Genomic DNA, 57,671 nt, shown 5'->3' with positions numbered 1-57,671 from the left:
ATCCTTCCTTCTATTGATTCATCATTGAATCCCCTAATAATTGCATCGCACTATTATACATGATTCTTGGTGTAATGTCAAGAATCACAAAGTGCCATAATGGCTTTAAAAACAAGGGAAAATCCTACATTTTCGTGCTTTTTCTGTGCCTTCCGATTTCGTCCACCCATGTAACACAACCATCGTTTTGATTCCACACATTCATCCTTCTCTTAAATTCTCTCATCCACCAGCCGTTCCAGCTCCTCCAGCGTCTCCACCTGGTTTATATCATTGCGAAGCGCCGACGAATGTGGAAATCCTGCCGTATACCATGCCACGTGCTTACGCATCTCCCGCATTGCGATCTCCTCGCCGCGAAATTCCGTCTGAAGCGTCCCATGGCGGACAATCATCCTCTTTACTTCCTCCGCAGTCGGCGGCGGCAGAAGTTCTCCGGTTTCCAGATAGTGGAGAATCCGTTTAAACAGCCATGGATTTCCTTTCGCACCGCGCGCCACCATGATGCCGTCGCAGCCGGTTTCTTCCTTCATTCTCTTGGCATCTTCCGGTGTAAATACATCACCGTTTCCCCAGACCGGGATTGAAACCGCCTCTTTGACCTGACGGATAATGTCCCAGTCCGCCTTTCCGGAATAATACTGCTCTCTCGTCCGTCCATGCACGGCTACCGCCGCCACGCCGCAGCTCTCTGCCATCTTCGCAAACTCAACCGCATTGATATTCGAATCATTAAATCCCTTGCGGAATTTGACCGTAACCGGTTTATGAAGTTTCTTTACCATCGCCGTCAAAATCTGCTCTGCCAGCTTCGGATCCTTCATCAGTGCCGAACCTTCGCCGTTATTGACAATCTTTGGCACCGGACAACCCATGTTGACGTCGATGATGGCATACGGTCCTTCCTCCAGCTGCAGCGCCATCTCGCTCATAATCTCCGGATCTGAGCCAAACAGCTGCACCGCAACCGGCTCTTCTTCCGGCCGCGTCTCTAATAACGGCTTTGTATTGCGGTTCTTATAAAGAAGCGCCTTCGCGCTGACCATCTCCGTGTACATCAAACCACATCCCTGCTCCTTACAGAGCAGACGGAACGGCAGATCCGTCACACCTGCCATCGGCGCAAGGGCGATTGCATTTTTTAATTCTACGTTTCCAATCTTCATTTTATTTCTAATCTTCCTGATACCGTTCCATCTGCTCGTCGTCTAACAGTTCGTCCGCCGGGATTCCCAGCACCTTCACCTTATAATACAGCTCCAGCGATTCCAGCAGCTCACGCTTCTCCGCCTGATACTGCTTGATTTTAAGCGCGCTTCCGATCTCGTCAAAGAGGTAATCATTCTCCTCCGCCTCAACCTTAAACTGCAGTCTGCCATCCGGCATAAACTCCAGCAAAATAATACCGCCGATGTCCTCTGTGTACATGACACACATGATCTGCAATTCCTGCTTAATTGACTCCGGCAGCCCCGAAAACTGCTCATTCAGATAATATTTTTCCACATACGAATTCGCACCGCAGAGTACGGTGGAGTCCCCATCTGTATTGGGATTCTGCATTTCTGCCATTTTCTTACACCTCCATCTGTTTCATTTTCCATTGCCCACAAACAGGGCTGACGCACGAACGGAGAGCAGGCTCTCCCTTTATCCCTGAGAAGCCTGTTCTCCGTTCATATGCCAGCCCATCTCACAAGCAGCCATCAAATTCCTTAACGAATCAGCAGCTTACTAATCTCATACTGATCTTCCGGAATATCCTTCTTCATATTCAGCGCCTCCTGAATATCAAAATCCAGAAACTCGCCGTGCTTATATGCTACCACGCGGTTGGTCTTTCCTTCTTCCAGCAGCTCCACCGCCTTGGCGCCCATGATGGACGCATAGACGCGGTCTTTACAGGTCGGCGCGCCGCCTCGCTGCATATAACCAAGGATCGTCGCACGTGTCTCGATGCCGGTTGCCGCCTCGATTCGCTTCGCCATCGACGCGGAATGTCCGATGCCCTCGGCATTAATGATAATATGATGTCTCTTGCCGCGTTTCCGGTTATCGATGATGCGGTTGATCAGCATCTGCTCATTGCCATCGTACCGCTCCGGAAGCAGAATATCCTCGGCGCCGTTAGCGATACCGCACCACAGGGCGATATATCCCGCGTGGCGTCCCATAACCTCGATGATACTGCAGCGCTCATGGGAGGTGGAAGTATCTCTTACCTTATCGATCGCCTCCATCGCCGTGTTGATCGCGGTATCAAACCCGATTGTATAATCGGTGCAGGCAATATCCAGATCGATCGTGCCCGGAAGACCTACCGTATTGATTCCCAGCGCGGATAACTTTCCGGCGCCGCGGTAGGAACCATCGCCGCCGATGACGACCAGACCGTCAATGTTGTGCTTGCGGCAGATTTCTGCGCCGCGCTTCTGACCTTCCTCGGTCATAAATTCCGGACAGCGGGCTGTGTATAAGATCGTACCGCCACGGCCAATCGTATCTGCCACGCTGGTTCCGTCCATGTCCACAATCTCTTCCTGCAAAAGTCCAGCGTAACCACGCATGATACCTTTTACCTTCATGCCCTTGTTGATCGCAGTCCGGACCACCGCACGGATCGCTGCATTCATACCCGGCGCATCGCCGCCGCTTGTCAGTACACCAATCGTTTTAACCTCTTTTGCCATCGCTTATTCCTCCGTCCTAAGGCTTTCCGCTTCACATCCCCAACCGTGAACCAGCCGTTTTATTTTCGAATCTTTTGACCCTTCTGATACCAAATTGTTCTGCACTGCGTGCTACCACAATTTTCAAACAATTTTATTGTAATTCATTTTATAGGTCATTTCAAGATTTTTTATGATATTTTTTTAACATGTCGCCAAAGCGTGTTACTGTTCACACATACGTGCTCAGTTACCAAAGCTTCCAATGTCCAATGCAAATTTTAACACTTATGAAGAAATCTTCCCCAGCGGCTTCTCCACCACCTTGACGTTCTTCTCGCCCAGCATCTCGCTGAGCGTCGTCACCAGCGCCTCGCCTGCCCGCACATTCCAGTTGCGCGGCAGAACCTTTTTCGCGCGCTCACGTCCCAGGTAAATGATCACGGTGTCATTTCCATCACTTGTTTTCAGGAGGTCGAGAAGTTCTTTCTCTCCCGCCAGATACGCATCCTTGTCCGCATACTGAATCCACAGCTCGCGCGGCACCTGCGAAAATGGGATAATCTGCTCGCAGATCAGTTTTCCGACCGGCTCATCGCCGACCGATGCGCGCCCGCGGATAAAGACTTTTTCATCCTTTATCAGCATATCGCGCCGTTTTTCATAATCCTTCGGGAATACCAGCACTTCCACACTTCCCGCCAGATCTTCCACCGTCAGGAACGCCATCATTTTGTTATTCCGGGTCGTCTTAACCGTTTTCTCGGTGATCATTCCGCCGATCGTCACATACGCGCCGTCGTGAACCACCGCCGAACCGGTCTCCTCATCCACAACAAAATCGGAGCTCTTCGCCGTCACATTTTTCTCCCAGGTGCCGATATATTCCTCCAGCGGATGCCCGCTGACGTAGACGCCCAGCATTTCTTTCTCGTATGCCAGATATTCTTCCCTCGAATACTCTCCGACATTCGGAAATGTGATCTGAAAACTCTTCTTGTCCTCTTCCGCTGCAAAATCAAAGAGTGACATCTGCCCTTCCATCGTATTTTTCTTCTCTTTATTCTTCTGATCGACCATCGAACCGCAGACCATACTTTTCTGCTTGCGGGTTCCCGGCAGCCCGTCCATCGCACCGGATTTGATAAAGCTTTCCAATGTGCGTTTGTTGACTTCCCTGCCCGACATCCGGTCAATAAAATCTTCCAGCGAGCGGAATTTTCCATGTTCGGTCCGCTCCCGCACAATCTCATCCACCACCGACTGACCGATACTCTTGATCGCCGATAAACCATAGCGGATCGCGCCGTCCGAAACAGAGAAGCCGCCCTCGCCCTCATTGATATCCGGCGGCATGATCTTCATACCCATCTGACGGCAGCTCATGATATATTCCGATACCTTCGTAACATTATCCTTGACCGAGGTCATCAGCGCCGCCATGAATTCGACCGGATGGTAATATTTCAGATATGCCGTCTGGTAGGAGACAACCGCATACGCCGCCGCGTGCGACTTATTGAAGGCGTATTTCGCAAAATCGATCATCTCATCGTAAATATGGTTCGCCGTCTTCTCGTCGATCCCATTCGCAATACAGCCCTTTACGCCCTCTTGTGCATTGCCGTAGACGAAATTCTGGCGTTCTTTCTCCATGACTGCCGCTTTTTTCTTTGCCATCGCACGGCGCACCAGGTCGCTTCGTCCCCAGGTATAGCCAGCCAGATCGCGCACGATCTGCATAACCTGCTCCTGATAGACGATACAGCCATAGGTCGGCGCCAGAATCGGTTCTAACTGCGGGCACTCATAGACAATCGAAGCCTTGTCATTTTTGCCTTTCAGATAACGTGGAATGAAATCCATCGGACCCGGACGATACAGGGAAATACCGGCGATCAGATCCTCCAGGTTTTCCGGCTTTAACTCTTTCATGAATCCTTTCATGCCGGAACTCTCCAGCTGGAACACACCGTCATTTTTGCCGGTTCCAATCGAATCCAGCACCTTTTTATCGTTGTAATCGATCTTATCTATATCAAGCGGTTTTCCGGTCGTTTTCTCCACCAGGCGAACCGCATTCTGGATAACCGTCAGGGTTCTAAGACCCAGGAAATCCATTTTCAGAAGTCCCAGCTCTTCCAGCGTCGTCATCGTAAACTGGGTCGTGATCGAACCGTCAGATGCCCTGGACAACGGCACATACTCATCGACCGCCGCACGGCTGATGACAACGCCCGCCGCATGCATGGAGGTATGTCTCGGCAGCCCCTCCAGACGTTTACTCATGTCGATCAGATATTTGACCGAATCATCCGACTCATACGCCTCACGCAGATCCGGACTGGCTTTGAGCGCCTTGTCTAGCGTCATGCCGAGATCACCCGGAATCATTTTTGCGATCGCATCACACTGTGCATACGGCATATCAAGCGCGCGCCCCACGTCGCGGACAACACCCTTTGCCGCCAGCGTACCGAAGGTAACAATCTGCACGACGCGGTCTTTTCCGTATTTCCGCACGACATAGTCGATAACCTCCTGACGCCGTTCGAAACAGAAATCGACGTCGATATCAGGCATGGAAACTCGTTCCGGGTTCAGGAAACGCTCGAAAATCAGCTGATAGCGGATCGGGTCGATGTCCGTGATCTCCAGACTGTACGCGACGATACTGCCCGCCGCCGAACCACGTCCCGGACCGACCATGATACCGTTTGATTTTGCAAAATGGATAAAATCCCACACAATCAGGAAATAATCGACATATCCCATCGAATGGATAACGTCCAGCTCATACCTCAGGCGCTCCCGCAGCGTCCCATCGTCGTTCGGATAGCGCTTGTGAAAGCCCTCCCCGCAGAGCTTCTGCAGATATTCCCAGGACGTATATCCGTCCGGGACATCATACTGCGGCAGCTTCGTCACGCCAAACTCGATCTCGACATTGCACCTCTCGGCGATCTTGTGCGTGTTGTCAAGTGCTTCCTGTGCATACGGAAACAGCGCACGCATCTCCTCCTCGGATTTGACATAGAACTGCCCGCCCTCATAGCGCATCCGGTTCTCGTCCGTGACTTTTTTGCCCGTCTGGATACAGAGCAAAATATCGTGCGATTCCACATCTTCTTTATAAATATAGTGGCAGTCGTTCGTCGCCACCAGCGGAATCTGCAGTTCCTGGCTCATCCGCATCAAGCCCTGGTTGACCGTCCGCTGCGCCGGGATGCCATGATCCTGCAATTCCAGAAAGAAATTGTCCGGTCCAAAGATATCGCGGTATTTCTGCGCCGACTTGCACGCTTCCTCATACATGCCTCTCGACAAATACCTCGGGATCTCGCCCGCCAGACACGCGCTGAGTGCAATAATGCCTTCATGGTAGGTTCTCAGCACCTCGTCATCCACACGCGGTTTATAATAAAAGCCCTCGACAAAGCCCTTGGAAACGATCTTCATCAGATTCTGATAGCCGGTATTATTTTCCGCCAGCAGAATCATATGATAATAGCGATCCTCGCCGCTTCCCGCCTCCCGGTCAAAACGCGATCCGGGCGCCACATAGATCTCACAGCCGATGATCGGCTTGATCCCATTTTCCCTGGCTGCCCGGTAAAAATCGATCACGCCGTACATGACGCCGTGGTCGGTAATCGCCAGACTGTCCATCCCCAGTTCCTTCGCCCGGGCGGTCAGTTCTTTTATTTTACTCGATGCGTCAAGCAGACTGTACTCTGTATGCACATGCAGATGTGTAAATGCCACCTTTTTCCTCCCATTCAGATCTTTTAAGGGACTGCCGTTTCCCGCGAAACGACACCCCCTCATCTATCAAAGCTCTTGTTTTGTGTAACTGTTACGTCCCCTGTCTCTTTCCGAAAAACGGTCAGAAATCTGGATTTCTACTGATTGCTCAGATATTTCTCAATTCCCTCGATCGCACTCTCCTCGTCGCTGCCATCAGCCGTTACCTTTACGTGCGCGCCCTCTGCCAGTCCCAGCGTCATCATGCCCATGATGCTCTTTGCATTGACGCGCTTTTCTTCACTTTCCACATAGATGCTGCTCTCATACTGGCTTGCCACCTGCACCAGCATCGCCGCAGGACGTGCCTCCAGACCTGAACTCAAACCAATTCTGATTTCCTTACTTGTCATAATATCCTCCTCATCGAGCCCCGCTCGAAAAAAACGGCAAAATCCGCTGCCACTACTGTATCGCACGGAATTTTCCATCCGGGAAATTCCTGCCTGTGAACAATAACCTAACTTTACTCGCCCCGCTCTTCGCGGAGACTTTCAGCTACTGCACTTATCTTTCTGAGCCTGTGATTGACTCCCGATTTTCCAACTGGATGGCTCAGATTCTCCCCCAATTCCTTCAAAGTTGCATCCGGCATCTCCAGACGAACCTGTGCTACCTCTGAAAGAAGCTCCGGCAAGTAATCCAGCCCGACTGTATCACGGATGTATGTGATATCCGCAAGCTGCTTGACTGCCGCCGAAACAGTCTTATTGATATTGGCAGTCTCGCAGTTGACCTGACGGTTGACGCTGTTTCGCATTTCTTTCAGGATCCGGATATTTTCCAGCTCCATCAATGCCACATGCGCTTCCATCAGCCCCAGAAGTTCCACAATCTGACTGCCTTCTTTTATATATACCACATAATACTTCTTTCTGACAACTATTTTCGCATCGATGTCGAATGTCAGAATCACATTCTGAAGCTGCACCGCCTTTTCAAGCGACGCGCATACGATCTCAAAATGATAAAATTTCTCCGGATCGCTTAAGGATCCGGCTGCCAGAAAAGCGCCCCGGATAAATGCCTTCTTGCAGCACGCATTCTGAATCACCAGATTCCGCACCACCGAAAGGTTTTCCCCGACATTTCCCTGCGCATCCACCATCTTGACCGCCTCCAGCACCCGGAGTGCATTTTCGTGATCGCGCACCAGAAGCGTATAAGAACGGCTCTTTTTTAAAAATGCATTGCGCCGGATCGAAATGTCCGCCTTAATATTAAATGTATTTTTCAATAATGTAAAGTATTTTCGTGCAACCGCTACGTTTTCCGTGTGGATCCGTATGCTGAAATGATCCTCTTCATCGATATGAATCTTGCCGCAAAGGCTCAAAATCGCCGCCAGCTCTGCAATCTGGCAGTGCCTCGCCTTGCTCAGCTGATGCGACAGCTCTTCCTTTACCCGGGCTGAAAATGACAAAGTCCTCTACCTCCGTTTACCCTTTTGTCCGGTTATCCATCTCTATGTCCCGATGTTCCAGTTTAAGCCCTATTTCCGAGTGCTCCTTGAGGCGCTCATAGAGCCGGTTCGCCACCGTAACTGAACGGTGCTTTCCACCGGTACATCCGACGGCTATGACAAGCTGATTCTTTCCTTCTTTTACATAGTACGGAAACAGGAAGTCAATCATGTCATAGAGTTTATCCAAAAATACGTCTGCCGTCCCGCCGCGGCGCACAAAGTCCTGCACCGCCTTCTCATTGCCGGTATGGCTTCTTAAATTCTCATCATAATAAGGATTCGGCAGAAAACGGACGTCAAACACGAGATCTGCGTCCGACGGAATCCCATATTTAAAGCCAAAGCTTAAGATCGTCACAAAGAGGCTGGAAAAGCGCTCGCGCCCCATGAAAATCCGTTCCAGTTCCGCCTTGAGCTCCCGCGTCAGAAGCGTGCTGGTGTCCAGAATATAGTCCGCCCGCTTTTTCAGGAAATCGAGTTTCAGGCGCTCTTTCGCAATACCGCGGTCCAGCCGCTCTTTTCCTGCCAGCGGATGGGAACGGCGCGTTTCCTTATATCGCTTGATCAGCACCTCATCGCTGGCATCCAGAAACAGGATCTCATACGGGAACTGGATGTTATTCCAATCATTCAGTGTTCCCTCCAGCTGTGCCAGCTCGTCGCCGCTGCGTACATCGATTCCCAACGCTGCACAGCTTACCTCCCCGCTGCTGCTCTGCACCAGCTCCGCAAATTTTCCTACCAGCGGGATCGGGAGATTGTCAACACAGTAAAATCCCATGTCCTCCAGCATTTTCAGTGCCGCCGTCTTTCCGGCTCCCGACATACCGGTTACGATCACAAGCCGCATATTGTTCCTCCCTTTTCCATACTCTATATATCTTAATATCTTAAAAGCCCAGCATCTTTACTTCCGTCTCCAGTTTCACCCCAAACTGCTCATACACGCGCTTCTGCACCGTCCCACACAGCCCCGCGATGTCCGAAGCCGTCGCATGGTCGCGATTGATAACGAAACCACAGTGTTTCTCCGACACCTGTGCGCCGCCCTCCTGATAGCCGCGAAGTCCGGCATCTTCGATCAATTTTCCAGCGAAATAGCCCTCAGGGCGCTTAAAGGTGCTTCCGGCACTCGGATATTCCAGCGGCTGTTTTTCCCGCCGTTTGGCTGCCAGTTCATCCATCCGCACCCGGATCGCTTCCGGATCACCTTTCTCCAGACGGATCCGCGCCGATAAAACGATATATCCGCGCTCCGGGATACAGCTGTGGCGGTAACCCAGCTCCAGTTCTTCCGTTTTAAGCTCTTTTACCTCGCCGTCCGGCGTCATCACGCGCACAGATTCCAGCACATCCTTTAATTCTCCGCCGTAAGCGCCCGCATTCATGACCGCCGCGCCGCCCACGGTTCCAGGAATCCCGGCTGCAAACTCAAATCCGGTCATTCCATCTTTCTGCGCCTCCCTGGCGGCACGCGAAAGCAGCACACCGGCGCCCAGCTCATAGACGCCCGGTTCGCCCTCCGGACAGACCACCTCTGTAAACTGGCTTCCCAGAAGGATCATCACGCCCGGATAGCCCGCATCACTGACAAGCAGATTGCTTCCATTTCCTAATATGTAATACGCTTTCTCTGCCTCCCGGCACGCCGCCAGCACTGCCGCCAGCTCTTTTTCGCCCTCCGGGATCACAAAATAGCGGGCTGGTCCACCAGCCCGAAAGGTCGTATGTGCGCTCATCGGCTCCTGCTCCCGCACGGAAGCAGCGCCGATGGCATCACAAAGTTTCTGATAAAAATTAGACATATCTATTTTCCTTTATTCATTTCATAACAGCTCCATCCCTTGCAAGTCGGGATTTCCGCACTAAATCACACGAATCAGACTGCGTGAAGCGTTCCATTAATCTCTTCTTGCCAGGTTCGCCTGTACCCGCTTGTACAGTTCTTTCGCCGCATTATATCCCATCTTCTTGGTACGATAGTTGACTGCCGCCGACTCTACGATGATTGCCAGGTTACGTCCCGGACGGATCGGGATTGAATGGCATACAATCTTGTTGCCAAGGAACTCGGTATACTGATCTTCCATGCCAAGGCGGTCATACTCCTTGTCCTTATCCCACTCCTCCAGCTTGATTACCATGTCAATCGACTGTGTATCCTTTACGCTCTCTACACCGAACAGTGTCTTGACATCGATAATGCCGATACCGCGAAGCTCGATGAAATGACGGGTAATATCCGGTGCCGAACCGATCAGGGTTTCATCGCTGACGCGGCGGATCTCGACCACATCATCGCTGACGAGACGGTGACCGCGCTTAATCAGTTCCAGCGCTGCCTCACTCTTGCCGATACCGCTCTCGCCCATAATCAGGACACCTTCGCCAAATACATCGACCAGTACGCCGTGAATGCTGATCATCGGCGCCATCTTGACGTTCAGCCAGCGGATGATCTCCGCCATCAGATCCGAAGTCGTCTTCTCCGATACCATGCACGGAACCCCATAATGGTTACACAGCTCCAGCACTTCCTCCTCCGGTGCCATGCCGCGGCTATATACCAGACATGGTATACCCGAAGACAGCAGTTTGTCAAACATTTCCCGGCGGCGCTGCGGAGTCAGGGTCGAGATGTACGCATTTTCCACATAACCGATGATCTGCACACGGTCCTTGTCAAAATGGTCGAAAAATCCAGTCAGCTGCAATGCCGGACGGTTCACATCCGCATGCACCAGCATAACATTGTCCGTCTCCAGCTCCGGCGTCATATTGCGAAGCCCCATCTTATCGATCAGTTCTGTTATCGTCACTCCACCCATACTTTTGTCTCCTTTTATTTTTACTATTGTCTACATCCTATCACATCTTCCCCTGCTTGTCATCACGGAAAAATATATAGACTGCCTCGGCGGCTGCCCGGTTCATCTGTGGCGCAGCTTCCAGCTCCTCCACGCTCGCCTCCCGGACTGCTTCGATCGTCTTGAACGTCCGCATCAGAGACTTACGGCGCGCTGGTCCGATGCCCTTGATATCATCCAGCACGGAGCGCACCTGCTCCTTGCCCCGGAGACTCCGGTGGTACTCGATCGCAAACCGGTGCGCCTCGTCCTGAATCCGGGTGATCAGCTGAAATCCTTCCGAATGGCGATCGATTGGAATTTCCACATTCTGATAATACAATCCCCTCGTCCGGTGGTTATCATCCTTTACCATGCCACAGACCGGGATTTCCAGCTGAAGCTCTCTTAATACCTCCAGCGCGATATTAACCTGTCCGCGTCCGCCATCCATCATCAGCAGATCTGGAAAACGCGTAAAACTTCCCATCGCCAGATCGCCGCCCTCGGCTTGCAGTTTCTTCGTCTCCTCCAGACCATGGGAAAACCGCCGCAGCAGCACCTCGCGCATCGAAGCGTAGTCGTTCGGTCCCTGAACCGTCCGGATACGGAATTTGCGGTAATCATTGCGTTTCGGACGTCCATTTTCGTAGACAATCATCGAACCGACCGACTCAAAACCGCTGATATTGGAAATATCGTAGGCTTCTACCCGCTTGATTCCCGAAAGCCCGATCCACGATCCAATCTGATTCATCGCCCCGATCGTCCGGAGCTCCTCGCGCTTGATCTTCTCCTTATCCTGGGAGAGCACCATCTTCGCATTCTTCTCCGCCAGCTCGACCAGCCGCTCTTTCTCGCCCATCTTTGGCACGACAAAGCGCACCTTCTGTCCCCGGCGCGCCGTCAGGAAGCTGGCGATAACCTCCGCGTCCTCTAACTCCTCCTGCACCCAGATCTCATGCGGCACAAACGGCGTTCCCGCGTAAAACTGTTTGACAAAGCTGTTTAAGATTTCTGCCTTGCTCTCCGAGCCGGTCAGATTCATATGGAAATGTTCCCGCCCAATAAGCTTGCCATCGCGCACGAAGAACACCTGCACAACCGCATCGCGCTCATCCTTCGCCATCGCGATAATATCCCGATCTTCCATGCTCTGGCTCGTAATCTTCTGCTTCTGCGCCACCTTTCTGACACTGTCAAGCAGATCCCGGTACTCAATCGCCTTCTCAAACTCCATCGTCTCGGACGCCGTCCTCATCTTTTCTTCCAGATATTTCATGACCGGCTCATACTGTCCATTTAAAAACCCGACCGCCTGCTTCACCGATTTCTGATAATCTGCCTGTGAAATATACCCCTGACATGGCGCGTCGCACTGGTGAATATGGTAATAGAGGCACGGACGGTCCTTTCCCATATCCTGCGGCAGCTTCCGGCTGCACGCCCGGATCCGGTATATCTTCCGAATCAGCTCGATTGTGTCTTTGACTGCTCCCGCGCTCGTAAAAGGACCAAAATACTTATTTTTATCCTTTTTCATCTGGCGTGAAAACAAGATCCGCGGGTACTCCTCCGAAGCCGTCACCTTGATGTACGGGTACGTCTTGTCATCCTTGAGCATCGTATTGTAGCGTGGGCGGTGCTCTTTGATCAGGTTGCACTCCAGCACCAGCGCTTCCAGCTCCGAATCCGTCACGATATACTCAAAACGTGCTATCTTCGAGACCATCTGCTTGATCTTCGCCGTCTTATCTCGGTTGCTCTGGAAATATTGGCGGACTCGGTTTTTTAGGCTGATCGCCTTGCCGACATAGATGATCGCGTCCTTCGCATCGTGCATAATATAAACACCCGGCTGCCCCGGCAGTTTTTTCAGTTCTTCTTCTATTTGAAACATCTCAAACCATCCTGTTTTCTAATCTGCTGCCGTTCATGCCTGGCACAAACCGTGTCACCAGCGCCAGGCTCGTTACTGTTCACGCATACGTGACCAGTAACGGAATTTGCCGTGGCTTCGCATTCAAATACGGCAAATTCCTGCTGCCACCACGTTTTCTTACGGCACTTTCGGTTCCAAAAGTGCCTACCCGTGAACAGTTACCCAGACTCTTCTGCCAGACAGCCGCTCACTTTCCATACCGCAGACGCGGTGCATCGTACCTCTGCTGCATCCGGATGCACTGACGGATCGCGTCCAGCTCTTCCTCCACGCTTCCACCGACCGGATTCATATCCAGACAGAAGCAGAGACTGTCGAGATCCCGCTTGGCCACCTTGCCGCTCATTCTCTGGAGCACTTCCAGCCTGCCCTCGGTCGTTTCCTGATCCAGAAATTCTGCCACAAGCGGATGCAGCTCCGGTTCCTCCTGCGGTATGTCCCATGAATGAGTGGCTGCGTCAGACATTTTCGAACGGCGTACACCTTCATTTACGACATGAGTCGTTCTGGTTGTCCTTATTTCCTGCTGTTTCGAATTTTCCCACGGACCCGCCGCAATCCGCTCAAACCGGTATCTCTGCGCTGCCTCCGGATATTTTACCCGATCTACCTCTTCCATAAACATAGAAAGCGGTCTAACCCAGACGCCATATTCTCCATAGAGCGCCTGATAGACAACCATCTTTTCCCCCGTTTCCGAGTGGGTTGCCACCGCCAGAATCTGATATTCTTTATTTTTAAAATGCCGGTACCGCTCGCCCGGCTTTGGAATTTCCCGCATGAATGCTGATACCTCCTTAAAACATCTCGCTAAGTGTTCACATTATATCACGATTCGCCGTTCGCCTTAAATCTGCAAGCAGCTTTCTGGCTCACTTGCGCTCATTATATCATAAGAACGTATTCTCACCCGTCCACTCACGAACCCGCGCTATCGCGCTCCACCGCCCTGCTTCGCATGGCTGTTCGTTCGTTAATGGCGCAAGAAAAGAATATGTCTGCTTCGCAGCCGCATTCTTTTCTTCTGCGCTCATTATATCACATTTTGTATGCCCTTTTCTGTTTTTTATCAATTTACATCCAGATTTTCTTTCCTCCATCCCCATCGCCTGTACACAAAAATTTTCGCCAGAAAATATTACATTTCCGAAAACCAAATCCGTCATTTTTCCGATTTTAAATTTTTTTTATTTTCCCTCTACTCAAATAGACTTTTTTGTAGGATAATAGAACTAATTGTGATTCTTTGCGGTCTGCTGTGCTGCGTTCATTTCACACAAAGAGCATCGACATAAACAACTGCGAATGGCAGTCTGTGCCGGACATGGACTGTGACCTGGCGGCGCAATCATCCATACAAACATATGATTTTCATCCCACCAGATGGACACCGGCATCTGCCCCCACCGCGATACCGGTATTCTGTGCGGGACGAAACTAAGAACGGAGGATTAGATGAAAATCGGTTTTGACAACAACAAATACCTGAAAATGCAGTCGGAACATATCCGTGAGCGTATCAACCAGTTCGGTGATAAGCTCTACCTCGAATTTGGCGGAAAACTGTTCGATGACTACCACGCATCCCGGGTTCTTCCGGGCTTTGCACCTGACAGCAAGCTGCGGATGCTTCTGCAGTTAGCGGATCAGGCGGAGATCGTCATCGTCATCAGTGCTGCGGATATCGAGAAAAACAAAGTACGTTCCGACCTTGGCATTACTTACGACGTAGACGTACTCCGTCTGATTCAGTCCTTTACCGACAAGGGACTCTATGTTGGAAGCGTTGTAATCACCCACTATTCCGGGCAGAACACTGCGGATGTCTTCAAACACAAGCTCGAATCCATGGGCATCAAGGTTTACCGCCACTACACCATCGACGGTTATCCGGGCAATGTTCCGCTGATCGTCAGCGATGAAGGTTATGGTAAAAATGATTACATTGAAACCAAACGTCCACTCGTTGTTGTCACCGCGCCGGGACCGGGAAGCGGAAAAATGGCAACCTGCCTTTCCCAGCTCTACCACGAGAACAAACGCGGCGTCAAGGCTGGATATGCCAAATTTGAGACCTTCCCGATCTGGAATATCCCGTTAAAGCACCCGGTCAACCTGGCATACGAGGCAGCGACCGCTGACTTAAACGATGTCAACATGATCGATCCGTTCCATCTGGAGGCTTATGGTGTAACAACGGTCAACTACAACCGTGACATCGAGATTTTCCCGGTTCTGAGCGCTATTTTCGAGGGAATCTACGGCGAGAACCCGTACAAATCCCCGACTGATATGGGCGTCAACATGGCAGGAAACTGCATCATTGACGACGAAGCCTGCTGCGAAGCATCCCGTCAGGAAATCCTGCGCCGCTACTATCAGGCATTAAACCGCGTTGTCAAAGAGGATGTCGGCAAAGAGGAAGTTTATAAGATCGAACTTCTGATGAAGCAGGCAAAACTGACCACCGATATGCGCAAGGTTGTTCCGGCTGCCCTGAAACGCGCCGAAGAAACCGGTGCTCCGGCTGCTGCCATCGAACTTCCGGACGGAACCATCGCTACCGGAAAGACAACCAACCTGCTCGGCGCTTCCGCTGCCCTGCTTCTGAATGCTGTCAAGGTACTTGGCAATATTCCGCACGATGAGCACCTGATCTCCCCGATCGCGATCGAGCCGATCCAGAAGCTGAAAGTCGAGTACCTCGGAAGCCGCAACCCACGTCTCCACACCGATGAAGTTCTGATCGCGCTGTCCATGTGCGCCGCTACCAACAAACACGCACAGATCGCCCTGGAACAGCTCGAAAAACTGCGCGGCTGCCAGGTTCACACCTCCGTCATGCTGTCGGAGGTTGATATCAAGACCTTCAAACGTCTCGGCATCGAACTGACCTCCGAGCCGGTATATGAGCACAACCGCCTGTACCAGTAATTGATATAATCCTATATAAATAACGGCTGTATCTCAGCAAAACAGAACTCATAGATTTTTCGTAACTGTTCAGTGCCTTCACAGTCACGCGCAAAAATCCCATTGCCTACGGCAATGGGATTTTTGCCTGCTAGCCCATGTTTTCGTACGGTCAGCGCAGTAAATGCGCAGACCTACTGAACAGTTACAATTTTTCAATATATGAATTCACATTGCTGAAATACAGCCGTTCTATTTACTGTATAAATATTTCTTTTATGCTATACATCACTTTTATTTCCGGTCGAACGAGCTTCCACCGCGCATCTCATCCTCATTTGGACTCTCTGCTGCTACAGCTTCTGCCGATTCCGGTGCTTCATCCGCCGGTTTTCCTTCCAGCTTCTGCTGGTTCTGTGAGTTTTCCGCGTTCGTTTCCTCCGCAGTCTTTACTGGCTGCACCTCATCGCCTGTCTTCGCAGCCTCCGGCATCTCAATCCGGTCCTCGCCTTCCTGTTTCTTTTCCTCCAGCTCCGGAATTCCCTTTACCTCATGGAAAATCTTCATGAACTCTTTACCGGTGATCGTCTCTTTCTCAATCAGGAACGCCGCAATCCTATCAAGCGCCTCGCGGTTTTCACTCAGCAGGCGTTTCGCCTCCTCATAAGAAACCTTCAGAATATGCATGACTTCCTTGTCAATCTCTGCCGCTGTCATATCACTGCAATTCAGGACGGTTCTCCCGTTCAGGTACTGATTTTCCTGGCTTTCCAGTCCCATCAGACCGAACTTCTTGGACATACCGTACTGGGTTACCATCGCACGCGCGATCCGGGTTGCTTTTTCAATATCATTTGACGCACCTGTCGTTACCGTATCAAAAACGATCTCCTCAGCCGCACGTCCGCCTAAAAATCCGACCAGCATCGCGCGGATTTCCTTCTCAGTATTTAAGTACTTTTCTTCCTCCGGCACCTGCATGACATAGCCGAGCGCACCCATGGTACGCGGCACAATCGTGATCTTCTGTACCGGCTCCGAATCCTTCTGCAGAGCGCTGACCAGCGCATGGCCAACCTCATGATACGAAACAATCCGGCGCTCTTCCTGGCTCAGGATGCGGTCTTTCTTCTCTTTTCCAACCAGAACCAGCTCAACTGCCTCAAATAAATCCTTCTGGGAAACGGCTTTCCTGCCATTCTTAACGGCTGTGATCGCCGCCTCATTCATCATATTGGCAAGATCCGCACCTACAGCGCCGGATGTCGCCAGCGCGATCTCCTCGAAATCAACCGTCTCATCCAGTTTTACATCCTTGGAATGTACCTTTAAAATCTGCACACGCCCCTTTAAATCCGGCTTATCCACGATAATCCGGCGGTCAAAACGTCCCGGACGAAGCAGCGCCGGATCCAGAATCTCCGGGCGGTTCGTCGCCGCCATGACGAGAAGACCCTTGGAGGAATCAAATCCATCCATCTCCGAAAGGAGCTGGTTTAACGTCTGCTCACGTTCATCGTTGCCGCCCAGACGCGAATCTCGGCTTTTACCGATCGCATCCACCTCATCGATGAAAATGATACACGGAGCCGACTGCTGCGCCTGCTTGAACAGGTCACGCACACGGGATGCGCCGACGCCGACAAACATTTCCACAAAATCCGAACCGGACAGAGAGAAAAACGGAACCTTCGCCTCTCCAGCTACTGCCTTGGCAAGAAGTGTTTTACCGGTTCCTGGCGGTCCGACTAACAGCGCACCCTTTGGCAGTTTCGCACCAATCTTCGTATATTTTCCCGGGTTATGCAGGAAATCAACAATCTCCGTCAGAGACTCCTTCGCCTCATCCTCGCCTGCCACATCCTTGAACGTAACGCCGGTTTCTTTCTGTACATATACTTTGGCATTGCTCTTGCCGACACCCATGATGCCGCCTCCGCCGCCCATGCGCTTCATCATCATATTGAAAATGACGAACATCGCTGCAATCGGAAGCACCCACTCGAGCAGAAGCATGATAATACTGCCTGTCGCGTCCACTTCTGCCTGTTCATAGGTCGTAACACCAGCTTCATCCAGCTTCTTTTCCAAATCCGGATCGTTGATCGGAATCGTGTAGTACTCCATTCCTACCAGATTTCCGTATTTGCCCTGGCTGCCGCCATATTTCTTCGAATCTTCCTTCGGCGTGATCTGAATCTTTCCATTGCCAATCACAACCGATTCTACCTCTTGATCCTTAAGCATCTGATTAAACTCGCTGTACGGCATCTTGTGCGTGCGGCTGCCCTGCCAGAGGTTGTGCATCATCGCCACGCAGAGAAGCGTAAACAGCATTGTCATGATCAGCACTGCATAATTCTGACCGCGGGGATTTTTTCCATTTTTATTCTGGTTTCCCTTATTATCCATACACTTTCTCCATTCTGTATCACTGTACATCCAGAATCTGCCACATCAGGTTACTCAAAAGCCCCTCTAAATCTGCCGCATCTGCTTCTCATCCGGCTTCATGCCCGCTTTTCTTCCCCGTCAATGCGCAAATTTCTGCGTACTCTTTTCCATTATAGTGGCAGATTGCCTATAAATCAAGAAGTGAAAATATTAAAAACCTGTGAACTCCTTATAAATATAGGTACTTTCTCTGCATATATGAAATAAAAAACATTCTATCCTTTTTGATCTATGCTATAATGGATATACTGAGTCAGGCTTTGCCAGACTTAGCATAACAATAATCCGCAAAAAGGAGATTTCACCATGCCATCCCACATCATCCACCCAATCCCGCCTGTTTTTGACGCCGACTCCCGCATCCTGATCCTCGGTTCCTTTCCGTCGGTCAAATCCCGGGAAAGCTGTTTTTTCTACGGCCACCCGCAGAATCGTTTCTGGAAGCTCTTAGCGCGCCTGCGAAAGGAAGACGTTCCATCCTCCGTCGAGAAAAAGAAGGCATTTCTGCTGCGGAACCACATCGCCGTCTGGGACACCATCCACAGCTGTTCCATCGAAGGATCCAGCGACAGTTCCATCCGCGACGTTGTCCCAAACGACCTCGCCTCTATTCTGGATCACGCTTCCATCCAGACGATTTACACAAACGGCGGGCTGTCTGGAAAAATGTACGACCGCTTCTGCCGTAAACAGACTGGCATTGAGGCAATCAAACTGCCATCCACCAGCCCTGCCAATGCCGCCTGGAACCTCGACCGGCTGACAGATGCCTGGAAATGTATCAACCAGATCCTGGGGGAACCCGGATCTGAAACAAAAAACACTGTTTCCGATGGCAACGCACGCGAGGCAAAAACACGCATCATCTAAACAAACACCATCTGCACCAGAATCATATAAAATACAGTCCCTGCCGGCCAATGGCGCTTCTGTCCGATCCACTGTTCCGTAAAAATCATTACAAACAGTGCCGTCAGTGCAAAGTCCAGCCCTTTCGTATTAAATGTAATCACATTTGACACTGCTCATCTTTCTTAGTAGAATAAATACATTATAACGATCGATTTTTCGGATTCAACATAGATTTGAACTATGTAAAAAAGCTTTGAAGGAATTATCTTTACAAAAATTCTTATAAAAAACTGTTGGTTACTTCGTTATAAGTCCGCACTGTAATGATTACTTTAATTTATAGAAGGAAGCAAAACCTATGAACACATATATTCCCCTCCCCAATTCAAGTGCCGGCTCGCCTGTCCAGTTCTCTGAACCAGCCGCCTACTCCTACGAAAGCTGCCATTGCTGTCCGCGAAATTGTCAGATCAACCGCACAAAAAAACAGGGTTGGTGTCACAGCCCTGCCGGTATCCGGGCGGCACGCGCGGCGCTTCATCCGTGGGAGGAACCGTGTATCAGCGGTCTGCACGGAAGCGGTACCATCTTTTTTTCCGGCTGCACGCTGCGCTGCTGTTTCTGCCAGAACTACCAGATCAGCAACGAAGGCTTTGGAAAAGATATTTCCGGAACGCGCCTGGAGGAAATTTTTCTGGAACTGCAGGCACAGGGCGCGCACAATATCAATCTGGTGACGCCGACGCAGTACCTTCCGTCGCTGCTGCCTGTCTTAAAACGGGTCAAACCGCAGCTTTCCATCCCGATCGTCTACAACTGCGGCGGTTATGAGACGCTGGAAGCGGTTGATGCGCTGGCTCCCTATATCGATATCTGGCTGCCGGATTTAAAATATTACTCTTCCGAACTGTCCGCCCGCTATTCCGCCGCCCCGGACTATTTTCCGGTTGCCTCCGCAGCAGTCAAACGGATGATCGAGCACACCGGTCCGCTGGTATTGGAAGATTTCTCTGAAAATGGTCAGGCCTGCCAGCTCATGAAGCGCGGCATGATCCTGCGGCATATGGTTCTTCCGAAACACAAAGACGATTCCATCCGCCTGCTCCACTGGATTCACGACAACCTCCCGGAGGGGCATTTTCTGGTAAGCCTTATGAGCCAGTACACCCCCTTCTACCAGAGCAGCAAATATCCGGAAATCAACCGTCGCATCACAAGCTACGAATACCAGAAAGTCGTCGATGCCGCGATTGAGCTGGGACTCACACAGGGCTTTATGCAGGAAAAAAGCAGCGCGAAAGAAGAATACACGCCGCCGTTTGAGTTGCAGGGGATTTGATATTTATATAAGAAAAAATCCTTCTTGATGCTTTTCCATGAACCAGAAAAAAGGGTATCGATAAATTGACATTTTATCGATACCCTTTAAACTATCTCGTCCATTGGATGATACCTCTTTCTTTGAACTTTTCCTTTATTCAATTTTGATTCCTTTTTCAACAATTTCTGAATCGTTCAATCTTATTTTTTCTTTTTCCACTTATCTATCTCTCCTTTAAAAAACGCTTCTTTTTAATGATACTTTCTCGTCATATCACTAAACCGAATCCTGTTTCTAAATATGTATGATAGATGATTGACTGATTTTTACTTGTTGATTTTGGTTTTCCTTTGTTCAATTTTTTTATTAAAAAATTGAACCAGTTTTATGTTTTCGGTGGAATCAGCTCCCTTCTTTTTTTGTTTTATTTCTTGTTTCTTTTGATGGTTTTATTCTAATACATATGTCGCATTTTGTCAATACTAATTTTGTATTTTCTTGTTATTTTTCAGTTTTATTTTCATCATGAATGCCAGCTATTAGTTTTTATCTCGCAGTTGCGCCATCTTATCTCTTTATTTACCATCGTTCACACATTATGAGCGTCATGCAAACTGTTACTGGGAACGTAGCGTGAACAGCAACAAATCCGCAGTTACTGTACACGCATACGTGTCCAGTAACGGAATTTGCCGTGGCTTCGCATTTAAATACGGCAAATTCCTGCTGCCACCACGTTTTCTTACGGCACTTTCGGTTCCAAAAGTGCCTACCCGTGTACAGTAACAATCCGCAACCAGAACTTCACTTTTTTCCCTGTTATTTTTCTTGCCAATCTTCCCATTTTCCAGTATAATCATGATATCGGTGCATTTGGCACCTGCTTCTTTATATGCAGGCAATTTTTTCACATCTTACTGGTTCCTGCGATTCTCTTGTTCAGTTTTTTCGATGATTTCCATGACCATTTTCATACTTACGCACTCAAAAGGTAAACGCTAAAACTCTGAACTTTTTATTTATTTTTTAATCACTAAGCAATCTTTCTTCACATCTCAAACTTCATGACTGCTTCTTGATTTGATTCCTTAAAACTTATTCACACGGGGAAACTGTTTCTCATCTTGCTGAAATTCATAACCTACATGAGCAAGCGGACATCCCCTATCTGCAATTTTATTTCAGGAGGTACTCTATGGTCTATGAAACTTTTTTGAAAACAATCCAGTCGATGGTGCAGACGCGCCTCAACAAAAAAGCCAACGTCTCCCTGCGGCGGGTTCTGAAAAATAATGGACTGATGCTCGACGGGCTGAGCTTTACGAAACCCGGCTCACGGTTATCACCGACTGTCTATCTGAACGCCTACTATAATGAAGCGGAGGAAGGGATGCCGCTCTCCATTATTACCGAGCAGATCCTGATGGTGTATGAGACAAATCCAGGATTTTCGGAGGATATCTGCGAGGAACTGCGTGATTTTGATGCCGTACGCGGCCGGATTGCCTACAAATTGATCCACGCCGCTAAAAATAAGGTGCTTCTCTCCCACATCCCACATATTCCGTATCTCGATCTGGCGATCGTTTTCTATCTGATCCTCACTGACAATGAGGAGGGGCAGATGACGACCCTGGTACACAGCGACCATCTTGCCCTGTGGGATATTTCTCTGGAAGAGCTCGGCATACTGGCGGAAGAAAATACACCTCGCATACTGCCGTACCACATCAGCTCCATCGAATCCACCCTCAATCAGCTCGAAATGGAGGACATCGTTGAAACGGAAGCTCTTCCATCGGTCGCTCTCTACGTTCTGACAAATTCGCGCGGCATCAACGGCGCTGCCTGCATGCTCTATCCCCGCGTCTTAAAAGAGTTTGCCGAAAGCCTGGGCGAAGATCTGATTATCCTTCCGTCCAGCATCCATGAAGTGCTTCTCACTCCCAGCAGCGTCTCCCTTCCGCCGGAAGAACTCAATGAAATGGTTCAGGCGATCAATCAGTCGGATGTGCCCGCTGAAGACCGCCTGTCAGATCATATTTATTATTTTAGCAGGATTCAGGGCTGCCTCTACCTGCCGCCCAGTTCCACTACGACGCTTTATTCCGGAGCAGACGGAACAGTGAATCCACAATAAAGATGGCAACCGCCATCGCCCCCGCTATCTGGATCGTCTGGAGCAGATAAAAATTGTACCATTTTGTCTGTCCCTGTATCAGAAAATAGACGCTCCGGTAGATCGATGCGCCCGGCACCGTCGGCAGGATTCCTGCCACCAGAAAGATCGTGACGGGCGCTTTTAACACGCGTGCAAATACCTGACTCAGCAGAGCCGCTGCCAGACTGGAAAAAAATGCCGCCGCCACCTGCGAGGTTCCCACCTGCATCGATACCAGGTACGCCAGCCATCCGGCACCTCCGGTAATGCCCGCATAAACCAGATATTTCCGCGGCATATCGACCAGCAGGGAAAAACCAAAAATCGCCAGAAATGCTCCCACGCTCTGGATCATCAATTCTCTTATCATCTCTGTCATACCGATCCTCCCGCCAGCCGGACTGCCACGATCGCCAGACCGACGCCCGACGCAACCGCCAGCGCCACCACGACTGCCTCCGCCATCCGCGCGACTCCCGAACTGTAATCTCCATTCAGCGTATCGCGGATTGCTGCCGTAAATGTGACCCCAGGCACCAGCGGCATGATTGCGCTGATAATCACTACATCCAGGCTCATTCCCAGAAATGCCCCACGGCGCAGCAGATACGCCGCAACCGCCAGTGCAAACGAGCCAAGTGCATTTTGACAGAAATCATTCAACATAAGTTTGGACGCCGCCCGCAGGACAAACGCAAGAACGACTCCCACGACAGCCGCCACCAGGCATTCGCCCGGACCGCCTCCAAACATCACCGCAAAAAATCCCGTCGTTGCCGCATATCCAATGCATTTCTTCCAGAATCCGTATAATGTCGTATTAGCAATCCGATCCAGTCGTTCCTGCGCCTCCCCGACGGACAATTTTCCGCTGCAAAATTCCCTTGAAACATTGTTTACCTGATAGATGCGGTTCAAATTCGTTGCCCGGTTTTCCACCCTTTTTACCAAGGTAAGCGGCGGAAGTGATGCATCCGCAATCGTCGCCACAATCCCCGTCGTCACGACAAACACATCTGCCCGTGCAATCCCTGAATGCTTTAAAATACGGTGAATCGTGTCCTCCACACGGTAGACCTCCGCTCCGCTCGCCAGCATGATCTCCCCCGCCCGGACCGCCATCTCCATCAGCGCGCCATATTCCATACCAACCACCCTCTGATTTACGAATTTTCCAAATCCAGCAACATTTTCTTGACCTCTACCATACGGTCACGCAGCACGACCGCTTCCTCGAAATTCAGCTCGGCTGCCGCCTGATTCATCTTCTTCGTCAGTTCCTTTACGAGTTTTTCTAATTCCTGGCGATCCATCGATTCCAGATCCTTCGTTACCTTATTCGTAACCGGTTCGGCTGCCTGCGAGATCGTGATCAGATCCCGGACAGCTTTCTTGATCGTCGTCGGCGTAATGTGATGTTCCTCATTGTACGCCTGCTGAATCGCGCGTCTTCGCTCCGTCTCCTCGATCGCCGCCCGCATCGAATCCGTGATCGAATCTGCATACATGATAACATGCCCCTCGGAATTTCGCGCTGCTCGGCCGATCGTCTGAATCAGGGACGTTTCCGAACGCAGGAATCCCTCTTTATCCGCATCCAGAATCGCCACCAGCGCAATCTCCGGGATATCCAGACCCTCACGAAGCAGATTGATGCCGACCAGCACATCGAAGACATTCAGACGCATATCCCGGATAATCTGGGCGCGTTCCAACGTGTCAATATCCGAATGCAGATATTTGACGCGGATTCCCGCATCGCGCATATAGTCGGTCAGGTCTTCTGCCATCCGCTTTGTCAGCGTCGTAACAAGCACCTTAAACCCTCGATCCACCTCCCGGTTGACCTCCGAAATCAGATCGTCGATCTGTCCCTCGACCGGTCTCACCTCAATCGGCGGATCAAGAAGTCCCGTTGGACGGATCACCTGCTCTGCCCGCAGAAGCTCATGATCTGCCTCATACTCGCCCGGTGTTGCTGAAACGCAGAGAATCTGATCCAGTTTGCTCTCAAATTCTTCAAAATTTAACGGTCGGTTATCCAGCGCCGACGGCAGGCGGAAGCCATATTCCACCAGCGTTTTCTTGCGCGACTGGTCGCCCGCGTACATACCGCGCACCTGCGGCAGCGTGATGTGCGACTCGTCCACAATCACCAGAAATTCATCCGGGAAATAATCCATCAGCGTACACGGCGGTTCTCCCGGTTTCGAACCAATCAGATGGCGCGAATAATTCTCGATACCAGAACAGAAGCCTGTTTCCCGCATCATTTCCACATCAAAATTCGTCCGCTCCGCGATTCTCTGTGCCTCCAGAAGCTTATCCTCACTCTTAAAGTAAGCGACCTGCTCCTTCATTTCCTCTAAAATATTGTTTGCCGCAATCTCCATCCGCTCTTTCGGGATGACATAATGCGATGCCGGGAAAATCGCGATATGTCCCAGCTGCGCCTTGATCTCGCCCGTCAGCGTGTCAATCTCTGTGATCCGGTCTACCTCATCCCCGAAAAACTCAATCCGGTACGCATCGCCGCCCGAATACGCCGGGTATACCTCCAACACATCGCCGCGCACCCGGAACGAACCTCGCTTGAAATCCATGTCATTCCGGCTGTACTGAATGTCGATCAGCTTGTGAATGACCTCGTCGCGGTCCTTCTCCATGCCCGGGCGCAGGGAAATAACCATGTTTTTGTAATCGATCGGGCTTCCCAGACCATAGATACAGGAAACCGATGCCACAATAATCACATCCTGCCGCTCCGACAGCGCCGCCGTCGCTGAATGCCGCAGCTTATCGATCTCGTCGTTGATAGAGGAATCCTTCTCGATGTATGTGTCCGTGGACGGGACGTAAGCCTCCGGCTGGTAGTAGTCATAGTAGCTGACAAAGTATTCCACCGCATTATTGGGAAAAAATTCCTTCATTTCTGAATAAAGCTGGGCTGCCAGCGTCTTATTATGTGCAATAATTAACGTCGGCTTATTCAGCTTCTGAATCACATTTGCCATCGTAAACGTCTTGCCAGAGCCCGTTACACCCAGTAATGTCTGGAACTGATTTCCTTCCTTGAAGCCCTCCAGCAGCTTTTCAATCGCCTGCGGCTGGTCGCCGGTCGGGCTGTATTCTGATACCAACTCAAAATGATCCATTGCTTTCTCCTGATTTGATATAATTCACAAAAAATCCCATTAAGTATTTCTATTATACCAAATCCACTCATGAATGTATACATAAAAGCAGAACAAATCAGTACAAACGTTCGATTTCAGATAACTGTTCACAGGTAGGAATTTTCTGAATTTTCTAAACTGAAGATTCCGTACGATACAGTTCTGGTTGCAGATTTTGCCGCCATTCCTATTATTTGTTTACTGTATTATTTCTTTCTTCCTGTGACTACTATCAGAACGATTCCTAATACTCCCATCATCCCCGCATACCCCACAAACGGCACGCTCACGCCCTCACTGAATCTTCCCATCCATTTCAGCACAAACGGCGAACACGCCGCTCCCAGATTGCAGCCGACCAGCACGATTGATGTGGCTGTATTGATAGAAGACTGCGGAATCTGCTCGGAAATCTGGTGGAAGGAATAGGTAACCAGAACGGTATAGAAAAATCCAACAATACTAATGCCAATTCCTATCAGCGGCAGATTGCCCGCATATGCGGTCAGAAGCATCCCCGCTCCAAGCAGCAGGCATCCAACCCCCGGTAATTTTTCCTTCCACCACATCGTCAGTTTTCCAAAATAAACACCGGCAGCTATTCCCATCAGCATCATGAGCGTGAGAATGATGCTGGCTTCCGACTCCGTTCCAAGTTTCTTCTCTAAAATCAACATCGGAACACGCAGGGAATTGGAACAGTAGATGCAGATGACAAACCCCGCAAACACTGCATAAGCAATGGTCAGGACTTCTTTTTTCCAGCATTCTCTTTTTCCATCTGCCTCCGCTTCCAGACTTTCTTTCTCTGCCCCTGCACTCTGTGAGCCCGCACTCTGTCCCGTCTCCATACTTCCCGGAACCCATACAAGATACAGAAGTACAATCACAAATCCGAGCGCGTACACCCAAAATGCCAGATTCCACCGGATCAGCACCAATTTTCCAGCAACCAGCGTCATAACCGCGCTTCCCAGCACCTCCGCCGATCCGCGGTATCCGAGCAGCGTCGCTTTTTCCCTGCCTTCATAATATTCACTGAAAATGCTGATTGCTTTCGCATTAATGAGCCCAATCCCGATCCCCAGGAAAATCCTGGACGCGAACATCACCGGATATTCCTGTACAAACACCGGTACCATGCCGCTGACCGATAAAAGAAGCAGACCGCCCACAATCATTGGACGGTCTTTCATATAACGCGACAGCCATGCATTCAGCACGATCATGACAGTGATCGCAAACGACGGTGCTGAGATCAACATCTCCACCTGTGCGGTTGTATATTCACTGAAATGCTGCAGCAGCGATGGCAGCACGATCGAAACAGAATACGCCGATGTCAGTATCAATGACAGCGATAGCAGCGCTATTTTCTTCATTTGTTCTTTCATATTGGTTTCTCCCCGAATGTTAGTTTTATACTAGAATTTTGGTAACTGTTCAGTAGGTCTGCGCATTTACTGCGCTGACAGTACGAAAACATGGGCCAGCAGGCAAAAATCCATGTATCGTTTCTTAAAACAATACTCCATTCCTTCTATCATAAATGAAATTCATTCAGAAAGAAACACTTAAATTATTTTTTATTCTAAGATAGATGTTTCACTGTTCACACATGTGTTCCCAGTTCTTCATTACCTATCCCCGCGCAAACCAGTCTTTCATGCACTGAAGCACCTGCACCAGCTCTTCTTCCTTGATAATATACGGAACCATCGCGTACAGATAATTTAAGAACGGACGGCTGAACACGCCGCGTTTGTACGCATATTCCTGATATCCTTTCAGGACTGCCGGATCATATACCTCGACACAGACACATCCGCCCATCATGCGGACCTCCCTGATTCTCGGATCGGTAAATCCTTCCATCTCCCGGCGGGTGATGGCTTCGATCTTCTGAATCTTTTCCATGTAGTTCTGCGTTTCAAACAGCTCGATCGAGGCAAGCGCCGCGCTGCACGCGAGGGCATTCCCCATGAAGGTCGGTCCGTGCATCAGCGCATGTTCCGGGTTATCATCGAAAAATCCATCAAATACCTTTTTATTTGCCACAGTCGCCGCATGACCAATGTAACCGCCGGTCAATGCCTTTCCGAGAACCAGAATATCCGGAAGCACCCGATCTGCCACAAAGCGGTTTCCGGTTCTGCCAAATCCGGTTGCCACCTCATCAAAAACCAGCAGCACGCCATATTTATCACAGAGTTCTCTTGCCTTCTCCAAAAATGAAATATCGTACATCCGCATTCCGCCAGCACCCTGTAAAAGCGGTTCCACCAGCACGCAGTTCAACTTGTCATGATACTGTTCAAATGCTTTCTCCAGCGCCGGGATCTCAGTCGGAATGTGAACCACATACGGGCTTGCACCATACGCTTTCAGCACAAAATGGTAGTCCTCATCATCGCCTGCCTCCATCGTCTTAAAGGTATCGCCGTGGTACGCGTGTTCCAGCGCCAGAATCATCGTTCGCTTCTCATCGCCGCGGTTCATATAATACTGCAGCGCCATTTTCAGCGCTACCTCAACCGCCACGCTGCCGGAATCTGAAAAAAAGCAGTAGTCCAGATCGCCCGGCAGCCAGGACGCCAGTTTTTCTGAAAGTCTGCGCGCCGGCTCATGCGTCAGACCGCCCAGCATCACATGAGAAAATTTTTCTACCTGTGAAATAATTGCCTGATTGATCACCGGATGTTTATATCCATGAATCACACTCCACCAGGATGAAACTGAATCAATCAGCTTCTGATCCTTCGTGTAAAGATATACCCCGTTCGCATCCACGATCTCATAAGGTGCTTTCATTGTTTTTAACTGTTCATATGGATACCAGATCATTTTTCTTCTCCTTTATCTTCTGTCTTACGCATACAGCCCTTTCAGCGTCTCCGCATCCATGGAAAGCTCCGTATCCCCATCCGCCACACAGGCAACCACCGGAACGCCCGTGTAATATTCACACATTTTCCGGTTATCCTCATGAAGCAGATTCCCCGTCTCATAATGGTTGAAAATAATTCCTTTCAGGGCAATTCCCTGTTGTTTCAGATAATAGGCAGTAAGCCCCACGCCATTGATCGTCCCAAGCCCCGCATCTGCAATCAGCAGGCAGCCAAGCCCGCACGCTTTTACTACTTCTGGAAGACGGATATCCGCCTCGTCTATACAGAGTGGACAGAGAATTCCGCCGCTTCCTTCCATCGTCACATACTCATATTTTTCACAGACTTTGTGAAAATCTTCCAGCACCCGATCCATCTGGACCGGGTTGCCCTCCAGACGGGATGCCAGATGCGGCGATACCGCCGTCTCGTACACATACGGACACATTTCCTCAAGCGGCTGCCCGATTCCCGACATTGTTTTTACCTGCAGGGCATCTCCTGGAATCAGGCTTCCATCCGCACGCCGCTCATTGCCGCTCATTGCCGCTTTATAATACGCCGCATCCGCGCCGCTCTCCCTCAGTTTTTTCACAATCAATCCTGTCACATACGTTTTTCCAATATCCGTTCCCGTACCTGTTATAAAAATCCCCTTGCTCATCTTTTATCCAAGTCTCCCTCCCTGAATCAGCGGAATCATCCGTTTTCCTATGATGGCAGCCACAATACAGAGCACGATATCGCCCGGAACTGCCAGAACAAAGCAATATAAAAACAGCGCTCCCACGCCGATCGGCGAATTCAGATAGAAATTGCTGATCACGTAGTAATAAATCATTCCAAATGCATAGACAATAAAAAGTCCCAGAAAATTAGCTCCCAGCAGGCGCCGGTAACTCGGATGCGTCTTGGCATTGGCAATCTTACCATTCACATACGCCGCAACCGCAAATCCGATGATATATCCAAAACTCGGCTGGAAAATATATCCCGGTCCGCCGCCCTGAGTGAAAATCGGAAGTCCAATTAAACCTAATACGATATAAACCACAACCGCCAGCGCCCCGTTGACCGGACCTAAAAGCAGACCCGCCAGCATCGTAAATAAAAACTGCAATGTAAATGGAACCACCGGAACCGGTATCTTGATAAATGCTCCCACTGCAATCAGTGCGACAAACATCGCGCACAAAACTAAATCCTTTGTCTTCATGTGTTTCAAACCTTTTTCCTCCTTGGTTATCTGAATGATTTCAGGCATCCGAAGCCATTCTATTCTCGCACATGTACATAAATTTCTCTCCGCAACCCCTGTTCCAACCATCTAAAACAGCAGCGGCCGTTCCAGATCCCGGGTAGTCGAAACAGATGCAGAACTGATTGCAAGCATAACATAGCCTTTTTCTATTGTCAACCTATTATTTTTATATAGTTAACAATTAGTTTTTTATCTGTTTTTATCTCTTTCCTTCCCATAATCTTGTTTCTTATATCCCTTGATATACATACGTTTCCCGTCCGTCCACACATTCACTGCCCCTGAATCCGCCGTTCTCCAGATCTCCGTTCCCGTCTGTTCCAGACGTTCCACCGCCTCCGGTGCCGGATGCCCGTAAGTATTTCCCTCTCCATAAGAGAGCACCGTGAAAGCTGGGGAAAAGCACTCCAAAAACTCCTCTGAGGAGGAACCGTTCGAACCATGATGTGCAGCTTTTAACAGTGTCACCTTTTCCCCCTTTTTGTCCTCTTCCATCGCCAGAATCTTCCTTTCGTCCTCCACTCCAATATCTCCTGTCAGAAGCATACGAAACTTTCCATACGTGACATCAAACACCAGTGAATGACTATTTCGCTCCTCGGCCGGCTTTTCCCCCGCCTCCGGGTACAGGCACCGAAGCGCCAGGCTTTTCCCCCGCACCGTTTCTCCCCAATGCAGATAATAGACTTCCGCACCCCGTTTTCTCGCAAGAGTTTCCAGTTTTTTATATGCTTCCTGCCCTTTTCCCGCCGCCGGAAGTGCCAGATTCCGCACCCGGATATCTGCCTCCTCCTTCAAAAGCCACTCGATCCCGTTCGTGTGATCCGCATCCGCATGGCTGACCAGAATCCAGTCCAGCGTGCGGATTCCCTGACTTTTCAAAAATGGTCCCAGCACATTTTTCCCGATTTTTTTATCCTGGCTGCTGCCACAGTCCGAAAGAATTGCCTCATCCCGCGTCCGCAGAAAGACGCCGTCGCCCTGTCCTACATCGAGAAACCAGCTCTGAAAGCCATGAACAGGCTGAACCACTAAAAAGACTACCGCCACAGCAATAAATACACTATTTTTTCCCGGTGCATTCCATTCTTTTGGAAACAGAAAAATCCCTTTTCTCTCTAAATTATCTCTTGCTTCTCCCACACTCCACACATATCGAATCCCCAGCGCCACATAAAACACCCCTATTTTCCACATGTCCGGGCGTCCTGCCACGATGGAATGAAACGGCACGCGTTCCACCTGGATGCAAAGCCATTCATACAACTGAAAAATATAATGCCCCGGACCCGTACATGCACTTGCCGCTATTCTGAATATTTCTGGTATTTCTGATATTCCTGATGCTGCACCCCCAAAAGCCGAAAGCACTCCCGCAATGCTGCTGCCTCCGCCCATTCCCCCCATTTTTCCTCCCACAAACGCTATACTGTAAATTCCAAGCGCCAGCAGACCGCTTCCGGCTGCATACGCGAGAAGCGGAATCACGATCAGATTCAGAAAAATTCCCAACATCGGAAATGTAAAATAGTGATACAGCTGAATCGGCATCGTATAAAGCTGAATTGCCAAGCTGAGCATGAGTGTTTCATATCCTTTCTTTTTTTCTTTCTCTTGTTCCTCCTCTTTTCTCTTTTTTCCCACTTTCCGCAGCTCCTCCGTCTCCAGCCCAATCGCGGCAACCGCGCCATAGGAAAGCTGCAATCCCGCCGAAAAGAGCAGATACGGCGACTGCCACGCCTGTAAAATCAAAGATAGCGACAGCGCACTCAGCAGATCGTAACTCCGCCCCAGATATGCCGCCAGACAGGACACCTCTACCATAAATACCGCCCGGAATACCGATGCTCCAAATCCGGTTACTAAACCATAAAAGGTAAGAAGCGCTGAAGCTCCCAGTCCCGCCCATCCATACGATATGCCCCAAAAACGCAGTGCGCTGTAAACGCTCATGCCAATCAAAGAGACATGAAGCCCGCTGACTGCCAGAATATGTGCAATCCCATTATCCTGAAACCGTTCGCGCAGCTCTTCCGATAACCCGGATTTATCCCCCAGCAAAATTGCCTGGAAAATCCCTGCATCTTCTGGAACACAGATTTCCTGAAAAACAGCCGTCGCGTACGCCCGGAAGCATTCTGCCTGACTTCGGAGAGGGGAACTTTTTCCTTCTGAAATAAAAATCCGATCCGCCGTCACCCGGTTTCTGATTCCTAGTCCCCGGTAATACATCCGATACGAAAACTGCCCCGGATTGCGCGCTTCTTCCAGAAACTCAGCAGTTCCCGTCAGATGAATCTGACTTCCGCAGGGTGGCAGAATTTTCTCTTCACACTTCTCCAGTAAATCGCTTTTACACGATATCAGTACCTTTCTTACACTTTCATCCTCTACCTCCACCCCCGTCAAAATCATCGTACACCACCCATTTTTTTCCGAAATAGAATCCAGTGTTCCCGATACCGCCACCTCTGCCGAACCGCCCTTCTGCGTTACCATCCGTTCCAGCGCATCCGGGCGCATTTCCACCATCATCCGTCCCCATCCTGCCAGGAAACAGAAAAACAGCAGAAAGACACGGCACATCATCGGATCTTTCCAATTCCAGACGCGTTCTGCGTCTGTCTGAAAGTCCGAATCTACCCGTCCTTCTGCTGTTTTTATGACTGCAAGCAAAAAAAACGCTGCTGCAATTATAAACCACACCGTCATGCCCATCTGGTACGCTGCGACCTCTCCAAGTACAAAAGCCACCATCATCCACATTACCGGTCGTTTGATATTCAATTCCTCTTTTCCTGTATTCTACAAAACATCAACAAAATCCCATTGCTGCTCTCTTCCAAACATGGCATATACATTCTGTCTGACAGTTACTTCACAATATACTTCTCCTCTCTCTCCAGAGGCTGCACCAGCGAAATCACATTCCGGTACGTCACATCTGCCGAGCCATTGACCGTGATCTGTACTTTATTCACCGTCTGAAGCTCTGTCAGCGAATCGACGATCGCGTAAATCGGAATATACTCCGCCACATCGATATCCCCGGAAATAAAACTGCTATCCAGGTTGACATAGCAGGTATTATCTGTCAGTGATACGTTTAATACCTTTGTATTTTTCGGCATCACTGAAAGCCCGCCATTCTGGGAACCTGCCAGCAGCTGTTCCACTACCAGGCGTTCCAGCGACGTGTTCATACTGTGAAATACTTCCCGTTTTTCTGCCACCAGACCATCTTTTTCTTCATTGGCAAAATACAGGGTCAGCTCTACTTTTTCATAGGAATTGACATCCGAAATACTGTCTACAAAATCACTTCCTGCGATCGCGCCCACCGGGTTTCCATGTGTGTCCAGAAGCGGCTGTCCCTCGCAATTAATGCTGATATAATCGACTCCCTTAACCTGTGTAAAGGTCTTTGCCAGCGCCGCCCGGCACAGAATCTCCCTCGACGCTTTCATATTCATATATTCCTGATTAAAATTCAGCGTCAGCACATTATTGTCCCGGTTAATATCCAGGAATTCAACCTTATCGCTTAAAACTGCCTGATACTCCGGGTTTTCCGGCGCCGCAAGGATCTGTCCCGCCAGCTCCCCGATCAGGATCTCAGCGTCCGCCGTCTCCGTCTGATAGGAAACACTCGCCAGCCCCGTGCGCGTCGAATTGAGATAATAAATCTGATAGACGCCGTCCTCACCCGCCGTCGGATGCACCTCTTCTTTTTTTCGGCATCCGCTCAGAAGAAGCAGACATGCCAGGCAAAGGATCAGCCACGAACTTACGCTTCCTGCCCGTTTTCCAGAGCTTTTTTTTCTTATTTTCTCCATTTATTATTTCCTGTTGTTATTTTGCAATCTATCTCACAATAGACATTTCCCTGCCTCACATTCGAACACTGCAACACTCAAATACCGCAACATTCAAACACTGAAACATTCGAACACGACAGCATTCAAACACCGAAATATTCGAACACTACAGCACCAGCAACCCTCTCGAACCTCTAAACCGCCCAGAACCACGCTGTCTACGGAATATAATTCAACGGAATCCGCACCGTAAAGGTTGCTCCCTTGCCTTCTTCACTCTTCAGGCGGATCGCGCCCTGATGAAGAAGAATAATATTCTTCGTGATCGCAAGCCCCAGCCCGGTACCGCCTGTCTCGCGTGAGCGCGCCTTATCTACACGGTAAAAACGCTCAAATACGCGCTCCTGGAATTCTTTCGGGATTCCCACGCCATTATCCTCTACCTTCACATAAAAGAACTTGTGGTCAGCATCCAGCGTCACCCAGACTTTTCCCTCTTCGCGGTTATACTTGATCGCATTTTCCACCAGGTTCGAAAGTGCCAGGCTCAATTTTACCTCGTCCACATCCGCCGATACTTCCCGCTTGCTCTCATACGTGATCTCAATGTTCCGCCGCTTCGCGATCGGGGTCAGACGTTTTAAAATCTGTTCCAGAAGACCATTGATCGAAGTCTGGGCAATATTCAGATCCGGCGATGATTTATCCATTTTGACTAACGTCAGCAGATCATCGATAATCTTGCCCTCGCGGTCAATCTCCGCCGAAATATCCTGCATAAACTCCTGATATAACTCCGCCGGGGCGTTCTCCATCCCCATCAGAGAATCCGCCAGCACCCTTATCGAAGTCAGCGGTGTTTTCAGCTCATGCGACACGTTGGAAACAAACTCCTGACGCGACTGATCCAGGTTTTTCAGCTTCCGGATGGTCTGCATGACTGCCTCCGAAATGTCCCGCGTCTCCCGATATGTTTTTACATCAATATCCTGATCCAGATTTCCCTCTGCCACCATATCGAGCTGCTGCTGCAGGCGGCGGAATGGTTTCAGCAAGCAAGCCGCCGCCAATAAATCTGCGATCAGAATAAAACAGAACATAACGAGCTGCAAAAATCCCGTCTTCTGCACAATTTTCTCCTGCAAAAGCGCCGAATTTTCCGTGGACGCCATCAGAAGAAGGACTCCCTGCACGCCTGCCGTATTTTTCCCATTTCCGGCTGCCACATCCGAATCGATCGGCGCTGCATCCGTGCTTTTTGCCTGAATCGGCTGCGCTACATAGAAATACTTTTTCTTCTGGTTCAGATAGCTGGAAGTTTCCCCGTCAAATGCCTTTAACACATCCGATACAACCAGCGTTTTCCCTCTGGAAAGATCAAATGTGTCTTTCAAAATCTTAAAGCTGTCGTCCACCAGCACGATTCTTCCGTTCATCAGATCCGCCGTTGTACTAAGTTCCGCATCCAGCGCCGGATTTGGATTTCCCGACAGCAGTACATTGATATAATCACTGCTGCGTATCTTGTTTGCTAAAATCAGACACCGGTTCTGCGCTTCCGCCATCCGTTCTTCCACGTGGCTCTGGTAAAAATACCCCGATGTAAAACGAACCTGTACCAGAAGCGGAACCAGCGTCAGAATCAGAAAGGCGAGGAACAGAGGGATTCTCATCCCGATCGTGTGCTCCATCGCTTTCCATATCTTTCTTTTATGTTCTGCTATTCTTCTCATGTTCCTGTCCTGAACGATTACAATTCACGCGCTCTTACTTGGGTTGCTTAACTTCCTGACATTGGCTGTGAACTGTAACCCCGAAATGCTGCTCTGTAACTGCGTTTTTCACAACAACGATCCGATTTCAAGCTTCTTCGTTGCCGCAATCGCCAGCGCTCCCGGTCCGATATGGCAGGCTACACTTAAGGACAGCGGCTCTACACGGACTTCCGTCTCCGGGAAAAGTTCCCGAAGCTCGGCTGCCAGCTCCTGCGCCATCTCATCATTGTCGGTATGCGCTACATCAATATACGTTTTTTCTCCCGTCATATCATCAAACCGATTTTCCAGATCGCGGGTGATCGCCGTGATCATCATGGAACGCGCCTGTTTCATCGTCCGCGCCTTCGCAAATGCGTCCAGCTTCTCGCCCTGTATCGTCAGAACCGGTTTTAAACGGAGAAGTGTTCCGAGCGCTGCTGCCGCTGGTGTGATTCTACCGCCCTTTTTCAGGTATTTTAATGTGTCAACCGTGACATAAATAGTTGAATCCAAACCTGTCTCTTCCAGCTTTTTGCAGATCGCCTCCGCGTCCATGCCGGCTGCCGCCATGTCAAGCGCATCCTGCACCGAACGGCGCTGTGTCACGGAAATCCTGTGATTATCCGCCACCTGCACTTTTCCGTCGAAATCATCTGCCAGCATCTTTGCCGTCTGGCAGGAACTCGAAAGCCCGCCGGACATCGGGATGTGCACAACTGCATCGTATTCCTCCAAAAGTTTTTCCCAGAGATTTAAGATCGTCTCCGGGGACGGCTGGGATGTGCTCACATCGTGATCCCCGCTCAGATGCTCATAAAATTCCTTCTGTGTCAAATTTATATCTTCCAGATACTCGGTTCCATCAATCATAAACGGCATCGGCAGGACATATACGCCCATCTCTTTCGCCTGTGCCTGTGTAATTCCGCTGTTGCTGTCTGTAACAACCGCTACCTTCATGCTTGTTTCCTCCTGTTTTCCCTGTGAATCTGCTGCCATCCTATTTTCCTTTCCGCATAACACTTTCTTTTCTAAAAATGTCTGCCCTGGAACAGCCTCCGAGCGGTTCACATAGATGATTTTATTTTATCCTATTTTCTTATGAAATGGAAGAGAGAAGTAACCAAAAACTGCCACAAAACAAGCCCCGACCATTTCTCTGTTCATGATCTTTTCTTGCTTTATGGCAGTTTTCCCGATTCTTATTGACGGTTATATTTATACTTTCCTAATATATTCGAAAATTCTCCCTATTTCACCAACAGCGACTCTCCCGTCATCTCCTTCGGCTTCTCAAGTCCCATCAGTTCAATCAGCGTCGGCACAATATCGCAGAGGCGTCCGCCCTCGCGCAGCTTGTACGCCGGGTCAGCGCCGACCAGGACAAACGGCACCTGATTGGTCGTGTGAGCGGTCCACGGCTCGCCGGTTGCCTCATCAACCATCACCTCTGCATTACCGTGATCGGCGCAGATAAAGAGAACGCCTCCGGCTGCCTTGATGGCTTCAACTGCACGTCCTACGCAGGCATCGACGGTCTCAATCGCCTTGATTGCAGCCGACTCCACACCCGTGTGGCCTACCATATCCGGGTTTGCAAAATTGATGATGATGACATCATATTTGCCGGACTCAATCGCCTCCACCAGCTTATCGCACACGATCGGTGCGCTCATCTCCGGTTTCAGGTCGTAGGTCGGAACCTCCTTCGGAGACGGAACCAGAATGCGGTCCTCGCCCTCGTTCGGCTCTTCCACGCCGCCGTTGAAGAAAAATGTTACGTGTGCATATTTCTCGGTTTCGGCGATACGTGCCTGCGTCATATGGTGCGCCGCCAGGAACTCTCCAAACGTGTTCTTAATCTCTTCCTTCTTGAACGCAATCAGCTTGTTCCCGATCGTCTCATCGTAATCGGTAAAGCATACAAACGTCAGGTCAAGCTTCTTCTCTCTCGCAAATCCGGTAAATCCCTCATCGCAGAATGCGCGGGTGATCTCTCTTGCACGGTCCGGACGGAAGTTGAAGAAAATGACGGAATCGCCATCCTGAATCGTGGCAACCGGCTTTCCGTCCTTCTCTACATAGAACGGTACGACAAACTCATCGTTTACCTCTTTATCATAGGATGCCTGAATGCCTGCACACGCGCTTTCTGCCTTCTCGCCCTCTGCCTTTGTCAGCACATCATAAGCTTTCTGGACACGATCCCAGTTTTTATCACGGTCCATCGCATAGTAGCGTCCCATCACGGAAGCCACCTCGCCGATGCCAAGCTGCTGAATCTTCTTCTCTAATTCTGCTACGAACTCCTTGCCGGAGGTCGGCGGTGTATCACGTCCGTCCAGGAAGCAGTGCACATACACTTTTTTAAGTCCCTGACGTTTTGCGAACTCCAGAAGTCCGAATAAATGAGTCAGATGGCTGTGAACGCCGCCGTCTGATACCAGTCCGAACAGATGCAGGGCGGAATCATTTTTCTTGCAGGTGTCTGCGGCTGCCAGAAATTCCGGATTCTCAAAGAAATCGCCATCCTCGATTGATTTCGTGATACGGGTCAGCTCCTGGTATACGATACGTCCGGCACCCATATTTAAATGTCCAACCTCCGAGTTACCCATCTGTCCGTCCGGCAGACCGACCGCCAGACCGCTGGCATTGCCGCGCACAAACGGGCACTGGCTCATCAGCTGATCCATGATCGGTGTCTTCGCCTCACACACGGCATTGTGCTCACAGGTATCTCTCATGCCATATCCATCGAGAATCATTAATACGGTTGGCTTTTTTTTCATCTCTTTCTTCTTCCTTTCCTTCCATGAAATGAACCGTTTTTTCTGAAACAACCGGATGAACCAACAATTTTGATTGTTTCAGTTCAAAACCTTCACCTTCTTTTTTTACTGGCAAAAAGGGGACTGCCACGCCTCACACGTGCGACAGCCCCCTTTTGCTCATCTCTTATTTATAATTTACAATCTTTCCAAAATCTGCCTTTAAGGATGCGCCGCCTACCAGACCGCCATCGATATCCGGCTGTGCAAACAGCTCCGGAGCCGATGCTGCGGATACGGAACCGCCGTACTGAATGCGGATCGCCTCTGCGGTCGCCTCATCGTACACTTCCTTGATGCACGCACGGATCGCGCCGCACACTTCCTCAGCCTGCTCGGTGGTCGCTACCTTGCCGGTACCGATCGCCCAGATTGGCTCGTATGCGATCACAGCTGTCTTTGCCTGCTCTGCGGTCACATTCTGGAATGCGATCTTGATCTGCTGACGGATCCAGTCAAGCGTGATGCCCTGCTCTCTCTGGGTCAGAGTCTCGCCGCAGCAGATGATCGGGGTCAGACCGTGCTCAAATGCTTTCAGTACTTTCTTATTGACCGTCTCATCGGTCTCTGCAAAGTATTCTCTGCGCTCGGAATGTCCGATAATCACGTATTTAACGCCTGCATCGGTCAGCATATTCGGGGAGATCTCGCCGGTGTAAGCACCTTTCTCCTCGAAATACATATTTTCAGCGCCGACTGCGATGTTGGTTCCCTCGCACGCTTTTACAACCGGGATAATATCAATCGCCGGTACGCAGAATACAACGTCTACATCTTCCGAAACAACGAGCGGCTTCAGAAGCTCTACCAGAGCTACTGCCTCCGACGGCGTCATGTTCATTTTCCAGTTGCCTGCTACGATCTTTCTTCTAGCCATGACTATTCTATTCCTCTTTTCTGTTTGTTTATTTATTTATCATTCGCTGCCGCTACGCCCGGAAGCTCTTTTCCCTCTAAGAATTCCAGAGAAGCGCCGCCGCCGGTAGAAATATGGGTCATCTTGTCGCCAAATCCAAGCTGGTTGACCGCTGCTGCAGAATCGCCGCCGCCGATGATCGTGGTCGCTTCGGTGTCTGCCAGTGCTTTTGCAACTGCGATTGTACCCTGTGCCAGAGTCGGGTTCTCAAATACACCCATCGGTCCGTTCCATACAACTGTCTTAGCAGATTTTACGGTGTCTGCATACAGCTTTGCAGTTTCCGGTCCTATGTCAAGTCCCATCGTATCAGCCGAGATAGCGTCAACCGATACATTCTGTACCTCGATCGGTGCATCGATCGGATCCGGGAAGGATGCTGCTACAGCTGCATCAACCGGAAGAAGCAGTTTCTTGCCAAGCTTCGCCGCCTTCTCTACCATCTCACGGCAATAATCTAACTTTGTATCATCGACTAAGGATTTACCAATCTCCTTGCCCTGTGCTTTTAAGAAGGTAAATGCCATGCCGCCGCCGATGATCAGCGTGTCGCACTTCTCCAGCAGGTTGGAGATAACGTTTAATTTATCGGCTACCTTCGCACCGCCTAAAATGGCAACGAACGGGCGAACCGGGTTATCTACTGCATTTCCAAGGAAATCGATCTCTTTCTGCATCAGGTAACCAACTACTGCGGTGTCCACATACTGGGTCACGCCTACGTTTGAGCAGTGTGCGCGGTGTGCAGTACCAAATGCATCGTCCACATAGACATCACACAGGGATGCCAGATCCTTGCTGAACGCCTCACCGTTCTTGGTTTCCTCGGCACGGTAACGGGTGTTCTCAAGCAGAACAACCTCGCCATCCTTCATCGCCTCAACGGCTGCCCTTGCGTTCGCTCCAACCACTTCCGGATCGGCTGCAAATTTCACTTCCTGTCCCAGAAGTTCAGACAGACGAACGGCTACCGGTGCCAGAGACAGCTCCGGCTTCGGCTCTCCCTTCGGTTTGCCAAGATGGGAGCAGAGAATTACCTTTCCGCCGTCCGCAATCAGTTTTTTGATCGTCGGAAGCGCTGCCACCAGACGGTTTTCATCGGTGATCTTTCCTTCTTTTAACGGTACGTTGAAATCACAGCGTACCAGAACGCGTTTGCTCTTTACATTGATATCATCCACGGATTTTTTATTCAGCATATCCTGTCTCCTTTACATTATAAAAGAATAAAAAACAGGTCCGGTCCCGACCGAGGACCGGACCCATCTTGAATCCTTATGATTTTCTATCGAATCGATAAAATTATGCCAGCTCTGCGAAGTATTTGATTGTACGAACCATCTGGCTTGTGTAGGAGTTCTCGTTGTCATACCAGGAAACAACCTGTACCTGATATAAGTCATCACCGATCGGAGATACCATAGTCTGTGTAGAATCAAACAGGGAACCATAGCGGATACCTACGATATCGGAAGAAACGATCTCATCCTCGTTGTAGCCGAAGGACTCAGTCTGAGCTGCCTTCATAGCCTCGTTGATAGCTTCCTTAGTAACGTCAGCTTTCTTAACAACGGCTGTCAGAATAGTAGTGGAACCAGTCGGAACCGGAACACGCTGTGCGGAACCGATGAGCTTGCCGTTTAATTCCGGAATAACCAGACCAATCGCTTTTGCAGCACCGGTGGAGTTCGGAACGATGTTGACAGCGCCTGCTCTTGCTCTTCTTAAATCGCCTTTTCTGTGCGGTCCGTCCAGAATCATCTGATCGCCTGTGTAAGCGTGGATGGTGGACATGATACCGGACTGAATCGGAGCATAGTCGTTTAATGCCTTAGCCATCGGAGCCAGGCAGTTAGTTGTACAGGATGCTGCGGAGATAATCTTATCTTCCGGTTTCAGTGTCTTGTGGTTTACATTGTATACGATAGTCGGAAGGTCATTGCCTGCCGGTGCGGAGATAACGACTTTCTTAGCGCCTGCATCGATATGTGCCTGTGCTTTTGCCTTGGATGTATAGAATCCGGTACACTCCAGAACTACGTCTACACCAATCTCGCCCCACGGAAGTTCAGCAGCGTTTGCCTTTGCGTAGATAGTAATCTTCTTGCCATCTACTACAATATAATCTTCGCCAGCTTCTACCGTATGTCCATCGTATCTGCCCTGAGCAGAATCATACTTTAACAGGTGAGCTAACATTTTCGGATTTGTCAGATCGTTGATAGCTACGACTTCGTAACCCTCAGCGCCAAACATCTGTCTGAAAGCCAGACGACCAATACGACCAAAACCATTAATTGCAACTTTTACTGCCATGATCTCATTCCTCCTAGAAATTCATCTTCATGATTGTTAAATATTAATCAACCCTGCTTGTATTGTACCCAACTTTTCCTAAAATAGCAAGTGGTTTTTTGTAAATTTTACAGCAAATATTCAGTATTTTCTCTCTTGCTGCGCACAACTTCGACGGATTGTCATACCTTAAATGGAATTTTGTGCTGACAGCCTTAATTTTGCATAATTTTTTAACCAAATGCTCTAATTCGAACTATTTTCATTTTAATCGATCTCTTCTTGTTTTTCAACCTTTTTCCGTGGCTTCGCATTTGAATACGGCAAATTCCTGCTGCCACCACGTTTTCTTACGGCACTTTCGGTTCCAAAAGTGCCTACCCGTGAACAATAACCCGGCCACTTTGCAATTCGCCATCCGGCGTCTTGTAAACCTCCACACTTTCTTGCAGATCGTTTCTTTTTTTACTATAATAACTTTAATCATCGTTTTGGTTTACACATTTTGCAGACCGGATCAACTCATTTCCTACATCAAATAAATTCCGGAGGTTTTATATATGAAGATAAAGGAAGGAAAATCAGCGCTGGAACAGAATCTGTACCGATCCTTTCTGCTCCTTTCCGCTACCCTGGTGCTCATCTCACTTGGTTTTACTCTGTTTTTTGATATTTCCAGGCAGCGAAAGGATATGGACAAGCTGATCAGCGGTACTGCTTCTTATATTGCTGCAATTCCGGATGTCGCCGCCATGCTGGAAAACGGCTATCCTGATTCCACCGTGACCCGCGACCTGGATTCTCTTTCTTCGAATATACCAGATATCAATGTCATCGTCATCAGTGATAAAAACGGACTGCGCTTTTACCACACGAACCGTCTGAAAACCGGCGATTCCTACGTGGCAGGTGACGAGGACGCTATTCTGGCAGGAAGCGATCCATATATCACAACCGGCTACGGCACGCACGGCATGCAGCGGCGCGCCTTTCACGCAGTAAAAAACAGCGGCGGAGAGATCGTCGGTTTTGTGATGGTTTCCCTGTTCACCGCTACCCTGTCCGCCCAGCACCGCAGTCTGCTGTTCTTTTATATAATTATATTCCTGATCATGATGATCGTCAGCATTTCCCTGACGCACACAATGTTCTCCCTGCTGCGCGACTCCCTGTTGGGATATGACCCGGAAGAACTCGTCAATATTTATACCCGCCAGGATGAGGTCATGAATATGATCGACGAGGGACTTGCCGCAACCGATCTGGACGGCAGAATTCTCTTTGCCAACCAGAAAGTTTCCACAATACTCGGTCGTCCTGCAAACGACCCTCCGCTCACCCACCTCACGATTCAGGAATTGTTTCCACAGACCGCTTTCGATCAGGTCATAAAAACCGGCGAAAGTGTAACGCACGAGAGCATCAGCTTCGCCGGACGCCAGCTCATCGTCAAGGAGGTGCCGATCCATGGACGCGGTAAACAGGCGCGCCGAGGTGTCCTGATCGTTTTATTTGACCGCACCGACCTCCTGCGTCTCTCCGACGAGCTTTCCGGCGCCCACAATATGTTGGACACGCTGCGCGCGTTCAACCATGAATTTTTAAATAAGCTGCACATCATTCTCGGCTACCTACAGACCGGGGAGATTCAGCAGGCGATGAATTTTATCACCAACAGCAGCCTTGTCTCCAGCCAGTCCGTCCGTGAGACAGCCAACTGCATCCGCGTTCCGAAAATCTGTGCGCTTGTGATCGGGAAAATGATGCACGCCGCCGAGCTTGGCATCCGCCTGCAGGTCAGCGCCGACAGCACCTGCCGCGACCATGATCTGCTGATCCCGGTGGAAGGATTTGTCACCATTCTCGGCAATCTGATGGAAAATGCCATTGAAGAGCTAAGCCACGATCACACCGCCAGTCCGGATGTCATTAACGCATCTGAAAGCCCGCGCGAGATCCACATCGGCATCTACTGCCGCCCAGACGTCAACATCATCACCTGCGAGGACACCGGGCACGGCATACAGCCACAGCTGCTCGATCATATTTTCGAAAAAGGTGTTTCCTCCAAGGGCGAGAACCGCGGAACCGGGCTTTTCCTGGTTCATGAGCTGATGGAGGAGTACGGCGGAACCATCGATATTGACACAGAGCCTGGCGAGGGCACCTGCTTCACCCTGACATTTACCCGAAAGGAGACAGAATCTAATGTATAAAGTCATTATTATAGAAGATGATCCGATGGTTGCATCCATCAATAAACAGTATGTCGAGCTGACCTCCTCTTTTCACGTGGAGGCAACTTTCAAAAACGGCATCCTTGCCCTGCAGTATCTGCAGAACTGCACGGTTGACCTGATTATTCTCGACTACTACACGCCTCAGATGAACGGCGACGAATTTATCGACCAGCTCCACGCGGCTGGCATGACCCCTGCGATCATTATGGTAACCTCTGCCAACGACGCAGAGACCGTCCGCCGGCTTATATCCCGCGGCGTCACCGATTATCTCGTCAAACCATTTGAATATGACCGTTTCAAAGCTGCCCTGGAACGATTTGCGAAACGTCAGGAGGAATTGAAAACATCGGCGTCCGCTTCTGACCTGGGACAGGCGGAGATCGACCGCCTCTTCTCCGTCCCGGATGTCTCCTCCCAGAGCGCTCCGCTGACAAAGGGCTTAAATGAACGCACCCTTGGACTGATCCGCCTCTTTCTCTCCGAACATCCGGAGGAGGTCTGGTCCAGCGAACAGATTTCGGAACAGGTTCATTTGTCCCGTATTACAGTCCGGCGGTACTTAAATTACTTAGTCGAAACCAACGAACTGGTCAGCATGATCGATTACCAGACCGGTGGACGCCCTTCTATTAAATATAGATATTCCGGAAAATAAAAACCACTTCGTTTTCCAGCAATATTCAGGTTTTTCCTGTCTTTTCGCGGCTGCAGCTGTACAGATTCACCATAGAGTCGAATCTATACTGCAGTCGCTTTTTTATAGTCATTTTTATTTACAATACTTACAAAACTGTATTTAAAATTACATAAATTGACTTCCCTTTTTCAATCTTATAAACTGTTTATAAAAGAAATAAACAAATTCTTAAAAAAAGAATGGAGGGAAGTTCTATGTTAGAACACATTATGGGATACTTTGGAACTTACACACCGGCAGCGGACGGTGCCATCGCAACATTCCAGTTCGAGTATCTGACCACACTTGGTTTCGCAGCCATCGTTATCTTCTTAGGACGCGCGATTGTCGCTCACAGCGCCCTGCTCAGAAAATATGCTATACCGGCTCCGGTTATTTCCGGTATCATCTTTTCTGTTGTTGTATCTATCATCAAGGGTTCCGGAATCATCGGTTTTTCCTTTGATGCAAAAATCGTGAAAGACTTATGCCAGAACTTATTCTTCCTGTGCGTAGGTTTCGGCTTCAGCTACAAGATGTTAAAGCATGCAGGCGGAAAGCTTTGTATCGCAATCGCAGTTGCAGCCTGTGTCCTGATTACCTTACAGGATGTCGTTGGTTACCTGGTAGGCAGCGCCATCGGTCTTCATCCGCTTCTGGCTCTGCAGTGTTCTTCCTCAGCTATGTCCGGCGGTGTTGGTACTGCTTCTGCATTTGGTCCTATCTTCGAGAACATGGGTGCTCCGGATGCAACCACAGTCGGTGTAGCAGCCGGTACTATGGGCAACATCATGGGTTCCTTAATCGGTGGCCCGGTTGCAGCTTTCCTGATTTCCCGTCACGGTCTGAAATCTGACCCGAACGACAGACCGGAATCCGCAAAAGCAGGTTCAGCAGCTGTTCTTAACAACACCCGTATGATCAAAGCCTTTGCCCTGTCTCTGCTTGTAGCAGCACTTGGTATGCCGATCTACTGCCTGTTAGACAACATCCCGATGATCGAGATGCCGAAATTCATCGGCTGTCTGTTCGCAGGTGCTATCGCAAGAAACATCATGGATGCAGCTGGTATCGAATTCCCGGTTCCGGAGATCGACGCTATCGAGCATATGTTCCTGGAACTCTACCTGGCACTGGTTCTGATGACCATCGATATCACAAAGCTGGCTCCGGTAGCTGGTCAGATGGGTATCATCCTCCTTGCACAGGCTATCCTGATGGCACTCTTTGCAATCTTCGTATCCTTCAACGTATTTGGCCGCGATTACGGTGCAGCTGTTATGGCAGCTGGTAACTGTGGATGGGGCTGTGGTTCAGGTCCGAACGCAGTAGCAAACGAGAAAGCCGTTATGGATCAGTATGGATGGCACACCGTTGCTTGGGTTCTGTATCCGTCCTTCGCAGTTATCATCGACGATATTTACAACCCGATTTTCCTTTCCATCTTCTCCAGCCTGATTACAAAATAATCACTGAGACGAGATAGGAACACTTCATATAAGACATCTTTTATATAACAACATACCTAAAGCTCAATTGAAAATGTAACCTGAAAGAAGAGCGTCCGGTTCCCCCACATAAACCGGACGCTCTTTTTTGTTACTGTTCACGCATACGTGCCCAGTAACGGAATTTGCCGTGGCTTCGCATTTAAATACGGCAAATTCCTGCTGCCACCACGTTTTTTTACGGCACTTTCGGTTCCAAAAGTGCCTACCTGTGAACAGTTACATTTATATTTTCCTCTTCCTTGGTCTTGTCTTATCACTGTTTTTTATGTTATACTTTTATAGAGTTTTAATATTCTTTTAATCGCTAAGGCAGCATTCGACAGAACCGCTGCGTTTTTTTATATACTGATAAACTACGAAAAGGTGAGATCTATGAAAATAAAAAAACTAGTAAAATTGGCACCAATGATGCTTCTTACCTTCCTGCTCGGACTTTCCGGCTGTTCCGGCAGCACCGCCGCAGATACGCGGGTCAACGACCATCCCAGCGAAGCAGATGAAGAGCTGCACGTTCTGACCATCGGAACTGCCGACAGCGGCGGAACCATGTACCCGGTTGGCAGTGCCATCGCCTCTGTTTTAAGCGGACATGATGAACAGCTCAAGGTCAATTTAAGCGCCTCCAACGGTTCCTACACGAACGTGGAAAATATCAAAAACGGACAATTTGATATGGGACTGGTCAGCGGCGATGTGGCATTTTCCGCCTATCAGGGAACGGACGAATTTTCCGGTCATCCGGTCGAATCCCTGCGGGCGATCGGGGCCGTCTATTCAAGCCTGTCCACCTGGATGGCGCCGGAGTCCGAGCATATCTCCTACGTTCATGAACTCGCCGGACACCACATTGCCGTCGGACCAGAAGGATCCACCACAGAGCTTTCCGCCCGCACCGCTCTCAAGGCAGCCGGGCTCAATATTGCCAACACTGCCCTTGAAAACTACAGCTTCTCCGCCAGCGTGGACTCTGTCTTAAACGGTAAACTCGACGCCGTCCACAGCTTCGCCGGAATCCCGGTCCACAGCCTGACCGACCTGGCCAGCCAGACGCCCTGCCGCCTGCTGGAGTACACTGACGAAGAACTGCAAAAAATTCTTGCAGCCAACCCCTTCTACGTCCGCGCCACTGTCCCAGCCGGCACCTATCCGGGACAAACCGAGACACTGAAAACCTTCGGAATCAAATGCCTTCTCTGCGTGGACGCATCCATGGACGAACAGCTGGTCTACACCATCACCAAGATTCTCGACGAATCCCGTGAAGAACTGATCAGCACCCACCCATCCTTAAGTAACTTATCTGATCCGGAATATATATGCAGCCAGCTTCCTATTCCGCTGCATCCGGGAGCTGAGAAATATTATACGGAACAGGGGCTGTTGAAAACAGAGTAACATGATAGCAAACAAAAACAGGTAACACCAAAACCTGGCGCATGGACGAATTTTCCTAAGACAAAAAACCAGGGCTGCAGCATTCCGCAGTCCTGGCTTTTTCGATGCCCGATTACCTGATTATTTTTACTTCCGGATCTCCCGCAGCAAATTCACCATCTCGATTGCTCCCATCGCGCAGTCAAATCCCTTATTTCCGCTCTTTGTTCCCGCTCTCTCGATCGCCTGCTCGATCGTATCCGTCGTCAGCACACCGAACATAACCGGCACGCTGCTTGCCAGAGAAACCTGGGCGATTCCTTTCGAAACCTCGCTGCACACATAATCATAATGGCTTGTGCTTCCACGGATAACTGCACCCACGCAGATCACCGCATCATACTTTCCGCACTTCGCCATCTCCGACGCAATCAGCGGAATCTCAAAAGCACCTGGAACCCACGCAACATCTACGTCCTCCTCCGAGACATTGTGACGGCGCAGCGCATCCTGCGCGCCTGCGACCAGTTTCGAGGTGATAAACTCATTGAATCGTGCCGCCACAATTCCGATCCTCATATTATTTTCCGCTACTACGTTTCCTTCAAATGTACGCATAAGTACCATCCTTTCCGACGATCTATTTTCGCCTGTCACTTTTTCTATTTAAAATTCAAAATATGTCCCATCCGCGCCTGCTTCGTTTTCAGGTAAAATCCATCATACGGCGTTGCCTCCATCTGAATCGGCACGCGCTCCTTGATTTCCATGCCAAAATCCGAAAGCTGATATACCTTATCCGGGTTATTGGTCAGAAGACGCAGCGTCTTGATTCCCAGATCCTTTAAAATCTGTGCACCAATGTAGTATTCCCGCAGATCGCCCTTAAATCCCAGCGCCAGGTTCGCATCCAGCGTGTCCATGCCTCCATCCTGCAGCTTGTAGGCGCGCAGCTTATTTAAAAGCCCGATGCCGCGTCCTTCCTGCCGCATATAGAGGAGAACGCCTCGTCCCTCTTTCTCAATCTGGGTCATCGCCGACGCAAGCTGCTGTCCGCAATCACACCGCAGGGAACCAAATGCATCGCCGGTCAGGCACTCCGAATGCACGCGGCAGAGTACATCTTTCCCATCTCCGATATCGCCCTTGACGAGTGCCACATGGTGTTCTCCATTTAAGAGATTCAGGTAGCCATACGCGCGGAATTCGCCGTATTTCGTCGGCATCCGCGTCTCTGCCACACACTCGACTAGCTTTTCATGTCTCTTGCGGTACTCCTGCAGCTGTTTAATGGAAATCATCGCCAGACCCCATTGTTCTGCCATCGCAAATAATTCTTCCGACCGCATCATCGTTCCATCCTCGCGCATGATCTCGCAGCACAGACCGCATTCCGGCAGCCCTGCAAGCCGCATCAGGTCTACCGTCGCCTCTGTGTGACCGTTGCGCTCCAGAATGCCGTTTTTCTTCGCCATCAGAGGAAACATATGTCCCGGGCGGCGGAAATCCTCCGGCTTTGTGTCCGGATCCACGCACGCGCGCGCCGTAATACCGCGCTCCTCGGCAGAAATACCGGTGGTCGTCGTTTTATGGTCGATCGATACGGTAAACGCCGTCTCATGATTATCCGTGTTATCCATCACCATCTGTGGGAATTGCAGCTTCCGGCAGATTTCTGCGCTCATCGGCATACAGATTAAGCCCTTCGCATGCGTCGCCATGAAATTGACATTTTCTGTCGTGGCAAAACTTGCCGCGCAGATAAGATCGCCTTCGTTTTCGCGATCCTCGTCATCCGTAACCAGGATTAAATGTCCCTGTTTCAGCTCGTCCAGAGCCTTTTCAACTGTATCAAACTGCTTCATTGTTCTCCTCCTCTATTAAAATCCATACCGCTGCAGAAATTCTCTTGTCATGCCCTTTCCTGCCTTATCCTCTTCTTCCGCTCCTATCAGCTTCGCCACATACTTTCCAATGCAGTCATTTTCCAGATTGACGATATCGCCTGCCCGCTTAAACGCTAGCGCTGTCTCCTGCAGCGTATGCGGGATGATGGAAACGGAAAATGATACGTGATCCACCCGTGCGACCGTCAGGCTGATTCCATCGATCGCGATCGATCCTTTTTCCACAATCAGCCGCAGAATCGGTTCTGGGGCCTGAATCGTATACCAGACGGCATTTCCGTCCCGACGCACATCCCGGATGGTTCCGGTTCCGTCGATGTGACCGGAGACGATATGTCCGCCAAACCGTCCGCCCGCCAGCATCGCCCGCTCCAGGTTGACCGGGCTTTTGACACCCAGCGCCCCCAGGGACGAACGGTTCAGCGTCTCATGCATTACATCCGCACAGAAATAATCTCTCCCAAATGACGTGACCGTCAGACACACACCGTTGACCGCAATGCTGTCGCCCAGATGAACATCCGAGAGCACCTTAGACGCAGCAACCGTCAGCCGTGCCGAGACTGCCTGGCGCTCAATCGCACGGATCCTTCCCACTTCCTCTATGATTCCTGTGAACATCTTTTCTCCTTTTCAAATCAGCGATTTTTTCCCGTTCTAACACCGCCTCATGCATCTTGACCGGACACCTCATATTCCAGCAGCAGATCCTCTCCCAGCCACACTGCCTCCGGCTTTTTAAGAAGAAATGCCTCCGGCGGCGCATCCACGCCGGTTCCCCTCACCGGGGTCGGGGCGCCTGCACCTCCGAAAATCTTCGGTGCAATATAGGCCTGCACCCGGTTCACAAGCCCTGCCTTTAAAAACGACCATGCCAGCGTCCCGCCGCTCTCGACCATCACGCTATCCACTTTCTCCTCGCCCAGCCGCTGCATCATCGCCTGCAAATCCAGTTCTCCCTCTTTTGCCGGGACACTTAAAACACGACAGCCGGCGTCCTCATATGCTTTCTTCCTTCCGGCATCCGATACCGCCGTCACAATCCAGGTCGGCGTCTCCCGCGCGGTCTGTACCACAATCGATGAAAGCGGTGTCCGAAGGTTCGTATCTGCAATCACCCGGATCGGGTTTTTCCCGCCCGGAATCCGGCAGGTCAGCTGCGGATTGTCCGCCAGCACCGTCGAAACGCCAGTCAGAATCGCCATATAACGCCCGCGGTCCTCATGCACCCGCTTCCGCGCCGCCTCGCCCGTGATCCACTGGGATTTGCCCGACACCGTCGCCGTCTTTCCGTCGAGTGTCATCGCGTATTTCAGCACCGTAAACGGCAGTTTCGTCCGCATGAAATGAAAGAACACCTCATTCTGCCGTTCACACTCTCCGCGTAAAACTCCGGCCACCACTTCCAGCCCCTTTTCCCTCAGAAGCCGGATGCCGCGCCCTGCCACCACCGGATTCGGATCCGTGCAGCCGACAATCACGCGCTTCACCCCGGATGCCAGCACCGCTTCCGTGCACGGCGGCTGTTTTCCGGTGTGGCAGCAAGGTTCCAGCGTCACATATAAATCTGCTCCCGCCGTCTCTTCGCCCCGCTCTGCCGCATTCTTAAATGCCTCCCGCTCTGCATGAAGCTGTCCATATCGTGTATGATATCCCTCGCCGATGATGCGTCCATCCTTTACCAGCACCGCGCCGACCATTGGATTCGGATTGACCCATCCGTGCCCTTTTTCTGCCAGCGCTAACGCCTGCTTCATATATTCCCGATCCTGTGGCTGCTCACCGGGAACCTTTACGTGGATTCGTTCCATCTTTTCCCCGCCTTTCCATGCAAAAAGCCCTGAAATGTGAAACACTTTTATTTCCACATCTCAGGGCTTATAATTTTTATTCCATAACATCTTTTATGATATTAATTATCGTAAATATTTTTTATGCATCCTTTCTCGATGACTTTTCTCCCTCTTTTGCCATAGCGGTATATATCCGCCATATCCATCATCCGGGGGAGTGTATCTGGAAGCTTCCCGGCACCGCCGTTTTTATTTACGTTTTCTCTTCTTTCATCCAGACTATACGGTCGGTTTTGGAATTACACCAAATCATGCGCCATGCGCTCGCGGACTTTACCGCCGGTCGGGAATTACACCCTGCCCTGAAGATATCGTTATTTTGTTGTCATTCATTATCTGTATTGCATTATAGATCCAGAGAATCCGTTTGTCAATCCATTATTTTTTTCATTTATTGATGGATGACAGCGTTATCTGACACACATTTTCAGCCATTTTAAGCGCCGCTTCAAGTGTCTGCTTCCACTGCTTTCCCGTTCAATTTCGCGCGCTCTACACAGCGCCCCATAATGCGCCCAATCAAAAGAAGATACACGATCACCGACACCGTCGTTCCGCCGAAATCCGATACCACTTCTGCGTAGAAAACATTTTCAACTCCCGCAAACACCGGAATCAGGAACACGCTGACCAGGTACAGCAGCTTCCGGAACATTGACAGCGAGATCGCCACCGACGGCACGCCCATTCCGGTAAATCCATCTACGACCTCATACTGGACTGCCAGTGGAATAATCCCCATCGTGTAGACCCGGATCGCCCAGACGGTCAGTTCCACATAGGACTCATTGCGCGTAAAGAGATACACAAAATACTGCGCCAGCGTCCGTGAAAACAGGAACATGATGCTGCACTGCACCACCGCCAGCAATGTGATATACTTCTGTGCGCTCCGGATCCGATCCGGACGTCCCGCGCCGAAATTGAAGCCCAGGATCGCACCCGTTCCCGATGTAATGCCTCCGAGCGGCATCGTCACGATCAGCATAAAGCTCTGCACGATTGTCGTACAGGTCAAAAGCATGTCCGCCTCCGCGCCGCCATACATCTGAATTACCGTATTGAGCGAAATGATCAGCACATTGTCAAATGCGATAATCAAAAATGGCGACAGTCCCATCAGCGCAATCTTACAGACTGTCTTCACCTGCGGACATTCAAATTCAAGCCGCAGAAGCACGCGATTTCCTCGCAGGAAACGAAGGACAAAGACCGCCGACGCAAACTGTGACAGAACCGTGGCAAACGCCGCCCCCGCCACGCCCATGTCAAACACAAAAATAAACACTGGATCCAGCACAATATTCGTTACCGCACCGAGCGCCACCGAAATCATTCCGATCCGCGCAAATCCCTGGCAGATAATAAACTGGTTCATTCCGATCGAAAGCAGCGCAAAGACCGTTCCCAGCAGATAGATCGTAAAGTACGATTCCGCATACGGCAGAATCGCCTCACTCGCACCAAACCGCGTCAAAATTTCTCGTTTAAATACAAACAGAACCAACGTCAGAACCGACGACAGCCCGACAATCATCCAGAAGCTGTTTGCCAGAATCTTTTTCGCTTTCTCATCCTGCCCCTCGCCCATACGGATGCTCATGAGCGGCGAGCCGCCCAGACCGACCAGATAGGCAAACGCGGAGATCAGCGTCACAATCGGTCCGCTGACGCCGACGCCCGCAAGCGCCGTCTCCCCAATCACCGGGATATTTCCAATATAGATTCGATCGACCACGCTGTAGAGCACATTGATAAACTGCGCCAGCATCGAAGGAATCGCCAGACGGAGCACCAGCCGCCGGATATCGTCCCGCCCCAAATCATTTTCTATCTTCATATGTATCCCACCTCCGTATGAAACCCGCCCTGCTGTTTTGTTTTCATGTTTTCTTAACTTTTCCTCCCAGAACTGGTTCCATGCGTGTTTCTTTCGCCAGAGTCTACTCCCTCTTCTGTCGTTACTGTTCACACACGTGTGCCCAGCAACGGGATTTTGCCGATGCTGCGCATTCCAAATCGGCAAAATCTGCTGCCAGAACTGTATCGTACGGAATTTTCAGTTCAGAAAATTCCTACCTGTGAACAGTTACCCTCTGTCCTTTATACCGTCTGCCCGCCAAAATGTCAATGAGATATTCCTGATAAAAATTACCCCTTTTTTGTACAGTAAAAAGCGCCGGCACTGCAAGCAGGTCCGGCGCTTTTTACCCAATATCGGTTGCTGGTTGTCAACCGATACCGAAAAGATCCCAGCAGAAAATCTTGGACAGTTCGTAACGGAGTGTAATGCATCAAGGAATTTCGAGTAACTTGATTTTTTTTGTTCGTCTCTGTCCGCGTTCTTCCGCGCGGGAATGATTTTCATCCGTTCAATAAGTTAATGCGCTGCATACGCATTTTATTGCACGTTAATCAAAAAAATTTTAAAAACTTTTTTTGATATAGACTATTTTATTATGAAAACCTGTTTTCGTCAAGTTTTCAGGGGTTAAATTATTACAAGTTGTTACAGGAAAATGTATTTGAGAACGAAGAGCACCGCCAGCACATACATCAGCGGAGTGATCTTCTTTGCTTTTCCTGCTGCCACATTCAAAAGCACATAAGAGATAATTCCCATGGAAATACCCTCGGAAATGCTGTAGAACAACGGCATGGCGATGATTGCCAGATATGCCGGGATTGCCTCGGTGATATTGTCCTCATCGAAACGAATTTCGGTTACAGTTCCCACCATCAGGAAGCCAACCATGATTAATGCCGGAGCCGTCGCAAAGGACGGGATCGCCGTAAAAATCGGTGCAAACAGGGTGGAAAGCAGGAACAGGAGTGCCGATACCAGGGCAGTCAGACCGGTACGTCCTCCGACTGCAACACCCGATGCAGACTCAACGAAGGTAGTCGTTGTGGAAGTACCTAATACCGCACCAAAGGAAGTTGCGATCGCATCTGCCATCAGCGCCGGACGGATACCCGGAAGACGGCCTTCCTCGTCCAGCATGTCTGCCTTGGTTGCTACACCAATTAATGTACCAAGTGTATCAAAAATATCTACAAACAGGAATGAGAAAATAACTACGATAAAATTGATAATTCCAACTGCATCGAAGTCAACGGTAAAGCATTTACCAAATGTCTCTCCCAGTTTGGAGAAATCGGTGATTCCCAGGGTCGGGAACAGGGTGTAGAAACCATTCTCTACGTCCGGTGTGTAAATGCCGGTTACCTGGCACAGCATACCGAGAATCCAGGTTCCCAGAATGCCGTACAGAATCGCGCCCTTTACACGGTAGGTGTATAAAACCGCCATGATAAACAGACCGATCAGCGCCAGCAGCGCGCAGATACCTGCGGTATGGAAATTTTCCGGGAAGCTGATGATCGTTACCAGTGTGGAAGAGTCTACTGAAAGTCCCGCATTCTGAAGACCGATAAATGCGATGAACAGACCGATGCCGACGGACACACCGCGCTTTAAAGTCAACGGAATCGCATTGAAGATCGCCTCGCGCACGTTTGTCAGAGACAGCACGATGAAGATCAGACCCTCTGCAAATACAGCCAGCAGTGCAACATGCCAGCTATAGCCATAGCCCGCGCACACCGTATACGCCATATACGCGTTGAGCCCCATGCCTGCGGACAGAACGAACGGCAGGTTCGCCATAAATGCCATGCAGGCAGTACCGATGAATGATGCCAGAGCCGTAGCCAGAAGCACCGCAGTCGGGTCCATGCCGGTCGATCCGAGGATGCTCGGATTAACTGCCAGAATGTACGCCATCGTCATAAAGGTCGTAATTCCAGCCATGACTTCCGTCTTTACGGTCGTCTGATGCTCGGATAGCTTAAATACTTTTTCAAACATCTTTTCTTCTCCTTGTGTTTTTCATTCTATGATTCAACCGCTACAAAATCTCATGAAGCGGACGGCGCACCTTTTTGCGGGTGATCTCCACCAGCCCAAGCCGCGTCATATCCACCAGGATCGTTTTGACCGGATCACGGGAAAGCTCTTCCCCGAGCGTCCGCATCAGCGTCTCCTGATCTTCTTTCGATTCCATATCGATAAAATCCACAATAATAATACCGGAAAGATTCCGCAGGGAAAGCTGGCGCGCCACCTCATGCGCCGCCTCCAGATTAATCTTAAGAATGGTCTCCGCCGGTGTCTTCTTGCCGGTGTATTTCCCCGTATTGACATCGATAACTGTCAACGCTTCCGTAGGTTCAATCACAAGATATCCACCGGATTTCATCCAGACACGGCGATCCGACGCACTTTTAAGCACCGATTCCAGGCGGTACAGCTTCATTAATGGAAGGTTCTCATCTGTATATAGGGACAATTTCGGAACCGCCTGTTTTATGCTTTCATTTTTATCTGCCTGGGTCTGATTTTCTTTTTGTTCCTTGTCCTCTTCCTTCTCTTCCTCCAGCCATGCCTCAATCTTCTTCGCATACTCCGGCACATCTGTGATGATCTCCGAAAGGGTTCCTTTCTTCGCATCCCTAAGACTCTGGATATAGGGCGGCGTACCCTGCTCTAAAAGGCTGTAACAGGTGCGGCAGGCTGCCCGGGCAAAAAGTTCTTCCATCTGCTGTTTCAGCTTCTCTGTCTCGGCACAGAGTGTTTCGATGGAAGCCGACGCCCCGTTCGTCCGGACAATCAGTCCAAAACGCTCATCCTTATGTGTCAGAAGTTCCTCCCGCACCTTCTCTTTCCAGGCATTATCCTTGATTTTTGCCGAAAATCCGATCTGCGGTTTTCCAACCGTCAGAACCATATAGGTTCCCGGAAAATTCAGACAGCAGGTCACGGACGGATCCTTGGTTTTCAGGGCGTCGCGGGACACCTGGACGAGAAGCTCGTCTCCAGCTTTTAGTTTCCGTGGACTTACTTTCTTCTCAGAATTTCCAGAATATCCGAATGAACACAGCTGGTTCAGCTCGTCTGTATAAAGCAGAACCGGGTTCTCCGCCAGGCTGAAATATCCGGTTTTTCCACCGCCGAGGTCAATAAACGCGGCGTTGATGTTTTTTACCATATTTTTCACCTTGCCGATGTAAATATTCCCCAGCAGGCTTTCATCGCCAGATTCCAGCGTCAGCGACCGGCAGTGCCCGTCCGAGAGGAGCGCCGTCAGGCTTCGATCCTTCCATTTTGTCACTATTAACTGATCCAAACTCTTCGTCTCCTCTCATTTTTTGCTGCCGTTCACACTTCGCGCTAACTGCAGCCGGATTTTGCTGGCGCTTCGCATTTCATCTCTTAATGAACATTGAAGCATTTACACAATCTCGCTTCCATACGCCTCAAGCGGCACATACTCCGGTGCGCCCTCGGCGCCCTCGTCCGCATACAGCTCCTCGCGCTCGACCTGAATGGCAAACGGGCGGTAGGTCAGCCCCAGACTCTCATAGAATGCCTGCAATACCTGCTCCGGCTTTCCGTTTGCCGCACTGCCCGATAAGAGACGCAGGAAGACACAGATTCCTTCTGCCTGTTTTTCCTCCTCAACCGTCTCATTTTCCAGATCCGGATACCAGTCTGCGACCATCGCCGGAACATACTCTTTCCGCTCCGCGATTCGCGCCTCACAGATCAGCGGACGCAGATCCACGGTTCTCTCGCCCTTTTTCGTCTGCTTCACAAACGGAATTGTCTCGTTTTTGCAGAATGTCAGGAATTTCCCGAAAAATTCTTCTACACTGCTGCCGTCCTCCGGTGCAAATCCCTCTTTAAACCAGAATGTGTAATCAGCAGCTGCCACCAGCGACATCGCATTCTTTGCCGTCTCCGGAAGCTCGCGGTAGCTGAGCACCTCCAGCCCCTCGGCGCTGACCTCATTTAAGCGGCGCAACATCCCGGTCGAATTTCCGCTGGAATTGACATCAATATCCACATACTCCGCATGGCTGATAAGCCCCACGCTGAGCGGAGACGCAAACGACATGATCTGGTGCGGGCTGAATCCTTCGCTATAACGGATATCCACTTCCGCCCGGCGCATCACCTTCTGGAAGTAACGCATCACGTCCAGATGACCGATAAAACGCACCGTTCCCTGTTTTTGAAATTTAATTCGTATCTTCATGACCGCTCCTTCCTCATGCCCGTTCTTCGAAACAGACTCCGCCGCCGTACTTACGGACACCACATCCCGAACAGCGCATCCGGCAGTTCGGCGTTACCGTTTCCGCCTGTGCGTTCGCCCACTCGCGTTTCAGGAAATCCTTCGTCACACCCGCGTCGATGAAATCCCACGGGAACACTTCATCAAGGCTTCGCTCACGCGTCGTATAGAAATCAATGTCCACGCCGCAAGTCTCAAACGCCTTCATCCAGATATCATTGTTGAAATACTCGGACCAGGAATCGTAGATTGCACCTTTGCGGTATGCCTCCTCAATCACAGCTGCCACCTTGCGGTCGCCGCGCGCCAGAACACCTTCCAGCACGGTCACATCCGCCTCATGCCAGTTATAGCGGAGACTCTTCTTATTTAACATCTCTTTCATGCGGTGGTTGACGATGCTCGCGCGCTCCAAGAACTGCTCTTTCGTGCACATCGGCGCCCACTGGAACGGGGTAAATGGCTTCGGCACAAAGAACGAGGTGCTGGCGGTTACCTGCACCTTGCCGTGGCGCTGTTCCTTCGGAACCGTGTCATAGTACACTTCCGCCACCTTCTCCGAAAGCTCGGCAATGCCCTGCATATCTTCCACGGTCTC

45 protein-coding genes and 1 riboswitch (1 of these 46 cut by a window edge) are annotated in these 57,671 nt (G+C 50.2%); of the genes, 8 read left to right on the top strand and 37 right to left on the bottom strand.

Annotated elements, in window-relative coordinates:
• Nucleotides 1-212 precede the first annotated feature (212 nt).
• The 11 genes from dusB to DXC57_RS12730 form a co-directional block, all read right to left on the bottom strand.
• A complete protein-coding gene (gene dusB / locus DXC57_RS12780) occupies nt 213-1,166 on the bottom strand; it encodes a tRNA dihydrouridine synthase DusB (RefSeq protein WP_117795850.1) in 954 nt (317 codons plus the stop codon).
• Between the two features lie 7 nt (nt 1,167-1,173).
• Entirely contained in the window at nt 1,174-1,572 is a 399-nt protein-coding gene (locus tag DXC57_RS12775; protein WP_022359305.1) for a DUF6145 family protein, read from the bottom strand.
• Between the two features lie 143 nt (nt 1,573-1,715).
• Entirely contained in the window at nt 1,716-2,690 is a 975-nt protein-coding gene (gene pfkA, locus DXC57_RS12770) for a 6-phosphofructokinase (protein WP_117795852.1), read from the bottom strand.
• 267 nt (nt 2,691-2,957) lie between these two features.
• A complete protein-coding gene (locus DXC57_RS12765) occupies nt 2,958-6,434 on the bottom strand; it encodes a DNA polymerase III subunit alpha (protein WP_118652961.1) in 3,477 nt (1,158 codons plus the stop codon).
• A gap of 137 nt (nt 6,435-6,571) precedes the next feature.
• Nucleotides 6,572-6,826: an HPr family phosphocarrier protein gene (locus DXC57_RS12760; protein ID WP_107001048.1), complete on the bottom strand. Its 255-nt coding sequence runs from the start codon at nt 6,824-6,826 to the stop codon at nt 6,572-6,574.
• A gap of 113 nt (nt 6,827-6,939) precedes the next feature.
• The gene (gene whiA, locus DXC57_RS12755; protein WP_022359301.1) at nt 6,940-7,896 is read right to left on the bottom strand and encodes a DNA-binding protein WhiA; all 957 of its coding nucleotides are present in this window, start codon (nt 7,894-7,896) and stop codon (nt 6,940-6,942) included.
• A gap of 16 nt (nt 7,897-7,912) precedes the next feature.
• Nucleotides 7,913-8,788: an RNase adapter RapZ gene (gene rapZ / locus DXC57_RS12750; RefSeq protein ID WP_022359300.1), complete on the bottom strand. Its 876-nt coding sequence runs from the start codon at nt 8,786-8,788 to the stop codon at nt 7,913-7,915.
• 40 nt (nt 8,789-8,828) lie between these two features.
• Nucleotides 8,829-9,743: a UDP-N-acetylmuramate dehydrogenase gene (gene murB / locus DXC57_RS12745; protein WP_118652959.1), complete on the bottom strand. Its 915-nt coding sequence runs from the start codon at nt 9,741-9,743 to the stop codon at nt 8,829-8,831.
• Nucleotides 9,744-9,839: 96 nt separating this feature from the next.
• Entirely contained in the window at nt 9,840-10,766 is a 927-nt protein-coding gene (hprK, locus tag DXC57_RS12740; protein ID WP_022359298.1) for an HPr(Ser) kinase/phosphatase, read from the bottom strand.
• 40 nt (nt 10,767-10,806) lie between these two features.
• Nucleotides 10,807-12,684, bottom strand: coding sequence for an excinuclease ABC subunit UvrC (gene uvrC, locus DXC57_RS12735; protein ID WP_118652957.1), 1,878 nt, complete (start codon nt 12,682-12,684; stop codon nt 10,807-10,809).
• A 229-nt stretch (nt 12,685-12,913) separates the two neighbouring features.
• Complete coding sequence (locus DXC57_RS12730) at nt 12,914-13,507, bottom strand: DUF1653 domain-containing protein (protein WP_118471994.1); 594 nt, start codon at nt 13,505-13,507, stop codon at nt 12,914-12,916.
• Nucleotides 13,508-14,181: 674 nt separating this feature from the next.
• On the opposite strand from DXC57_RS12730, the gene DXC57_RS12720 reads away from it, so the two are divergent.
• Nucleotides 14,182-15,660 (top strand): DUF1846 domain-containing protein, encoded by a 1,479-nt coding sequence (locus DXC57_RS12720; RefSeq protein WP_022359314.1) that lies wholly within the window; start codon nt 14,182-14,184, stop codon nt 15,658-15,660.
• Nucleotides 15,661-15,933: 273 nt separating this feature from the next.
• Here the strand turns inward: DXC57_RS12720 and ftsH are convergent, their stop codons facing one another.
• A complete protein-coding gene (gene ftsH / locus DXC57_RS12715; protein WP_118652955.1) occupies nt 15,934-18,051 on the bottom strand; it encodes an ATP-dependent zinc metalloprotease FtsH in 2,118 nt (705 codons plus the stop codon).
• Between the two features lie 348 nt (nt 18,052-18,399).
• Here ftsH and DXC57_RS12710 point away from each other — a divergent pair, with 348 nt between their 5' ends.
• Nucleotides 18,400-18,963: a DNA-deoxyinosine glycosylase gene (locus tag DXC57_RS12710; RefSeq protein ID WP_118652953.1), complete on the top strand. Its 564-nt coding sequence runs from the start codon at nt 18,400-18,402 to the stop codon at nt 18,961-18,963.
• On the opposite strand, the gene DXC57_RS12705 is transcribed toward DXC57_RS12710, so the two are convergent.
• Nucleotides 18,960-19,106: a hypothetical protein gene (locus tag DXC57_RS12705; protein ID WP_243017769.1), complete on the bottom strand. Its 147-nt coding sequence runs from the start codon at nt 19,104-19,106 to the stop codon at nt 18,960-18,962. The two genes, DXC57_RS12710 and DXC57_RS12705, sit on opposite strands and share 4 nt — an antisense overlap.
• A gap of 197 nt (nt 19,107-19,303) precedes the next feature.
• On the opposite strand from DXC57_RS12705, the gene DXC57_RS12700 reads away from it, so the two are divergent.
• On the top strand, nt 19,304-20,284 hold the full coding sequence (locus DXC57_RS12700) for a radical SAM protein (RefSeq protein ID WP_118652951.1): 981 nt from the start codon (nt 19,304-19,306) through the stop codon (nt 20,282-20,284).
• A 1,177-nt stretch (nt 20,285-21,461) separates the two neighbouring features.
• Nucleotides 21,462-22,406 (top strand): DUF5688 family protein, encoded by a 945-nt coding sequence (locus tag DXC57_RS12690; protein WP_118652947.1) that lies wholly within the window; start codon nt 21,462-21,464, stop codon nt 22,404-22,406.
• Here DXC57_RS12690 and DXC57_RS12685 read toward each other — a convergent pair.
• The 15 genes from DXC57_RS12685 to gap form a co-directional block, all read right to left on the bottom strand.
• Nucleotides 22,360-22,806, bottom strand: coding sequence for a threonine/serine exporter family protein (locus DXC57_RS12685; RefSeq protein ID WP_243021959.1), 447 nt, complete (start codon nt 22,804-22,806; stop codon nt 22,360-22,362). The two genes, DXC57_RS12690 and DXC57_RS12685, sit on opposite strands and share 47 nt — an antisense overlap.
• Nucleotides 22,803-23,573, bottom strand: coding sequence for a threonine/serine exporter family protein (locus DXC57_RS12680; protein ID WP_118638096.1), 771 nt, complete (start codon nt 23,571-23,573; stop codon nt 22,803-22,805). Before DXC57_RS12680 ends, DXC57_RS12685 begins: the two co-directional genes overlap by 4 nt.
• 17 nt (nt 23,574-23,590) lie before the next feature.
• The gene (gene uvrB, locus DXC57_RS12675) at nt 23,591-25,582 is read right to left on the bottom strand and encodes an excinuclease ABC subunit UvrB (protein ID WP_118652945.1); all 1,992 of its coding nucleotides are present in this window, start codon (nt 25,580-25,582) and stop codon (nt 23,591-23,593) included.
• Nucleotides 25,583-25,809: 227 nt separating this feature from the next.
• The gene (locus DXC57_RS12670; protein ID WP_118652943.1) at nt 25,810-26,997 is read right to left on the bottom strand and encodes an MFS transporter; all 1,188 of its coding nucleotides are present in this window, start codon (nt 26,995-26,997) and stop codon (nt 25,810-25,812) included.
• Between the two features lie 247 nt (nt 26,998-27,244).
• Nucleotides 27,245-28,447 (bottom strand): adenosylmethionine--8-amino-7-oxononanoate transaminase, encoded by a 1,203-nt coding sequence (gene bioA / locus DXC57_RS12665; RefSeq protein ID WP_022359179.1) that lies wholly within the window; start codon nt 28,445-28,447, stop codon nt 27,245-27,247.
• Between the two features lie 24 nt (nt 28,448-28,471).
• Nucleotides 28,472-29,155 (bottom strand): dethiobiotin synthase, encoded by a 684-nt coding sequence (bioD, locus tag DXC57_RS12660; RefSeq protein WP_118652941.1) that lies wholly within the window; start codon nt 29,153-29,155, stop codon nt 28,472-28,474.
• A 3-nt stretch (nt 29,156-29,158) separates the two neighbouring features.
• Nucleotides 29,159-29,707 carry a biotin transporter BioY gene (locus DXC57_RS12655; protein WP_233430256.1) on the bottom strand — a complete coding sequence of 183 codons (549 nt, stop codon included), beginning with the start codon at nt 29,705-29,707 and terminating at the stop codon, nt 29,159-29,161.
• Between the two features lie 234 nt (nt 29,708-29,941).
• Entirely contained in the window at nt 29,942-32,539 is a 2,598-nt protein-coding gene (locus DXC57_RS12650) for a ComEC/Rec2 family competence protein (protein ID WP_147354102.1), read from the bottom strand.
• An 86-nt stretch (nt 32,540-32,625) separates the two neighbouring features.
• Nucleotides 32,626-33,588, bottom strand: coding sequence for a GerMN domain-containing protein (locus DXC57_RS12645; RefSeq protein WP_118652937.1), 963 nt, complete (start codon nt 33,586-33,588; stop codon nt 32,626-32,628).
• A gap of 200 nt (nt 33,589-33,788) precedes the next feature.
• Nucleotides 33,789-35,303 carry an ATP-binding protein gene (locus DXC57_RS12640; RefSeq protein ID WP_118652935.1) on the bottom strand — a complete coding sequence of 505 codons (1,515 nt, stop codon included), beginning with the start codon at nt 35,301-35,303 and terminating at the stop codon, nt 33,789-33,791.
• Between the two features lie 108 nt (nt 35,304-35,411).
• Entirely contained in the window at nt 35,412-36,287 is an 876-nt protein-coding gene (locus DXC57_RS12635; RefSeq protein ID WP_118652981.1) for a DegV family protein, read from the bottom strand.
• 290 nt (nt 36,288-36,577) lie between these two features.
• Nucleotides 36,578-38,119, bottom strand: coding sequence for a 2,3-bisphosphoglycerate-independent phosphoglycerate mutase (gene gpmI / locus DXC57_RS12630; RefSeq protein ID WP_118652933.1), 1,542 nt, complete (start codon nt 38,117-38,119; stop codon nt 36,578-36,580).
• A 166-nt stretch (nt 38,120-38,285) separates the two neighbouring features.
• Nucleotides 38,286-39,035 (bottom strand): triose-phosphate isomerase, encoded by a 750-nt coding sequence (gene tpiA, locus DXC57_RS12625; protein WP_022359187.1) that lies wholly within the window; start codon nt 39,033-39,035, stop codon nt 38,286-38,288.
• Between the two features lie 32 nt (nt 39,036-39,067).
• Nucleotides 39,068-40,273: a phosphoglycerate kinase gene (locus DXC57_RS12620; RefSeq protein ID WP_118652931.1), complete on the bottom strand. Its 1,206-nt coding sequence runs from the start codon at nt 40,271-40,273 to the stop codon at nt 39,068-39,070.
• 103 nt (nt 40,274-40,376) lie between these two features.
• Nucleotides 40,377-41,390, bottom strand: coding sequence for a type I glyceraldehyde-3-phosphate dehydrogenase (gene gap / locus DXC57_RS12615; RefSeq protein ID WP_022359484.1), 1,014 nt, complete (start codon nt 41,388-41,390; stop codon nt 40,377-40,379).
• 539 nt (nt 41,391-41,929) lie between these two features.
• On the opposite strand from gap, the gene DXC57_RS12610 reads away from it, so the two are divergent.
• The 4 genes from DXC57_RS12610 to DXC57_RS12595 all read left to right on the top strand — a co-directional run bounded on the left by DXC57_RS12610 (nt 41,930) and on the right by DXC57_RS12595 (nt 47,194).
• The gene (locus tag DXC57_RS12610) at nt 41,930-43,585 is read left to right on the top strand and encodes an ATP-binding protein (RefSeq protein WP_118467257.1); all 1,656 of its coding nucleotides are present in this window, start codon (nt 41,930-41,932) and stop codon (nt 43,583-43,585) included.
• Nucleotides 43,578-44,267, top strand: coding sequence for a response regulator (locus tag DXC57_RS12605; protein ID WP_117795944.1), 690 nt, complete (start codon nt 43,578-43,580; stop codon nt 44,265-44,267). Before DXC57_RS12610 ends, DXC57_RS12605 begins: the two co-directional genes overlap by 8 nt.
• 236 nt (nt 44,268-44,503) lie before the next feature.
• Nucleotides 44,504-45,757 carry a sodium/glutamate symporter gene (locus tag DXC57_RS12600; RefSeq protein WP_107001073.1) on the top strand — a complete coding sequence of 418 codons (1,254 nt, stop codon included), beginning with the start codon at nt 44,504-44,506 and terminating at the stop codon, nt 45,755-45,757.
• Between the two features lie 414 nt (nt 45,758-46,171).
• Nucleotides 46,172-47,194, top strand: coding sequence for a TAXI family TRAP transporter solute-binding subunit (locus DXC57_RS12595; RefSeq protein ID WP_118652929.1), 1,023 nt, complete (start codon nt 46,172-46,174; stop codon nt 47,192-47,194).
• Nucleotides 47,195-47,320: 126 nt separating this feature from the next.
• On the opposite strand, the gene ribE is transcribed toward DXC57_RS12595, so the two are convergent.
• From ribE to DXC57_RS12550, 9 genes are all read right to left on the bottom strand, one after another.
• Nucleotides 47,321-47,791 carry a 6,7-dimethyl-8-ribityllumazine synthase gene (gene ribE, locus DXC57_RS12590; RefSeq protein ID WP_022359479.1) on the bottom strand — a complete coding sequence of 157 codons (471 nt, stop codon included), beginning with the start codon at nt 47,789-47,791 and terminating at the stop codon, nt 47,321-47,323.
• A gap of 44 nt (nt 47,792-47,835) precedes the next feature.
• A complete protein-coding gene (locus DXC57_RS12585; RefSeq protein WP_107001076.1) occupies nt 47,836-49,038 on the bottom strand; it encodes a bifunctional 3,4-dihydroxy-2-butanone-4-phosphate synthase/GTP cyclohydrolase II in 1,203 nt (400 codons plus the stop codon).
• 15 nt (nt 49,039-49,053) lie between these two features.
• Nucleotides 49,054-49,701 (bottom strand): riboflavin synthase, encoded by a 648-nt coding sequence (locus DXC57_RS12580; protein ID WP_118523239.1) that lies wholly within the window; start codon nt 49,699-49,701, stop codon nt 49,054-49,056.
• A gap of 47 nt (nt 49,702-49,748) precedes the next feature.
• Complete coding sequence (ribD, locus tag DXC57_RS12575; protein WP_118652927.1) at nt 49,749-50,891, bottom strand: bifunctional diaminohydroxyphosphoribosylaminopyrimidine deaminase/5-amino-6-(5-phosphoribosylamino)uracil reductase RibD; 1,143 nt, start codon at nt 50,889-50,891, stop codon at nt 49,749-49,751.
• A 240-nt stretch (nt 50,892-51,131) separates the two neighbouring features.
• Nucleotides 51,132-51,247: riboswitch (FMN riboswitch) on the bottom strand.
• Between the two features lie 134 nt (nt 51,248-51,381).
• On the bottom strand, nt 51,382-52,773 hold the full coding sequence (locus tag DXC57_RS12570; RefSeq protein ID WP_118652925.1) for an MATE family efflux transporter: 1,392 nt from the start codon (nt 52,771-52,773) through the stop codon (nt 51,382-51,384).
• A 669-nt stretch (nt 52,774-53,442) separates the two neighbouring features.
• Nucleotides 53,443-54,804, bottom strand: a complete 1,362-nt coding sequence (locus DXC57_RS12565; protein WP_022359656.1) for an NCS2 family permease — start codon at nt 54,802-54,804, stop codon at nt 53,443-53,445.
• A gap of 40 nt (nt 54,805-54,844) precedes the next feature.
• Nucleotides 54,845-56,122 (bottom strand): ribonuclease E/G, encoded by a 1,278-nt coding sequence (locus tag DXC57_RS12560; RefSeq protein WP_118652923.1) that lies wholly within the window; start codon nt 56,120-56,122, stop codon nt 54,845-54,847.
• A gap of 105 nt (nt 56,123-56,227) precedes the next feature.
• Nucleotides 56,228-57,034 (bottom strand): TIGR03936 family radical SAM-associated protein, encoded by an 807-nt coding sequence (locus DXC57_RS12555; RefSeq protein ID WP_118652921.1) that lies wholly within the window; start codon nt 57,032-57,034, stop codon nt 56,228-56,230.
• 13 nt (nt 57,035-57,047) lie between these two features.
• Nucleotides 57,048-57,671: the 3' end of a TIGR03960 family B12-binding radical SAM protein gene (locus DXC57_RS12550; RefSeq protein WP_107001291.1), read on the bottom strand. 1,245 nt of this gene lie beyond the right edge of the window; the window shows 624 of its 1,869 coding nt (coding positions 1,246-1,869); its start codon lies off the right edge, out of view; the stop codon is at nt 57,048-57,050.

This window comes from Clostridium sp. TF06-15AC (assembly GCF_003481165.1).
Classification (GTDB): Bacteria; Bacillota; Clostridia; order Lachnospirales; family Lachnospiraceae; genus Otoolea; species Otoolea fessa.
The sequence above is the reverse complement of the archived record's forward strand: the minus strand, read 5'-3'. Positions and strand labels throughout refer to the sequence as shown.

Excerpts from the sequence above, each read along its gene's own strand:
- dusB (WP_117795850.1), bottom strand. The coding sequence starts at position 1,166 with ATGAAGATTGGAAACGTAGAATTAAAAAATGCAATCGCCCTTGCGCCG.
- DXC57_RS12775 (WP_022359305.1), bottom strand. The coding sequence starts at position 1,572 with ATGGCAGAAATGCAGAATCCCAATACAGATGGGGACTCCACCGTACTC.
- pfkA (WP_117795852.1), bottom strand. The coding sequence starts at position 2,690 with ATGGCAAAAGAGGTTAAAACGATTGGTGTACTGACAAGCGGCGGCGAT.
- DXC57_RS12760 (WP_107001048.1), bottom strand. The coding sequence starts at position 6,826 with ATGACAAGTAAGGAAATCAGAATTGGTTTGAGTTCAGGTCTGGAGGCA.
- rapZ (WP_022359300.1), bottom strand. The coding sequence starts at position 8,788 with ATGCGGCTTGTGATCGTAACCGGTATGTCGGGAGCCGGAAAGACGGCG.
- murB (WP_118652959.1), bottom strand. The coding sequence starts at position 9,743 with ATGTCTAATTTTTATCAGAAACTTTGTGATGCCATCGGCGCTGCTTCC.
- hprK (WP_022359298.1), bottom strand. The coding sequence starts at position 10,766 with ATGGGTGGAGTGACGATAACAGAACTGATCGATAAGATGGGGCTTCGC.
- uvrC (WP_118652957.1), bottom strand. The coding sequence starts at position 12,684 with ATGTTTCAAATAGAAGAAGAACTGAAAAAACTGCCGGGGCAGCCGGGT.
- DXC57_RS12730 (WP_118471994.1), bottom strand. The coding sequence starts at position 13,507 with ATGCGGGAAATTCCAAAGCCGGGCGAGCGGTACCGGCATTTTAAAAAT.
- DXC57_RS12720 (WP_022359314.1), top strand. The coding sequence starts at position 14,182 with ATGAAAATCGGTTTTGACAACAACAAATACCTGAAAATGCAGTCGGAA.
- ftsH (WP_118652955.1), bottom strand. The coding sequence starts at position 18,051 with ATGGATAATAAGGGAAACCAGAATAAAAATGGAAAAAATCCCCGCGGT.
- DXC57_RS12710 (WP_118652953.1), top strand. The coding sequence starts at position 18,400 with ATGCCATCCCACATCATCCACCCAATCCCGCCTGTTTTTGACGCCGAC.
- DXC57_RS12700 (WP_118652951.1), top strand. The coding sequence starts at position 19,304 with ATGAACACATATATTCCCCTCCCCAATTCAAGTGCCGGCTCGCCTGTC.
- DXC57_RS12690 (WP_118652947.1), top strand. The coding sequence starts at position 21,462 with ATGGTCTATGAAACTTTTTTGAAAACAATCCAGTCGATGGTGCAGACG.
- DXC57_RS12685 (WP_243021959.1), bottom strand. The coding sequence starts at position 22,806 with ATGACAGAGATGATAAGAGAATTGATGATCCAGAGCGTGGGAGCATTT.
- DXC57_RS12680 (WP_118638096.1), bottom strand. The coding sequence starts at position 23,573 with ATGGAATATGGCGCGCTGATGGAGATGGCGGTCCGGGCGGGGGAGATC.
- uvrB (WP_118652945.1), bottom strand. The coding sequence starts at position 25,582 with ATGGATCATTTTGAGTTGGTATCAGAATACAGCCCGACCGGCGACCAG.
- DXC57_RS12670 (WP_118652943.1), bottom strand. The coding sequence starts at position 26,997 with ATGAAAGAACAAATGAAGAAAATAGCGCTGCTATCGCTGTCATTGATA.
- bioA (WP_022359179.1), bottom strand. The coding sequence starts at position 28,447 with ATGATCTGGTATCCATATGAACAGTTAAAAACAATGAAAGCACCTTAT.
- bioD (WP_118652941.1), bottom strand. The coding sequence starts at position 29,155 with ATGAGCAAGGGGATTTTTATAACAGGTACGGGAACGGATATTGGAAAA.
- DXC57_RS12655 (WP_233430256.1), bottom strand. The coding sequence starts at position 29,707 with ATGAAGACAAAGGATTTAGTTTTGTGCGCGATGTTTGTCGCACTGATT.
- DXC57_RS12645 (WP_118652937.1), bottom strand. The coding sequence starts at position 33,588 with ATGGAGAAAATAAGAAAAAAAAGCTCTGGAAAACGGGCAGGAAGCGTA.
- DXC57_RS12640 (WP_118652935.1), bottom strand. The coding sequence starts at position 35,303 with ATGAGAAGAATAGCAGAACATAAAAGAAAGATATGGAAAGCGATGGAG.
- DXC57_RS12635 (WP_118652981.1), bottom strand. The coding sequence starts at position 36,287 with ATGAAGGTAGCGGTTGTTACAGACAGCAACAGCGGAATTACACAGGCA.
- gpmI (WP_118652933.1), bottom strand. The coding sequence starts at position 38,119 with ATGAAAAAAAAGCCAACCGTATTAATGATTCTCGATGGATATGGCATG.
- tpiA (WP_022359187.1), bottom strand. The coding sequence starts at position 39,035 with ATGGCTAGAAGAAAGATCGTAGCAGGCAACTGGAAAATGAACATGACG.
- DXC57_RS12620 (WP_118652931.1), bottom strand. The coding sequence starts at position 40,273 with ATGCTGAATAAAAAATCCGTGGATGATATCAATGTAAAGAGCAAACGC.
- gap (WP_022359484.1), bottom strand. The coding sequence starts at position 41,390 with ATGGCAGTAAAAGTTGCAATTAATGGTTTTGGTCGTATTGGTCGTCTG.
- DXC57_RS12610 (WP_118467257.1), top strand. The coding sequence starts at position 41,930 with ATGAAGATAAAGGAAGGAAAATCAGCGCTGGAACAGAATCTGTACCGA.
- DXC57_RS12605 (WP_117795944.1), top strand. The coding sequence starts at position 43,578 with ATGTATAAAGTCATTATTATAGAAGATGATCCGATGGTTGCATCCATC.
- DXC57_RS12600 (WP_107001073.1), top strand. The coding sequence starts at position 44,504 with ATGTTAGAACACATTATGGGATACTTTGGAACTTACACACCGGCAGCG.
- DXC57_RS12595 (WP_118652929.1), top strand. The coding sequence starts at position 46,172 with ATGAAAATAAAAAAACTAGTAAAATTGGCACCAATGATGCTTCTTACC.
- ribE (WP_022359479.1), bottom strand. The coding sequence starts at position 47,791 with ATGCGTACATTTGAAGGAAACGTAGTAGCGGAAAATAATATGAGGATC.
- DXC57_RS12585 (WP_107001076.1), bottom strand. The coding sequence starts at position 49,038 with ATGAAGCAGTTTGATACAGTTGAAAAGGCTCTGGACGAGCTGAAACAG.
- DXC57_RS12580 (WP_118523239.1), bottom strand. The coding sequence starts at position 49,701 with ATGTTCACAGGAATCATAGAGGAAGTGGGAAGGATCCGTGCGATTGAG.
- ribD (WP_118652927.1), bottom strand. The coding sequence starts at position 50,891 with ATGGAACGAATCCACGTAAAGGTTCCCGGTGAGCAGCCACAGGATCGG.
- DXC57_RS12570 (WP_118652925.1), bottom strand. The coding sequence starts at position 52,773 with ATGAAGATAGAAAATGATTTGGGGCGGGACGATATCCGGCGGCTGGTG.
- DXC57_RS12565 (WP_022359656.1), bottom strand. The coding sequence starts at position 54,804 with ATGTTTGAAAAAGTATTTAAGCTATCCGAGCATCAGACGACCGTAAAG.
- DXC57_RS12555 (WP_118652921.1), bottom strand. The coding sequence starts at position 57,034 with ATGAAGATACGAATTAAATTTCAAAAACAGGGAACGGTGCGTTTTATC.